Genomic DNA, 57671 nt, shown 5'->3' on the forward strand with positions numbered 1-57671 from the left:
GGCTCAAGTGAAGAAAATCATGGAGTCCTGCAAGCACTGACTGAGTTTTTAGCAGAGGAAAGTAGTGTGGAACTCGCGGGGAAATAGGGGGAATATCAATTGAAAGGCCGTGTTTTTGTCATTGGTTTAGGCTTAATTGGCGGCTCTCTGGCGCTTTGTATTAAAAAACAACATCGGGATGCAACGGTTGTTGGCTTTGATATTAATCGTGAACAGGCCAAACTAGGAAAGATGCTGGGTGTGATCGATGAGATTGCCGAGAGAATCGATGAGGGTGCAGTTCATGCCGATTTAATTATCATTGCTGCTCCAGTAATCGAGACAGAATCGATTATCCACCTTCTCTCTCAACTTCCGTTGCAACCTGAAGTAATTATCACGGATACCGGGAGTACGAAAAAGAAAATTGTTGAAAATGCTTCCTGCCTAGAGAAAAAAGGATTCACCTTTATTGGTGGACACCCTATGGCAGGTTCTCACAAAAGTGGTGTATCAGCAGCAAAAGAATTTTTATTTGAAAACGCATTTTACTTATTAACACCAAACGAGAAGCTTGATCCTATGAAAGTGCAACTGCTGAAAGAATGGTTAAAGGGGACCAAGGCGAAGTTCTTGACTGTGTCACCAGAAAATCATGACTATTTAACAGGGATCGTCAGTCACTTCCCACATGTTATTGCTGCTTCAATCGTTCGTCAAACTGAGAAATTAGCAGAGGAAGAAGGGCTTATCCCAAGGTTGGCTGCAGGCGGCTTCCGGGACATTACAAGGATTGCCTCTAGCAGCCCGGAGATGTGGACAGATATTTTGCTTCATAACCGCGAGATATTAATTGACCTAATCACACAATGGCAAGGGGAAATGACTTGGGTTAAGGAACTCCTTGAACAGGAGAATAGCAGTGAGATACTCCGTTATTTTCACCAGGCAAAAGATTTCCGTGACGGGCTGCCAATCAGGGAAAAAGGTGCTATCCCTGCTTTTTATGATTTATATGTTGATGTGCCAGACTATCCTGGTGTCATTTCAGAAATAACTAGCTACTTAGCAAAGGAAAATATTAGTATCACGAATATCCGGATCTTAGAAACTAGAGAAGATGAGATTTACGGGGTCCTTGTTATCAGCTTTCAAACAGATGAAGACCGGCAAAGAGCTGAAAGGTGTATCCACACCTATTCTAACTATGCTACTTCTATCGGATCTTAAAAATGAACTGAATATAGGTGATGAAATGGAGTCTATTAATTTGAGCCAGTCTTTAAGAGGCTTATTAGGTACGATTGAAATACCGGGAGATAAATCGATTTCCCATCGCTCAGTTATGTTTGGGTCAATTGCACATGGTGTAACAAAGGTAAGCAATTTTTTACCTGGTGATGATTGTTTAAGCACCATTTCCTGTTTTCGGAAACTTGGTGTGAAAATTGAAGAGAATGAAGAAGGACTAAGCATTTATGGGAATGGATTTGACGGTTTAAGAGAGCCTAATGACATTTTAGATGTCGGAAATTCTGGGACGACTATTCGGTTGTTAATGGGCATCTTAGCAGGCAGACCCTTCTATTCGACACTCATAGGTGATCACTCAATTGGTAAAAGACCGATGACAAGAGTTACCGGTCCTTTGAAAACAATGGGTGCACAAATAGACGGCAGACAAAATGGCGGTTTTACACCACTGGGTATTCGAGGCGGATCCCTGAACGCAATCGATTATCAATTGCCTGTAGCGAGTGCCCAGGTTAAATCAGCCCTGATTCTAGCAAGTCTTCAAGCTGAGGGAGAATCGACAATTATTGAAGTAGCTGAAACGCGTGACCATACGGAAAGAATGATTAGGAAGTTTGGCGGTGAGGTCCTGTCTGATAATCGAGTCATTAAGGTTAAGGGTGGCCAAAAACTGTTAGCTGCTAACATTCATGTTCCTGGTGATATATCTTCAGCAGCCTTTTTCCTCGTGGCGGGTGCAATTGTTCCTAATAGTGAAATAGTCTTAAAAAATGTTGGCTTGAACCCAACAAGGACAGGTATTCTTGAAGTTATGGAGAATATGGGGGCAAATATTGAAATTGCTCCTTATCAAGACAACTCCTTCGAACCGACTGGAGATGTAACCATTAGAACTTCGGGGTTAAAAGGAACCATAATCGAGGGAGATTTAATTCCGAGATTAATTGATGAAATCCCCATCATTGCTTTATTGGCTACACAAGCAAAAGGAAAAACAATTATCAAAGATGCTGCTGAACTTAAGGTCAAGGAAACAAATAGAATCGATACAGTTGTTCAAGAATTAACTAAATTGGGAGCGGATATTGAGGCAACTGAAGATGGAATGATTATCAATGGCGGTCAGACCCTAACGGGGGGGAAAGTCTCTAGTCATGGAGATCATCGTATTGGGATGATGCTGGCAATCGCAGCCTTAATAGCAAACAGCGAGGTTGAACTTGAGAACCCAGAAGCAATTTCTGTTTCTTATCCCAATTTCTTTGCTCATCTGAATAGCCTTACAAAGTAAAACTGCCGAAAATAGGCAGTTTTTTTTAGTGTTTTCACTGTCATAGTTTCTAAGAATAATTCATAGCTTGTCTTAAGAAGGCTTGGAGAAAGGGGCGGCAGGATGGATTATATAATTGAAAATGCAAATATCCTTATAGAAAAAACACTTAGCCAATATTCAATATTAATTAAAGAGAACAAGATCGTATCCAAACAAGCTTCTTTTAACCGGTATCTTTTCATGAAAATGAATGCTGAAGCATTTGTCATGACCCCCACTTTTGTACTTTTAGATTCTAAACTTCCCTTGAAGGCTACTTTTCCAGAATTAAGAAAATATATAATGGATCAGTTTTTACTAAAGGGTTGTACCACTTTATTAACCTACGCAAATATCTCCTACGAAAGTGAATTAAAAGAAAAAGTGAAAGAACTAAAAACGGCACTAATAAGCTGTCCAATTGATTTTATTATAGGTGTGAAAATTCCAGTAAGTGTTCTTACCTCTTCTTTTATAAGAAAATGTAAAAAAGAAAAGATTCCAGCCATTTTTTTAGAGTTCAATCATCCAGATGAACTACAAAGAATTCCCTGGGGTTGGATTAGAGAAGCGATCTTTCCTTACAATAGTCCGCTGATACCAATAATTTCTAATCCAATAAAGAAGGAAGCAAAGAGTGTCATGTCGAAATGGAAAGAGACAATGGAAAAAAACAATATCCCGTCTTTATTTGAAGAGATTGAGGAGCATAGTCCTTTAGCTATTCCTATTTTGAATAAAATTGGTCTTTATCCTCACAAAGCTAGTTTAATGAATGGTTCTGAATTGAGCTATAACTTATATATAAATACACTTGAGGTCAAGAATGTTGAAGTTAAGGATTTATTTCATTATCATGGTGATAGACTTGTAGTTACAGTCCATAAAGGTAAGGTAATTCGCGCAGGTAAAGAAGTATTATTTAAACCAGGATATGGAGAGTATGTTAAGGTGCGAACCCCATCTTATTTTTCTTTTATATGATTCCGTGGGAACGAGAGGATAAGGATATGAACAGAATAAACAAAATTATTACGATGCTAGAAAACGGTCAACATAAAGAAGCAATAAATGAATATAATGTTGTATTAGCTAATGGCATGCCGGATGAAAAGTTCCTCCTAGCTGAAGAGTTGTCACAGTTTGGGTTTTTGTCTGAAGCAAGGGCACTAGTTGAAAATTTACTAGAGGTATACCCTGAAGAAGGTGAACTCCTAGTCCTATTAGGTGAAATTCTTGTTGATTCTGGTGAAGAGGAACAAGCCATTCTTGAACTAGAAAAAATTTCCGAACATGACCCCAGCTTTGGACAATCTTTATTATTGTTAGCAGATCTATATCAAATTCAAGGGCTGTATGAAGTGTGTGAACAAAAGCTGCTAAAAGCTAAGGGTTTATTGCCTAGTGAAATTATTATCGATTTCGCTTTGGGTGAGCTGTATAGTGATCAGGGGGAAGTCCCTAAGGCCATTAAGGCATACGAGGTGGTTTTAACAGAGCAGCATGAAATTGCTGGAGTCAACATACACCAACGCATGGCCGCTTTATTAAGTGCATCTGGTTCATTTGAAGAAGCTTTAGTATATTATGATAAGGCACTTGTTGAAAAGCTAGAGATTAATACTCTCTTTGGTTATGCATTTACCGCACTCCAGGCAGGTTATAATCGTACAGCCATTCAAAAGTTTGAGGAGTTAAAAGAGCTTGATCCAGAGTATCATTCTCTATATCTTTATTTAGCAAAATCCTACGAGCGTGAAGAAGAACTTGAAAAAAGTTTGAAGGTTATTCAAGAGGGGATTAGGCAGGATGAATTTAATAAAGAATTGTTTTATTTCGGCGGAAAGATTGCGATAAAATTAGCACAACCTGAACAGTCCGAACAGTATTTCCGCGAGGCTCTAGCGTTAGATCCAGGATACACAGAAGCAGCTTTAACTCTTAATAAAGTTTTTTTTCAGCAGGAGCGATACGAAGCTATCATTGATTTAATCTCACAAATGGACTTTATAGAGGAGGAAGAACCACAGCTGCAATGGGACGCAGCCCTCGCCTATAATAAATTAGAAGATTATTCACATGCATTAGACAAATATGAAAGTGCATATAGTTTCTTTAAAGATAATGAAGCGTTCCTAATTGATTATGGATATTTTTTAATTGAAGAAGGAAAAAACGACCGTGCTGCCGAAGTTTTTAAACAGCTGCAAAAAAATGACCCAACTAATGAAGAGTATTTAGATGTAATCGAACGACTTACAAGTACAGAAGCATAATAAAAAAGCTGAATTCGCAGAGGAGGGAAACTATCATGGCAACCCCTGTATCTGTCAACGAGAAGAAGGACTTTATTCGCTGGTTTCTAAATCATTATCAATTAAAAAGAAGAGAATGTGTTTGGATCCTAAATTATTTAATGAGTCATGATCAATTAATGGAAAAGGTTCATTTTGTTGAGCAAGCACAGTACTGTCCCCGCGGACTGATTATGTCTACTCATTGCGTTGATAAAGTACCATTTCGCTTTTATAAGGAAAATGTGATGACGACAGATGCTGAAAAATCCTTTCATGATATTCGGTTGAATCGAGATGAAGATATCTTTATCCAACTGAATTTTCATGCATCCAATCAAGCACATCAGTATGCGGCTGTTTTAGAAGAAAATCCTTTTGTACCTAAACACCTTCAAGTTAATGAAAAAGATGGTTTAGTAGCAGATCAATTCTTACAAAAAAGCATTGAGCGTTTTCAACGGGAAAAGCTGCTAGCCATGATCGACGAGGCGCTTGATAAACAGGACAAAAATGCTTTTCGCGCATTAACAGAAAAACTAAACAAACTAAACATACTGGAACAAAACGGAAGCTTGCGCTAGCAGGCTTCATTTTTTTTGTTGAAATCTAGTGTTATCTTTTGAACCCTTGAAAGAAAATGATATGATAGAGGTAGTATTTGCAAAAGGGTTGGTGTTTAGATGAAATGGTTACCTAAAGAAATAGAAACATACTTAACGGCAAAAGAGTATGTCGATACGGCTGTGCTACCTTTACAGCCAGTTTCATTCGGAGCAGATATGAAACAGTCTGCATCAAGCACAGAATTTATTAACTTATTGACCAGCTACCTTGAAAGACAATTCACAGGCAGACTTTTATTAATTCCTTCTTTTACATACTTAAAGAGTGAAAAAGGTGAAGAGGTTTTACATGAGCTGAAGAAATGGGAAGCCGATATAGTAAAAAGTGAATTTAAACACATTTTTTATATTACTTCTGACAGTGACTGGAAATTATATGAAAATGAGTTATCAGGTACGGTAATATGGCTTCCTTCATTACCTTTAGAGCATTTAAATGATTCCCAAAAAATATCAATGGTTGAAAGCCAAGTGAACCAGCTGTTAGGACTTTTTACTCGGAAATGGCATGAAAATTTATAATTCTTTTTATATTAACATGTTTTTAAAATAGTATGATATTGACCTTGGTTAAAGATTGATATATCATGATTATGTCCTAGTTTTATATGTGTTTAATTTATGTCCGATGGACTTAACTTGTGAATAGAGGGGGGATAAACATGAGTAAGCATCGAGTATCAAGACGACAATTTTTAAGCTACACATTAACAGGTGTAGGGGGGTTCATGGCGGCTGGAATGTTAATGCCAATGGTTCGCTTTGCGATTGACCCTGTCTTAAAGGCAGATGAAGGCGGAGATTATATTGCTACACCATTAAAAGTAGCTGACATTAACGAAGTTCCACAGCGTGTTGACTTTACGTTTGAACAAAAGGATGCATGGTATGTTTCAGATGTAACTGAAACTGCTTGGGTTTACAGGGATGAGCAAGATAATATCGTTGCACTTTCACCAGTATGTAAACACCTTGGTTGTACAGTAGCATGGGGTACTGACAAAGAACATCCTGAGGAATTCTTCTGTCCTTGTCACTATGGACGCTATACGAAGGATGGAATGAATGTAAAAGGTACACCACCAATTGCACCACTGGATGTATATCCATTTACAGAAAAAGACGGTTATCTTTATTTAGGAAAAGCTGAACCGCGGAAGGGGGCGTAATCATTGTTAAACAAAATTTACGATTGGGTAGATGAACGTTTAGATATTACGCCTTTGTGGCGCGATATCGCAGACCATGAAGTACCTGAGCATGTTAATCCAGCGCATCATTTTTCTGCGTTTGTATACTGCTTTGGGGGTCTGACGTTCTTTGTAACGGTTATTCAAATTTTATCTGGTATGTTCCTAACGATGTATTATGTGCCAGATATCAAAAACGCATGGGAATCGGTATTTTATCTTCAGAACGAAGTTGCATTTGGACAAATTGTTCGTGGAATGCATCACTGGGGTGCTAGTTTAGTTATTGTAATGATGTTTTTACATACATTACGCGTTTTCTTCCAAGGTGCTTACAAAAAACCTCGTGAACTAAACTGGGTTGTTGGGGTACTTATTTTCTTCGTAATGCTAGCTTTAGGTTTGACAGGCTACCTATTACCTTGGGACATGAAAGCGCTATTCGCTACAAAGGTAACACTGCAAATTATTGAGGCAACACCGTTCATTGGAACCCAGTTAAAGACATTATTGTCGGGCCATGAAACAATTGTTGGTGCACAAACACTTACTCGCTTCTTTGCGATTCACGTGTTCTTCCTACCTGCAGCATTACTTGGTTTAATGGGAGCTCACTTCATAATGATTCGTAAACAGGGTATTTCTGGACCACTATAAAATTAACTCTAATTAAAAGTAGTTTCTTATTTTACGAATAAAGGAGGGGGATTGCTCGATGCATCGCGGTAAAGGAATGAAGTTCGTAGGTGATTCACGTGTACTAGCACCTTCAGAACGTACAAAGTCAAACATTCCGAAAGATTACTCAGAATACCCTGGTAAAACAGAGGCATTTTGGCCTAACTTCCTTTTAAAAGAATGGTTGGTAGGTGCCGTATTTCTTGTCGGTTTTTTATGTTTAACAGTTGCACATCCGAGTCCACTTGAGAGGATCGCGGATCCAACTGATACCGGTTATATCCCATTACCAGACTGGTATTTCTTATTCTTATATCAATTGTTAAAGTATGAATTTGCTGCTGGTCCGTATACAGTGGTCGGTGCGATGGTAATTCCAGGCCTGGCTTTTGGAGCACTGCTTTTAGCTCCATTTATTGACCTCGGTCCGGAACGCCGCCCTAGCAAGCGTCCGCTCGCAACAGGATTTATGTTGTTAGCTCTTGCTGGTATTACATTCTTAACATGGGAGTCTGTTGCTTCACATGACTGGGAAGCTGCAGCTCGACAAGGGCAGATTGTAGCGGAAGTAGAGATTGACACTGAAGCTGATGGATATAAAATTGCTACAGAGCAAACTTGTATTACTTGTCACGGCGATAGTTTCCAAGGCGGCGCACTTGGAGTTACTTTAATCGGCACAGGACTTTCGGCTGAGGAGATTGCTAAAATAGCAGTTGAGGGCCAAGGAAAAATGCCTGCCGGTATCTTCAAAGGTGATGAAGAACAGCTTCAAAAGCTTTCTGAATTCCTTGAGGAATTAGGTAAAAAATAAAAAAAGCAAAAAGCTGGCGTAAACGTCAGCTTTTTTGTTCATCTTAAATCTTTTTGAAAAAATTCACAATGAAAAGAGGAGTAATAGTGAGATGGATCTATCCTCTCTTGGCTAATCGGTCAGTTTTAATGCTATTATTAATCATTAATATTGCAGGAACAGTCTATGGTTATATCTGGTATGGTTGGCAGTTGAAGGACACACCGGCCAAATTTTTATTATTTGTTCCAGACAGTCCAACAGCAAGTTTATTTTTTGTCTTTGTTATAATAGCTTTTCTTTTAAGGAAAAACTGGCCATTAATGGAAGCGCTGGCACTAGTCACTTTAATTAAATATGGTGTTTGGGCAGTTGTCATGAATGCATTAGTATTTGCCGTCCAAGGAGACCTAGATCCGATTGGCCTTATGCTCATCTTTTCCCATTTTGCAATGGCAGTCCAGGGAGTGTTATACGCTCCATTCTATCGTTTTAAATGGTGGCACCTGATAGTCACGGCAATATGGACTTTACATAACGATGTCATAGACTATGTCTTCTCCATGATGCCGAGGTACCATATGCTTGAGCAGTTTACCGCGAATATAGGATACTTTACTTTTTGGCTTTCAATTGTATCCATAGGCGCAGCGTATTATCTAGTGATTCGTTCAAGCCGCTTTAAGTTAGAGATTAAATAGTTTTAGGTAGTAATAAAAGATGGTCTAACCTTGTCCATCCTCTCATACATTTTATTAGTAATGATAGGGGGGACAAGGTTTGAAAATCAAATGGGTACTCATTATTGTAATTCTTTTTATGCTCACTCCCATGGTTGTAAGTGCTAACCAACAAACGCCGATAGAGAGACTTGATCATATCTCTGACGAGGCTCTTCAAATGATGAAATTTCATAGATACGAAGATGCCAAAAAATTACTAGACTACTTCTCTGAACAGTTTACGAGTATAGCCGACCATGAATCATTCTCAATGGATGAGTTACGCATTGTAAATTTATCACATGACGAAGCGTTAGAGGCAGCAGTAAGTACCAACATGGAGTATGAGGAGAGAATATCTAGGCTTACGAAATTCCGTCTTGTAGTAGATGCAATCACCTCTAGTCATCAGCCTTTATGGACTGAGATGAAGGATTCGATTATGACAGCTTTTCATCAGGCTAGAGAAGCAGCCCTCAATGGGGATTCAACACATTTTCACTCGAACTTTAATACCTTTTTAGCCTTGTATAATGTTATCTATCCTAGTATGAAAGTCGATGTTTCTGCAGAGAATATTCAAAGAATAGATGCTCGTATCAATTATATCGATGGATATCGCTCTCAAGTCTTTAATAATGTCAAAAGCCAGCAAGAGTTAGAAGGCCTTGAAATGGATTTGAAAAATCTATTTGAAAACCTAGATGAGGACGAGGCTGATCCATCTCTATGGTGGGTGATTATTTCAACTGGCAGTATCATTATATCGACTCTTTCCTATGTAGGTTGGAGAAAGTATCAGGGTGAAAAAGAGCATAGAAAAAATCGATCCAGGGGACATAAGGAATAAAACTCTCTTAACACAACTATGATTGGCTTTGTACGATAGGAGGTAAATATGTTTTACTTGGTGTATTTTCTTATTATTATCTTAATACCTTTATGGGCACAAATGAAAGTGAAGGGAACCTTCGCAAAATATTCTCGTGTTCCTAATTCAACAAATCGAACGGGTGCTGAAGTCGCGCGAGAAGTACTCAATGCAAACGGTTTATATAATGTTAGTGTAGAAGAGGGTAAAGGGTATTTAAGTGACCATTATGACCCAAGAGCAAAAGCTGTTCGGTTGTCACCTGATAACTATCACGGGCCATCGATTGCAGCAGCAGCAGTCGCTGCTCATGAATGTGGCCACGCCATCCAAGATGCAGAAAGGTATGCATTTCTAAGGTTTAGACATGTTTTAGTTCCTGTTGCAAATATCGGATCGAATTTCTCTTGGGTGTTAATTTTAATTGGTATTTTTGCGCAAATAAGTGGATTATTATTATTAGGGATACTATTTATGGCAGCTGCCGTTTTATTTCAAGTGATTACTCTACCAGTTGAATTTAATGCATCGAATCGTGCTATGGATCAGGTTATTGCGTTAGGTTTAATCCGAGATAATGAGGAACGAGAGGCAAAGAAGGTTCTGAATGCGGCTGCACTGACATATGTTGCAGCGGCCGCAGTAGCGGTGTTAGAATTATTAAGACTTGTCTTAATCTTTACAGGGATGAATAGAAGTGAGTAAAAAAGCAATGTCCAACTCGGGACATTGCTTTTTTAAGTTTCAATGGGCATTTTATTTTCATCAAGGGTAAACCCTTCACCTTGAACATCATGAACCACTGAAACGGAAACAAATGCGTGCGGATCAACAGACGTGATTAAGTTTTTTAAGCGGACAATTTCATTTTTGGCGACTACACAATATAGAACTTCTCGTTCTGTCTTTGTGAACGATCCGTATCCTTTAAGTACGGTCACTCCTCTATCCATATTTTCCATTATCTTTTCTGCAATTTCTTTATTTTTCTCGGATACGATCATCGCACCTCTTGCTGAATAGGCCCCTTCTTGAATAAAGTCAATTACTCTAGCACCAATAAAAACTGCTACAAGTGTATACATGGCCTGTTTGTAATTTAAGTATGTAAGCATCGACACCGCGATTACACCAATATCAAAAAGAAACATCGTTTTCCCCATACCCCATCCAAAGTACTTCTGAACTAATCGGGCAATAATATCCACTCCGCCTGTTGTACCTCCGTACCGAAAAATGATGCCGAGACCAATTCCTAAAAATACACCAGCAAACAAAGCCGCAAGAGTTAGATCATCTTGAAGAGGCATGTTGATTGAATAACGCTGAAAGATCCATAAGAAAACAGATAATCCAACGGTTCCTAACACGGTGTATAAAAAGGCATTTCTCCCAAGTATCTTCCAACCAATGAAAAATAGGGGAATATTTAAAATTAGGTTTGTATAGGAGGGGTCCCATTTGAACAAGAAGTAAAGTAACAGCGTTATCCCAGTAAAGCCGCCTTCTGCCAGCTTATTTTGCATGTTGAAATTAACAAGTCCAAATGACATGATTGCTGTTCCAATCACGATAAATAGAATATTTTTTAGTTTAAGCCCAAATATCATTAAACTGCCTCCTTTACCATATTTTTCTCCTGACCAGCGTTATCTATTATAACCAATAAAAAATAACAGGGCAATATTATAGAAATGTTCAGGAGTTATTCGAAAATATTTGTAAAATAAACCTATTTTCGCTAATGTATTAGTATATGTTCTCTATGAGTAAAGAGGTGAAAATCATATGAATAGTGGGAAATCAATGAAGGAATTGCAGGTTGAGGTAGATACATATATCAGTCAATTTAAGGAAGGATATTTTAGTCCACTTGCTATGATGGCAAGACTAACGGAAGAGCTGGGGGAATTGGCACGAGAGGTTAATCATCATTACGGTGAAAAACAAAAAAAGACAAGTGAAACCGAAAAGGCGATAGAAGAAGAGCTCGGAGACCTTCTTTTTGTTATAATTTGTTTAGCAAACTCTTTAAATATCGACCTTGAAGAAGCGCACGACTATGTAATGAACAAGTTTGCAACCCGTGATAAGGACAGATGGACAAGAATTGACAAGTAAAGGTATGGAGTGAATATAAATGAAGAATGTAAAAATAATTATTGCTGGACCAAGAGGCAGGATGGGCAAAGAGGCTGTAAAGCTTGTAAAAGATACTGAACATTTTGAACTTGCTGCCGTGATTGATAATAAGTATGATGGAATGCTGCTTAGTGATTTGGAAGGTTTCCAAGATATCAAAAACGTACCTGTCTATACAGATATAGAGCGTTGTTTACAAAATGTTGAAGCGGATGTTCTGATTGACTTAACTACACCTGAAGTGGGAATGCTCCATGCTAGGACAGCACTTGAGCATAATGTTAGACCTGTTGTTGGCACTACAGGCTTTACAAAAGCCAATCTTGAGGAATTAAACCAGGTTTGCCGTGAGAAAGAAATTGGCTGCATCATTGCACCTAATTTTGCACTTGGTGCTGTTTTAATGATGAAATTCTCTCAAATGGCTGCTAAGTACTTCAATGATATTGAAATTATTGAGCTTCATCATGACCAAAAGCTTGATGCTCCGTCTGGTACTGCATTGAAGACAGCAGAAATGATCGCTTCTTCACGTGAACCGAAAAAACAAGGCCATCCGAATGAAAAGGAAACCATAAACGGTGCAAGAGGTGCCGAGTACGATGGGATGCATATCCATTCCGTCCGCTTGCCTGGCCTCGTCGCACATCAGCAGGTTTTATTTGGCTCTGATGGACAAACATTAACCATCCGTCATGATTCTTACAATCGTGCTTCATTTATGTCAGGTGTAAAAGTTGCTGTCGAAACTGTTTTAACATTAAATACACTAGTCTATGGACTTGAAAATATTCTAGAATAGGAGCACCAACCATGAATATTGCACTTATTGCACATGATAATAAAAAAAATGACCTTATTCAATTTACTACAGCTTATCAGCTCATCTTTGCGAAACATACTTTATTTGCAACTGGAACAACAGGCCTAAAGATTAACGAGGCTACTGGTTTACCGATTACAAGATTCCGTTCAGGCCCACTTGGCGGCGATCAGGAAATTGGTGCGATGATTGCACAAAATAAAATGGATGCTATTTTCTTTTTTCGTGACCCATTAACAGCACAGCCTCATGAGCCAGATGTGACAGCATTGGTCCGACTATGTGATGTGTATTCGATTCCGCTTGCTACTAATATGGGGACAGCCGAATTACTTATTAGAGGATTAGATGAAGGTTTTTTAGATTGGCGAAATATTGCTAAAGGTGAATCACATGAGCAGTAAACAAATTGACATATTAGCATTCGGAGCCCATGCCGACGATGTTGAAATTGGTATGGGAGGGACGATTGCAAAACTGGCAGCCCAGGGGAAGAATATAGTTATCTGTGACTTAACAGAAGCTAACTTGTCTTCAAATGGTACTGTTGAACTTCGTAAGGAAGAGGCAAATGCAGCTGCTGCTATTCTTGATGTTTCCCAAAGAATAAATCTTGGTTTACCAGATCGTGGTTTGTATAAAAAGGAAGAATATATTAAAAAGATTGCAGCTGTTATTCGCCAACATAAACCTAAACTAATCTTTGCTCCTTATTTTGATGACCGGCATCCGGATCATGGTAACTGTGCCCGCCTTGTAGAGGAGGCGGTTTTTTCTGCAGGAATTCGTAAATATCAGACAGATACCGAGCAAGATTCTCACCGGGTGAAGAGAGTTTATTATTACATGATTAATGGCTTCCATGCTCCAGATTTTACAATAGATATTTCTGATTATATGACCCAAAAGCTTGATTCTTTAAAAGTTTATAAAAGTCAATTTGAAAGAACCGGAGACAGCGTTGACACGCCGCTAGTGAATGGTTACATAGAAACTGTTGAGTCAAGAGAAAGACTGTTTGGTGGTCAGGTTGGAGTAGCATATGCAGAAGGTTTCAAATCCAGGATTCCAATCCTCTTAAACCGAGACTTGATAGGAGAATGAAATAATGAAGAAACTTAAGATTGGAATTACATGCTATCCGACCGTGGGAGGATCAGGTGTAATCGCAACTGAATTGGGAAAAATGCTCGCTGAAAAGGGACATGAGATTCACTTTATATCTTCGAGCATGCCATTTCGACTGAATAGAATTTATCATAATATTTATTATCACCAGGTTGAGGTCAATCAATATTCAGTATTTCAATATGCTCCCTATGATATTGCACTTGCCAGTAAAATGGCAGAGGTTGCAAGTCGTGAGCACTTAGATATACTTCATGTGCATTACGCCATTCCACATGCCGTTTGTGCGATTCTGGCAAAACAGATGGCAAATGTAGATATGAAAATAGTAACTACACTGCACGGAACGGATATTACTGTGTTAGGTTACGATCCCTCTTTAACAGATGCAATTAAATTTGGAATTGAAAAGTCAGATATTGTAACGGCTGTTTCCAATTCATTGATTAATCAGACCCATGAACTCATACAGCCGGATAAGCAATTAGAAACTGTGTATAACTTCATTGACGAGCGGGTTTACCAGAAGAGGGATGCAAAGCATTTAAAGAGAGAATTTGAAATTAAGGATGAAGAGAAAGTAATTATCCATGTATCAAATTTTCGCCCTGTAAAAAGGGTTCAAGATGTGGTTAAGACCTTTGCGAAAATTGCTGCTGCCATGCCAGCTAAATTGCTGCTCGTTGGGGATGGCCCTGAAATGACGATTATTTGTAAGCTTGTAAAAAAACTGGGACTAACAGAAAAGGTACATTTGTTAGGGAAACAAGAAAACCTCGATGAACTATATTCCATAAGTGATTTAATGCTTTTATTATCGGAAAAGGAAAGCTTCGGATTAGTGGCTCTTGAGGCAATGGCATGCGGCGTACCATGTATTGGTACAAATGTTGGTGGAATGCCGGAAGTTATTCAAGATGGTAAAACAGGCTTTATCTGCGAATTAGGAGACATTACTAGTATTTCTGATAAGGCGATAACACTTTTAAATGATCCGCTCCTCCACCAAGAATTTGCTAGTGAATCGGTTGTCGTTGCAAATACAAAATTTAAAGCCGAGCACATTGTGAAGCAGTACGAACAGATTTATTTAAGGCTTTTAGAAAAAGGTGAATAAAAAATGAAGGAACCTTTTTTATCAGCTGTGCCCGTTCTAGAAAAGCTAGAGGAAGCAGGCTATGAAGCATATTTTGTAGGAGGTTCTGTTAGAGACTATCTTTTAAACAGACCTATCAATGATGTTGATATTGCAACATCTGCTACCCCTATAGAAGTAAAGCAGATCTTCTCGAAAACAGTAGATATTGGGATTGAACATGGGACCGTTTTAGTTCTTTTACAAAACCACTCATACGAAATTACCACTTTTAGAGCCGAAGCAGAGTATATAGATTATCGAAGGCCAAAAGAGGTAGCCTTTATTCGAAATTTGACAGATGACCTTGAGCGAAGAGATTTCACGATGAATGCAATGGCAATGGATAAAAGCGGTAAGCTGCTTGATCCATTTAACGGGCAGGCAGCCATTAAGGAAAAAGTAATTAGAACAGTGGGAAAAGCGGAAGAGCGTTTTCAAGAGGATGCACTCAGAATGATGAGAGCAGTTCGCTTCGTTAGCCAGCTATCTTTTCAAATTGATGAAGAAACAGAATCGGCACTATCTAGACTTGTTCATTTGCTAGAGAATATTGCAGTTGAGCGTAAGCAGGCCGAACTAGAAAAGTTGTTAACAGGAGTTAACCGTAAACAGGCACTAAAAATTGTCATGGACACTAAAATACTTTCGTATTTGCCAGGTTTACGCGGCAAGGACCAACAAATTAAAGAAATGTTAAACCATGAACTGCTGAATCTAACATTGCGTGAGATGTGGGTTATGCTAGTCTTTTGTATACGTCACGTAGGAAAGAATTTGGAAGATTTCCTTAGAAACTGGCGTCTACCTTTAAAAGAGATACGGAAAATTCAGCTAGTACTGTTTTACCTGAACAAGCGTTTAGAATCAGAGTGGTCCCTTTATGATTTGTACACAGCTTCGAAGGAAATCTTTATATCTTCTGAAAAACTTTATTTAGTTATTAAGGGAATCGAAAACGAGCAGAGTCTAAGTCATTACCTAGATTTGTACGAAAAGCTTCCAATAAAGAACCGAACAGAAGTTGACGTATCAGGTCAGGACATCATGCTTTGGTTTGAGCGAAGCGGTGGTCCGTGGCTAAAGGAGACCCTTTTAAAGATAGAAATGGCCATTTTAGAAGGGAAGGTCGAAAATAAAAACCAAAGTATAAAGGAGTGGCTATTGAAGTGCAATCACAAATAAGAAAGGACATGCTGGATGCCTTCACAAATGCCGGAGATACTTATTTATCGGGACAGTATATTGCAGAAGTAATTGGCTGCTCAAGAACAGCCGTGTGGAAGCATATCGAGGAACTGCGTAAAGAAGGCTTTGAATTAGAAGCTGTTCGCCGGAAAGGGTACAGAATCGTGAAAACTCCTGAAAAAATTACATCAGATGAAATAAGACTTGGTTTAAAAACGGAGTTTATCGGTAAGGACATTTACTATGAAGAAAGTGTTGAATCAACACAAAAAATAGCTCACCGCCTTGCTTATGAAGACGCTCCCGAGGGGACAATTGTCATTGCAGAGGAGCAGGTAACTGGAAGAGGCAGAATGGGCCGGAAATGGCACTCACCAAAATATACTGGTATTTGGATGAGTGTAATCCTTAGGCCGAAAATTCCACTGACCAAGGCTCCACAGTTAACGCTTTTAGCAGCAGTTGCAATCGTTCAAGCAATTGAAGAACATACTAACGTTACCCCTGAAATTAAATGGCCCAATGACATACTGATTGGTGGGAAAAAAGTAACAGGAATCTTAACGGAACTTCAAGCAGAATCAGACCGCATCAATTCAGTTATTATTGGTATTGGGATAAACGTTAACCAGCGTAAAGAGGATTTTCCTGTTGAGCTAAGGGAGATTGCTACATCACTCTTGATTGAAAAAGACGAAACTGTTTCGCGTGCAGAATTAATAAAAGGAATTTTCTTGAAACTAGAAAAATTATATACTTTATATTTGGAAAAAGGCTTCAATCCCATAAAACTATTATGGGAGAGCTATGCTGTTAGTATTGGTAAAGTGATAACTGCACGAACGTTAAACACAACAATCGTTGGGTTCTCACTTGGAATAACTGAAGATGGTGTATTATTGCTGAAAGATCATGAAGGTGTAACACATCATATTTATTCAGCAGATATTGAACTCTAGAGCAAGTTTATACTTGCACTTTACAGTTATATTTTTTATAATTCCAATAACGGGCGGTATCCATGTGAGCTGCACCTTTCTGTAGGAAAACTAACTAAAAAGGTTTCTGCCTAGATCCGTAGTACGGACCGGGACAGAGGGATAGATCTAGTAAGAGCGAAACAAGATCCTTCTGCCATCAGAAGGATCTTTTTAATTGTCTAAAAAGGCAATCCTCTATTTTTTATCCCCTCTCCCTATTATAAGGAGGGAAAGTTGATGAAACAAACGACTGATTTTTTAAAAATGAAAATAGAAAATGAAAAAATCGTTATGTTGACAGCCTATGATTATCCATCTGCTAAACAGGCTGAGCAAGGAGGAGTCGATTTAATTTTAGTTGGTGACTCTTTAGGAATGGTAGTGCTCGGATATGATTCTACTATTCCAGTGACAATGGTGGATATGATTCACCATGGTAAAGCGGTGAAAAGAGGGGCAAAAGATACATTCATTGTTATCGATATGCCGTTCTTAACCTATCACCTGTCAATAAAAGATACATTGGTGAATGCTGGCCGACTAATTCAAGAGACAGGTGCACAGGCTGTCAAACTCGAAGGCGCAGATGATGTGATTGAACAAATTTCGGCCCTTACTAAGGCAGGAATACCAGTCTGTGCCCACCTTGGACTAACACCACAATCAGTTGGTGTCCTGGGAGGATATAAGGTTCAAGGAAAAGATGCACAATCAGGAAGAAAATTAATAGAAGATGCGAAAAAATGTGAAGCGGCTGGTGCTTTTGCGATCGTCCTGGAATGTGTACCTAAGCAGCTTGCTGAAGAGGTTTCAAAAATGCTTGCCATTCCTGTAATTGGTATTGGTGCTGGGGCTTTAGTCGATGGTCAAGTTCTTGTTTATCATGACATACTAGGCTATGGAATAGAACGGGTGCCAAAGTTTGTGAAGCAGTATAATTCTTTAGATACACTTATCCTAGATTCAGTTCATTCTTATGTGCAGGATGTGAAAAAACAGAAATTTCCCGAAGATAAGCACTCCTTTACGATGAAGGAACAAGAGTTGTCTGGACTCTATGGAGGGGTAAAATGAGGATTATTACGACGATTAAGGAAATGCAAGCTGAAATACAAAACGAGAAGAGGCACTCGAAAAAAATTGGCTTTGTTCCAACGATGGGATATTTGCATGAAGGTCATTTAACTCTTTTAAAAAAGGCTAGACAGGAAAATGATTTGATTGTCTTAAGTATTTTTGTAAATCCCCTTCAATTTGGTCCAACGGAGGATTATGCTGCCTATCCTAGAGACTTTGAACGGGATTGTGCCCTTGCTGAGGCCGAGGGTGTTGATTATGTTTTTTTTCCAGAAGTTAAAGAGATGTATCCGAACGAACCGTCTCTAAAGGTTACTGTTCTAGAACGTACGGATGTATTATGTGGAAAATCACGTCCTGGTCATTTTGATGGAGTAGCGACCGTGTTAATAAAGCTATTTAATATTGTTATGCCAGATACGGCCTACTTTGGAAGAAAGGATGCACAGCAAGTGGCCGTTGTGGAAGGTTTAATAAATGAGTTTAATTTTCCGATAGAATTGGTATCCGTGGAAGTCATTCGGGAACAGGACGGGCTCGCAAAAAGCTCTCGTAATGTTAAGCTCCTGCCTGAGGAGAGAAGTCAAGCTGCTGTCCTATATGAAGGCTTGTCGCTTGCCCAGGAAGCTATTGTAAAGGGAGAAAGAGACCCACGTGAGGTAATAGCATTTATCAGAGACTTACTAACAAACAAAACAAATGCTAAGATCGATTATGTGGAACTATTGACATATCCACAGTTAAAACCAATTGAAAAGCTAGAAGGAAAGTTCATTATCGCACTTGCAGTGAAATTTTCTCAGGTCCGTTTAATAGATAACGTCATCTTAGAAATTGAAGACACAAGGTAAAAGTAAAACGGAGGGGTTTATGATGTTCCGACACATGATGAATGGTAAAATCCATCGTGCAACTGTAACTGAGGCGAATTTAAATTATGTAGGCAGCATTACAATTGATGAAAATATATTAGATGCAGTTGGTATGGTAGCCAATGAAAAAGTACAAATCGTAAATAATAATAATGGTGCACGGCTTGAAACTTATATCATCCCAGGTGAACGTGGAAGTGGTGTTGTCTGTTTAAATGGTGCGGCAGCTAGACTTGTACAAAAAGGGGATATCGTCATCATTATCTCTTATTGTCTTGTAGCTGAAGCCAAACTAGCGACTCACACACCTAAAGTAGCCATTATGGGTGAAAATAATCGGATAAAAGAACTAATCAACGCTGAACCGGCGTTAACCATTATGTAAGGAAAATCCTCTTTTTAGGGGGTTTTTTCTTTTTTGCTAATAGTTTATTATAATGGGAGTTAATAATGATTCATAAAAGAATGATTACTTTTTCTTTTATTCTTTTTGTGATACCGTTTTAATGAAGGTTAGAGGTGTTAAAAATAATGGTTAATAAATTTGTTGTAATTGATTTAGAAACGACAGGAAATAACCCCAAAAAAGGGGATAAAATTATACAGTTTGCTGCGGTAGTAATTGAAAACGGAATGATTACTGAAAGATTTTCATCTTTACTCAACCCTATTCGTTCAATCCCTCCGTTTATTGAAGAATTGACAGGATTATCAGATGAGATGGTTGAGTCCTCTCCTTTATTTGAGGATATCGCACCAAAGGTAAATTCTATGCTAGAGTCTGCTTACTTTGTTGCACATAATGTATTGTTTGATTTGTCGTTTTTACAAGAAGAACTAATTCAAGCAGGTTATGATGGCTTCTATGGAAGTGTTCTTGATACAGTGGAGATGGCCAGAATTCTATTTCCGACTGCAGATGGATATAAGTTGACAGATTTAGCGGCCATGATGAACCTAAATCATGACCGTCCTCATCAAGCGGATAGTGATGCAGAGGTAACGGCTGAGCTTTTGCTTATTCTTTTAAAGAAACTGTCTTCCTTACCAAACATCACAACAAATCAGCTTTTTCAACTTTCAGGAGGACTAAAAAGTGATCTTCAACAGCTGATGGATGAACTAATAGCACAAAGAAAGAATGTGACAGAGAGCCAGCTTGATTCAATTAAGATTTTCAATGGACTTGCATTAAAAAATAAGGACCACCAGGTTTTATATAATGAAATTATACAAGAACAGGTGATATATCCTATAGGTGATCAAGAAAAAACAAACCTATTAAAGCAAGGATTTAAAGTTTTTCAAAAGCGAACGGGCCAGTTTACGATGATGGATAGTATCTATCAAGCGTTTGTGGATAACTGTCATACATTAATTGAGGCAGGGACTGGAGTAGGAAAATCACTTGGATATCTATTGCCTATAGCCTATTTTGCAAAAAAAAATCAACTACCGATTGTGGTTAGTACACATACCATTCAACTGCAAGAGCAAATTATTTCTAAAGAAATACCTTTGCTTGAAAAGATGATACCCTTTCATTTAAGATACGTACTACTAAAAGGAAGAAATCATTATCTTTGCCTTGAGAAATTCTCACGTTCATTAACGGAAGAAAACGATAACTATGATACCACTTTAACAAAAATGCAAATCCTGGTCTGGTTAACTGAAACGGTTACGGGTGATCGTGATGAATTGAATTTATCAAGCGGTGGAAGCATTTTTTGGAATAAGATTAAGAGTGAACCTTCATTATTTGTCAAAAGTGGCTTATGGAAAGAAGAGGACTTTTACATTCGGGCCAAAGCGGCTGCAACGGACGCTGATATTATTATTACAAATCATTCACTACTATTAAGCAGTGTTTTTGCTGAAGTTTCCATTTTGCCGGAGTTTGACTATGTAATTATCGATGAAGCACATCATTTTGAAAAGGTAGCAAGCAGGTACATAGGCCATTCTATCGATTATCTAACCACCAGACTGCTAATAAGTCAATTTGGACATTACGAACAAAAACTACTTTTTTATCATTTAGAGGAATTAGTTTCCGCTCAACATCTTGATAAAAGTAATCTCATAAGAGTGAATGAAATTAGTAAATTGATAATGGATCTTACCTATGAAATTGATGAATTCTTTAAACTTACGGCTATCTATGCTAAATTAAAGCAATCAGGTAAAAAAGGTTATCGTACAAAGGTGCGTTTTTCTAAGGATGATAACGTAAAAGAAAAAACGGCCCTCATTAATAGTGCGGAGCGATTTGCTTTTTTACTAAAGGACCTCCATCAAGAAATAGGGAAACGATTGTCTCTAATTGAACAAAATGTAGAATCTCTTTCCAGTAACCAAAAGAGTAAGCTGGAAGAAATAAGCTCATTTGTTCACGACCTTAATGAACTCAGAAACTCAATAGTAAATTGTTTTATGAATGACACTCCGTTTGTAAACTGGATTGAGATTGATTTCCGTTCACAGCAGAATGTAACAACATTTTATGCACAGCCTGCGTTTGTATCATCTGCCTTGAAAGATAGATTTTTTGACCGTAAAAAGAGTGTCGTACTAACTTCGGCAACCTTAACGATTAATAACTCATTTGAATATATGATGAATGAAATAGGTATTAATCAGGAGTCTACTCGTAAGTTGACGATTCCTTCTCCCTTCGAATATAAAAATCAGGTTCAGCTTTTAATTCCTGAAGACTTGCCTGAAATTAACGCTGTAAGTAACGAAGAATATGTTATTAGTATCACCGAGCATATTATTACGATTGCTGAAGCCACTAAGGGGAGAATGTTGATCTTGTTTACGGCGCACGATATGCTCAAGAAAACCTATGAGCTAATCAAAGAGAGCGGGTTCCTAAATGATTATGCAATGATTGCCCAGGGGATTACGAGCGGAAGCAGGACTAGGCTGACTAGAAATTTCCAACGCTACGAAAAGGCAATCCTCCTTGGCACAAGCAGTTTTTGGGAGGGAGTCGATATTCCAGGTGAGGATTTATCATGTCTGGTAATTGTCAGACTGCCTTTTAGCCCGCCAGACGAACCTTTAACAGAGGCAAAGTGCCAATTAATTTCTCAGCAGGGTGGAAATCCATTTACAGAGTATTCTTTACCAGAAGCAATTTTAAGGTTTAAACAAGGTTTTGGCCGCTTAATCCGAACAGAGACTGACCGTGGAATTATGGTTGTTTTTGATAAAAGAGTAGTCACGACAAAATATGGAAAGGCATTCTTACAATCAATCCCTGATGTGCCGGTAAACAAGGGGAAAATGGACGATTTGGTCGATATTATCTACAAGTGGCTTTGATAAAATCATACCGAACGACACAACCTATAGTAAGGAGGTATGTGTATGAGAATATTGATCATAGCCGTCATCTTTTTCCAACTCACAGCTTCTGGTTGGGCATCTTCAACTACTACAAAGAATATTGAAAATATCAACTTGAATTTAAAAGACCACGAGATGGCTGTCACCTTTTTTGGACTATCCAACGGAGAAGTTACCCTGATTCAAGGACCAAATGGAGAGAATATTTTGGTGAATGTTGGTGGTAAGGACACATTAGATGAATTGAAAAAGTTGCTTACACTCTATAAAATCCAGCAAATCCAATCTATCATTATGACCAAATCTGATAATCTGACATTTGATTCAATTAATCAAATCATTTCATCTTATAATGTCAAAGAAATTTTCACTACACCTCAAAGCTTAACTCAATTGAACGGTAGTATGTCCATTGGAAATGAGGTTAAGATAGCAGCTTGGGAAGCAGGGATGAAGTCTGAACTTTTCCCTGACCTATCGATAGAAGTATTATTTTCAGGGGATGGGAAAAATGAAGGATTGGATTTTACATTGAATTTTCTTAAGCATCGCCTCTTTCTTATGAATTCATCTAGTCACCGTGCAGAGGAAATCTTATTAAATAACAAAAATTTAGTTAATATCAATATTTTTAAAATACCTAACTGGGCAAAGGAAGATTCCATATCCGAACGATTCATACAATATATAAACCCACAAATTTCAATTTTGTTTGAATCAGAAAACCACCAACCCGATCCCGATATTATCAACGATTTACAAGACACATGGTCTGAAATCTTATTTACTAAAAAGCATGGGACAATTACAGTAAAGTTCACGGAAGCAAACTATGAGGTCTTTACCTTTAAAAAAGAGAAGTCAAAGTAAAAACAGCAAATAACTCCCAAGCGGTCAAAAAAATCCAAAAAAATCTGACATCTACAGTTATTTATTTGTCGACACCTGTTATAATAATTTAGAAGATAAGTCCCCTGGTATTGCTATATGGGACGAGGAGGGTAATATATGGAATCAAAAATTGAAGTGTTAACAACTGTAAAAATACAACATGGTCCAGACTTATATAAAATAGTTGATGCATTGAATAGGACGCTAAAAGAAAAGGATCTTATGTTTGGTCTAGCTTTAGATCAAGAGGATCAAAATAAAGCGATTTTTTCTATCTATCGTACATAAAGAAGTGGAATCTGATGAAGAAGTTAATAGTTATTTTTATAATATTTATTTTATTATTAATAGGTCTATTCACAAAGGTTTATTTGAGTGCAGTAGAACCTGTAAAACAAGCAGAACAGCGGGCTATTCGTTTAGCAGATAAGGAAGTTAACCTAAGTAAGGTTCTAGATTTTCATATCTATAATGGTCTCGAAGTGATTAATATCATTGAAGGTATAGATGAGAATGGTGAAGAGATCATTGTATGGATACCCGAAAAGAGTGAGAAAGTGATAACCGAAAAGGCTAAGAATGGGCTGAGTGAATCAGAGGCGGTTCAAAGGCTTATGGAAGAAAAAAAACCCAAAAAAGTAATATCGGTAAGATTGGGTATGGAAAATGAAATTCCTTTATGGGAAATTTATTATCGTTCAGAAAATAATTTAATAAATTATTATTATGTTCACTTTAAAACAGGTGAATGGCTCAAAAAAATTGAAAATTTATAGCTTCACTGGAGATAGGAGAGAAATAGAAATGGAAGTTAAATTAGCAAACAGGGTTTTATCCCTCACGCCATCCACAACATTAGCGATTACGGCAAAGGCAAAAGAGTTAAAAGAACAGGGTGTAGATGTAATTGGTTTGGGTGCAGGTGAGCCTGATTTTAATACTCCACAGCATATTTTAGACGCTGCGGTTCAATCGATGGAGCAAGGGCATACGAAGTATACACCTTCAGCTGGTTTACCTGCATTAAAGAAAGTCATTATTTCAAAGTTTAAACAAGACCAAAACATTCACTATAATATGAATGAAATTATTGTAGGGAATGGAGCAAAACATGTACTTTACACATTGTTTCAAGTGCTTTTAAATGAGGGAGACGAAGTCATAATTCCAATACCTTATTGGGTAAGTTATCCTGAACAAGTGAAATTAGCAGGTGGAGTTCCTGTTTATGTCGAGGGTTTAGAAAGTAATAGTTTCAAAATTACGCCTGAACAGTTGGCTGACACGATTACAGATAAAACAAGAGCCATTATTATCAATTCTCCAAGTAACCCAACTGGGGTTATCTATTCTGAGGAGGAATTAAGTGAATTAGGAAAAATCTGCTTGGAACACGATATTCTAATTGTTTCTGATGAGATTTACGAAAAGCTTATTTACGGCGAGAACAAACATGTTTCAATTGCACAGCTTTCCCCTGAGTTAAGGGAACAAACCATCATCGTAAACGGTGTTTCAAAATCTCATTCGATGACGGGATGGCGTATAGGTTATGCGGCTGGTAACAAAGAGATTATTGAAGCCATGACGAACCTTGCCAGTCACAGTACCTCGAACCCAACAACAACTGCCCAATATGCTTCCATTGCAGCGTATAACGGTCCCCAGGAGCCTGTGGCTGTAATGCGTCAAGCCTTTGAAGAAAGATTGGAAATCATCTACAGTAAATTAACAGCGATCCCTGGTTTTACCTGTGTAAAACCACAAGGTGCGTTTTATCTTTATCCAAATGTTAAACAGGCTGCCAAATTAACAGGATATGAGGATGTTGATGCTTTTGTTGAAGCCTTGCTTGTTGAGGCCAAGGTAGCAGTAATCCCAGGTTCAGGATTTGGAACTCCAGATAATATTCGCCTTTCTTATGCAACTTCACTTGACCAGTTGGAACAAGCCGTTGCAAGAATCCACCAATTTGTCGAATCTAAACAAGCTTAATATGTTTATAGACAAAAAGTCTGCTATGAGCAGGCTTTTTGTTGCATCAAAGAATAGTTGGATTGTTCATCCACTTACTTAGTGAGGTTGTTCATGTTATACTAGGCAGGAGGTGTCTGAAGATGAAAACAAACATATTAGCCTGGATTCAGGAAGGTAATATTTCAATTCCTTCTATTCTTTTGTCTGAGTATCGTAAATTGAACCTGAATGAATATGAACTTGTTCTATTATTAAATATTATTTCTTTTTTAGAAAAAGGACACGATTTTCCAACTCCGGAAGAGCTGTCATCAAGAATGACCGTTTCCGTTTCAGATTGTAACGAAATGCTAAGAAGGCTGATACAAAAAGGGTGTATTGAGATTATGGATCAGTATTCACCCGATGGAATTCGCTATGAAAAATATACAGTAAAACCCTTATGGGAAAGGCTGGTTGAGCAATTTTTATTGAATAGCAAGAATAGTAATGACGTGAGTAAACAAGGTGAAGAAACAGATTTATATACTTGTTTTGAAAAGGAATTTGGCCGTCCTCTTTCGCCATTTGAGTGTGAATCCCTTGCAATGTGGATGGATGATGATAATCATGATCCCAAAATAATTAAGGCGGCATTACGTGAAGCTGTTATGTCTGGAAAATTGAATTTTCGTTACATTGATCGTATTTTATTTGAATGGAAGAAAAATGGTATCAAAACGATTGAACAAGCTAAAAATCAAGGGAAAAAGTTCCGTCAGAACCAACAGCTTCCCCGTCAACAACAGGAAGAACCTAAGCAAAGTACATCAGTCCCATTCTATAATTGGCTAGAGCAATAAATGAAACGAGGGGATCAACATTCTCTCGTTTTGTTATGATTATTTAAGGCAGGTGAAATAGATGTTGAATAATACACAAATTCGTTATTGTCTTGATCAAATGGGGGAAATGTTCCCAGACGCTCATTGTGAGCTAAATCATTCCAACCCTTTTGAACTAGTAATAGCAGTTGCACTATCTGCGCAATGTACAGATGTCCTTGTCAACAAAGTGACTAAGAGCTTATTTGAAAAATATAAAACTCCAGAGGACTACCTAAACGTTTCGCTCGAGGAACTACAAACCGATATTCGTTCCATAGGTTTATATCGGAATAAAGCAAAGAACATTCAAAGCCTTTGTCGTCTAGTAATAAATGAATATAATGGAGAAATACCTCGAGATCGTGATGAGTTAACTAAGCTTCCTGGTGTGGGCAGAAAAACGGCAAATGTAGTTGTTTCAGTTGCTTATAATATCCCAGCGATTGCTGTAGACACACATGTTGATAGAGTAAGTAAACGGTTAGGCATCTGCCGTTGGAAGGATTCTGTACTGGAAGTAGAAAAAACCTTAATGAAAAAGGTTCCAAAGGATGAATGGGGAGTGACTCACCATCGACTGATATTTTTTGGCAGATATCACTGTAAATCTCAAAATCCACAATGTCCAAGCTGTCCGTTACTAGAACTTTGCCGTGAAGGAAACAAGCGGATGAAGAAACGGGCTGATGGTAATGGATAGTCAGATTACTTTTGCCTCCGTGGATGGTATGGCTGAGGGTATCCCAGCAGACGTAAATGAAAGTATCATAAAACTGTTAAGCGAGTGGGCAGAGGTTAAAACACCACTTGAGTCCTTTTACCGGAATCGTGATCAGCAAAACACGACAGAAGGTATGAAAAGGGGGCTTGCTATATTCATCCAATTCTTGTTCTGGTCAAATGAGGAACCGATTCTAGGAGCGAAACCAATCACAACCAATAATCTTATAATAAAGCCGTTTAATCTGGAAGAAAGATTAAGTTTTGTTATTGCTAGGCCTAATTTGTTTCATTCCTACCGCCAGCTTTCAGAGTTAATGATCGAGCAGGAAAAACTATATGCTAAGAAAATGGCATTGAAAAAAGCGTCTAAGCCAATCGGCTAGACGCTTTTATTATAAACCGTTTATTAAGTTCCTCTTTTTCCGCTGCCATTTCCACGTCCGGCGCTATCTCCAGAACCATCTGTAGGTGTGGTAGTGCCAGCATCACCTTCATCAGTCCCGTCACCCTGGCCATCGCCGCCGGATCCATTACCATCTTCCTCTTTTTCATCATTTTCTTTTTCATCTTGCTCAATGTTTGGCTTTGGTATTTCGATGGTGGCAGATGCCGGATCACTTCTTTTCTCCCCGCTTATAGCAACGATTGTAATCGTATATTTAGCTCCTAGAGCTGGGTTCTTAACCGTGATTGTTTTATCAGCAACAGTTGATTGTTTTTGTTGTCCAGTCGTGTCAGTGATTGTGACTTCAAATTGAATTTCTACATTTGTTGGATTGTTATGTTCCCATGTCAAAATGATTTCATTTTTTTCCACATTATACGTTGCTTGTGGATTTACAGGGGACTCGAGTTTATTATACTTATTTGAGACCGTTTTAGGTGCATGCCCTTTTACAGCATATTCCGTAATAACCTCATTCTCAGGTGTAAATTCTCCAGCCAATACTGGGGGCATGGAGCCTTTCTCAACACGAACTCGTTCAACACTATCTGGAACAGGGAAATCAGCTGTTTCAATATCTTTTGATACATGAGCCATTACATTTTTAAATATATCCTGTGCAATATTTTTATTTTGGCCAGTAATAGGGGTAGAGCGATCACTATATCCTGTCCACACAGATGCAGTATAGTTGGTTGTATAGCCTGTAAACCATGAATCAGGAACGGAGCTGCTGCTCGCAATATTCCATTTTTTCAATTCTTCTGCGGTATAATTGGTAGTCCCCGTCTTGCCTGCAATTGGTAGTCCTGGCACTTTTGCTCTTGTACCTGTCCCAGGTGATACGAGTACACTCTTTAACATATCCGTGATCATAAAGGCTGTGTAATCCTTCATAACAATCTTTGCTTCAGGTGCGGTGTCAATAACGGTACCATCACGGAGCTTAATTTTCTTAACCGCATGTGGTGCAGTATAAAACCCGTTATTACCGAAGGCGCTGTAAGCTCCAGCCATTTCTAATGGAGATACGCCTGTTTTAAAGCCTCCAATAGCATAAGATTCAAAAATCTCATCCAGTGGGATACCTAGACTAACAGCAAAGTCTTTCGCTCTATCTAATCCCACTTCCTGTAGTGCTTGAACTGCAGGAGTGTTTCTAGACAATTGCAGGGCCGTTCTGATGGACATTTTCCCCATGTATTTATTATCCCAGTTTCCAAACTCTTTTCCAGATGAGTAAGTAATTGGTTTATCATCAATTGTTTGATACGTACCCCATTGAAGGTATTCAATCGCTGGGCCATAATCAAGTATTGGTTTGATGGTAGAACCAGGTTGACGCTTTGTGTCTATTGCATAGTTAAATCCTCGTTTAACCTGTTGATTTCTTCCACCGCCAAGTGCCTTGATTTCCCCTGTTTTTGTATCAAGTAAGGTAATCCCTGCTTGAAATTGATCATCCGGATAATTAATGACCTCATTTGTGTTTAAAATAGTGTTCACATATAATTGTGCATTGCTATCAAGTGTTGTGTAAATGGTTAAGCCATCTGAAAAGATATCGAAGTCACCCTGCTCTTTTACCTCATCTATGACAGCATCTACAAATGAATCAAAAGGTTTTTCGTCGCGGTTACGATTTTCTTCCTTAACGAGGGTGGCGGTGACAGCGACACTCTTAGCCTCATCCATCTCAGCCTTTGATATGAAACCATGCTGCTCCATTAAGGTAAGAACGATATTACGTCTCTTTTCAGCTAAATCCGGATAATTAAAAGGATTATAATTATTTGGACTCTGAGGCATTCCAGCAAGCTGTGCGGCTTCAGGTAGTGTTAAATCCTTTAATTCTTTACCGTAATAAATTTTTGCAGCTGTTGCAAGACCATGACTATTTTCTGATACAAAAACTTTATTTACGTACATTTCAAAAATTTGATGCTTGGTATATTGTTGTTCCAGCTGATAAGCTAACCATGCTTCTTGAACTTTCCGTTTAATCGTTTTTTCAGGTGTTAAGAAAGAGTTTTTAATAACCTGCTGGGTAATTGTACTTGCTCCCTCTGAACCAAATCCATTACGGAAATTGGCAATAACCGCACCGCCAAGGCGGATGGGGTCTAAACCATGGTGTTTATAAAAACGAACATCCTCAACTGCTAAAACAGCTTCTTCAACAAGCTTCGGTATTTCTTTATAGTTTACATATTCCCTGTTTTCTGCTCCTACCTCGGTAATTAACTCCCCATCCATATCTAGTATCTTTGAAGAGATGGGATCTTTTAATAATTTCGGGTCAAGCTTAGGAGTATCTTTTACAAGATAGGCAAAAGTTCCAACACCGGCTAGTAGTCCAATGATTCCAAGTATTACAAGAATGAGAAGAAATTTCTTTACAAGTCCCTTTGGTTTTTTCTTCGTTTTTTGTTTACCCTTGGTTTGGAGTTTTTTCCGGCGCTCCTCTCTTGATTGAAATTGATCTGCCATAATGTATTCCATCCTTTCTAACTTCCGCTAACATTACCTTTTGTATGATTGGATAATTGCTTCTATTACTTTAATATAGTCAATTCGAGGCTGAAATCCAAGTGGAATTAAAAATCCATGCTCTTCAATTTCTTCCTTCGTAATTGATTTTCTTCCGCCAGTGGCCATTCTCCTCCAAAAAGATAATAAATGTCTCGCTTCAAGGAGATACACTTGTTCATATTTTGAAAACCGAAGAATAACAAAACAGATACCGTCTTGATTTATTACTTCTTCCATATGCTTTATTTGGTGTTCATGGAAATTTTGTAAAGGGAAGGATGTCGGATTTTTAGTTTCTTTTGCCTCAAAGTCAATATATCTTCCTTTATATATGCCATTGTAGTCCGTAGTTGATGCTTGTTTAAAATATGCCTCTTTAATAACTGCCGCACTTCGTTTTGGATAGTCTACCTTAACGATTTGTACAGGTGTTGGTTTTTTATGGATGACAGCAATCTTTCTTTCACGGTAAAATTCGTTTGTTTCATTTAAATCCTCTTCAAGTGTCATTCCTCTATTACTATAGGAATGGTCTTTTGTACTGTTCGACACAGGCTTAGAAAGTGAATTTTTTTGAACATACTTTTTTCCATTAGGGTAGTTAAACTTCATACCATGCACCTCACAAGCTATAACCTATCATACCAAATCTTCGCAAATTAAGGTGTATAAAAATATTTAGACAACACACTCTAATGATAGAGATTTATTTAAATCTAAAAAACTACTTAATTAAGGAAGAAAAATATGAATCATCTTACAATACAGGAGAACGAGTTAATTAGTCAAATAAAGGCCGAAACCACTCAGAAAAATATGGATAACATCTCGAGAACAGATGCTTATTTTAGATATTTCAAAAAAAATCCTGATATTATTTGGTCATTTCTGGCAAGCATGGTTTCAAGGAATGGCGGCTGGAATATGTGCGACCTTAAAGACCATTTTTTTGAAGGTGTATTAGAGCCACAGACAAGAAGACAACTATTCCTTACCTATGAACGAGCAAATTGGTTAATCTTTCAGGATGTTTTTCCACAATTACTCATCTATCAATATTCGACGAAAATACAGTCTCCTATGTTTCATCTTCTGCCCTATTTTCAGGTATCTACTTTTATCCAGGCAGAGTGGAATAAGTATTGGAAAGAAAAAGATCGTGAACGGTTAACTACTGCCTTAATTATTAATGAACAAAATGTGATACATAAACCTGTCATTCTTCATCCTATCTATAAGAAAAAAGTCTTTCACTCGGCTATTTTTAATTTTCAAGATTGGCTCCATTTTAGTTGTGTATTATTTCCGACTCTTGGGGGAGAGGTTTATGGGGCAAGTGTAAATGGATTTAGATCGCTATCGAAGCGGATAAATCTAGGAAAGAGACTTGCAAAGATATTAACTCATCCGCGCCTTTTTCCTTATTTTTATGAGTTTGCTGAAAAAACTCCTCATACCGGGTCACGACGTGATTACGAACAATATTTCAAACTAAGAACCACTCGGAAGTCTCCTATCTTACGAGCCGCCTTTCCAATTATTGTGCATCATCAACATGAATATGAGGATTGGAGTAAGCAACGTAAAATTAACCCGATTTGGTTACATTTTGCTGCCCGCCATCGGCATCCCATCCATTTAACTGATTGGTATTATGAAAAGATTAATCAGCTAGAATTAATGGCTTTGCTTCATAAGGTTTTGGATATCAAGAAATTGTAAAAAAGCAAGGAAGTCCTTGCTTTTTGTCTTTGATTTATTCGGCTGGTCGATTTGGACCTTCAAGCTTTTTATCGCCATAGCCCACTTTTTTTTCTGGTTCTAAAGCACCAGCTGTAGGGGTTTTCTTATTGTGTCTGCTCTTTTTTGACATCTTTAACACCTCCCTAGATTAGCTTGTGCGATTATCTGCTATTTAATTCGATATAGGATCATGTCGAAATTGAAAATGTTAATTGATGGATAGACACTTTCTTTGACGAATCTCTTCTAGTTTTGTCATGTCTGAAGGAAGCTATAAAAAGATAGAGAATACCTAGGTATATAAAAGCGAGGAGGGTACAAAAAATGGATAAAGCAATACCCGATAAGGAAAAGCTGCTATCTATGCTAACAGATATATACGACCAATTGGAAGATTTGGAGTTGGTTCTTGAGGCATCTTTCTCAGACCTTCGCAATAAATTAAATGATGAAGAGTTAAGTAAAATCTCTAAATCAGAAAATAGATTATCCAATATTGAAAAAAGTATAGAGAGAATAAATGAAAATTCAGGAGAACTTGAGTCACATAAACAAGTAACACGAGAGCTAAAACTTGAAATGGGCTTTTAATAAACGATAAAATAATACTAATCGATTAAAGTAGCTTTAGAAATGAAAAGCTACTTTTTATTTTGTATGAGGAGTTTTTACATGTCTGATAAAATAACGGAATTAACAAAAAAACTAATCAATTATAATCATTTCTTTCTAGATACCTTTCAAGCGGCAAGAGAGAAAGGGAACGAAGCTGATTTCTATACTGTAATCAAACCCTTTGCTAATGAGGTGAAAGAAGTATGCGATCATTGGAGTATCAGCATGAAGACATGGTTGAAAAACAACCCCAAAAAACATCTTCACACCAAACAAATTGATACCACTACTGAACATATTGAACAATTATCCATTCAGGCGTTTTTTCCAAAAACTAGCCGTTCCATTTTTTTAAATACACAGCGTACGGTCGATTTCTTTTTGCGTGAAGTACTAAAGGAATTAGATTAATAAAAAAGAGATGCAGCAAGTGCATCTCTTTTTGTTAGTTATGAATTTTCGATGAGGGAGACTTCTTTGTAATTTTCAGGTACCACTGCGCCTTGTGCTTCGAGTTCACGAATAAAGAGTCGATATTCTTTAATGTCGATTTCATTATGAATGTAGGCTTTCCTTGCAAAATCCAATAGTTCGTTTACATCTTCAGTGTTGTATTCCCGACTTTGAATAAATTTGCTTTTTAAAACGCGAATGGGCAAAATAAACTCCTCCTTCATCATTTTTTTTATCGTAACATGAAAAGACATGATATCTAGTTTTTCAAATATTTAAACTTTAGACAAATTTCTCTGGTTTTTGACATTGTATTTAATGTTAAGATATGCACCAATTTCATTGCCCACACATATTGTGTAGTAATGAAAATGCGGAGGAGATGTTTGCCCATGTTTGGTAAGAAAAAACAAAATCACTATGTCAATCATGGATATCCAGGGCAAATGATGTCTGGAGTCTCTGCCTATCCGGGGGACCAATTTCGTCAGCCAAACCCGTACCAGCCAAATCTATCAAACTACTCTATGTATCCATTTCAGCAGCAAAATCCGTACTACCCACAACAGCCTTACCAGACATTTGCCCCAAATTATCAACAAGGACCATCGCATCCATATCAATATAATGCACAACAGGTTCCTCATAAGGATGCTCAATTTCTGTTTCAAAATCCACTTCAGCCAAGCGAAGAAAAGATGACTAATCCTTATTTTTCAGCAAATCCTTATCCATATATGAACCCCTATCCAAAACAAAATTGGGCCGTAAAACAGCCTGGAGGGGTAAAATCTTTTATGAACTCTTTTAAATCTCAGGACGGTACAGTAGATCTAAATAAAATGGTTAATACTGCAGGACAAATGATGAACGCTGTTACCCAAGTTACTTCGCTCGTCAAAGGGTTTGGGGGGATCTTTAAAACATAAAAAATTGAAAAGACGGCGGAAGCCGTCTTTATTTGCTAATAGGAAGGTATAAATGTTTTAAAATTTATACCTCCCAACGCTTAAGAAAAACTATGGCACTCGCCTTAAGATCTTGGCGAACGCCAAGATCTTCTATTTGTTGGTATTTGTCGATAAATATTTACCCATGTTATTCCTCTATTGTAATGGTTTTTCCTTTTTCTCTTGGGATGCGAATTTGTAATAACCCATCACGGTAAGAGGCTTTTACTTTATTTTCAATAATTGGCTGCGGCAGAGAAATAGTTCTTGAGGATTGCTGTCTAGATAATTTCTGTTGGAACACTTGAGCATACTTGTCTTCAGCGGTTTCTATTTCATTATTTTCTACCGATATCGTGATATAGTTTCTTAAAATATTCAGTTGGATCTGCTCTCTTTTAATACCCGGAAGTTGTGCTGTGATAATGAACTCTTCTGCTTTTTCTTGGGTTTCTACCGTGAATGCTCCATTAGGAAATGGACTCTTGAAAAAATCATCGATGGTTTGCAAAAAGCCTTTTATTGGTTTTTCATGAAAAAAATCGTTCATCGACCTGAATATTTCTCCAAATGGCTCTGGTTTATTTTTTTTATTGTTATTTTGATCACCTGGAAGCATCGAAGACATTGTTAATCCCTCTCTTTCCAAAATTCTTCATCATAACATATGCCTATTAAGCTAAATAGGTGCTCGACAAAATTTCGAGACAAATTTATGAACGATTTATTACAACTGTATTTAAGGTGACTTATGTCACATTAAATAATGTTGGTAATTTGTATCCTAATATCATTGTTAAAAGAGAAGGAGAGGAAATAAATTTGTTTTGTTATCAGTGTGAACAAACTCCAAATGGCGGTTGTACTGTAGTAGGTGTTTGCGGTAAGGATGAGACGATTGCAAGTTTGCAAGATACGATTATTTTTGGATTAAAGGGGATAGCAGCATATCGTACCCATGCAAATCAGCTGGGGTATACGGATGCGTTTGTCGATGCTACAACTCATGAAGCACTTTATTTGACCTTGACGAACTCTAACTTTAATGTTCAAGAACACATCAATATGGCAATGAAAGTGGGCCAGGCAACTGTTCGTGTAATGGAAATGTTAGACGAGGCACATACAAAGCTACTAGGTATCCCTGAACCAATTCGAGTTAGTCAAAACAAAATTGAAGGTAAGTCAATCGTGGTTACAGGACATAATCTATTTGCTTTGGAAGAATTATTAAAGCAGACAGATGGTAAAGGCATTAATATCTATACCCATTCTGAAATGCTTCCGGCCCATGGCTACCCTGCATTGAAGAAATATCCTCATCTAAAAGGGAATATTGGAAAGGCTTGGTATGATCAACGCAGATTGTTTGAGAAGTTTCCAGGTGCCATTCTAGCGACAACAAACTGTGTTATGCCGATTAAAGGAACATACGCTGACAGAATGTTCACTTATGAAGTGGCAGGTCTAGAAAACGTTGAAAAAATAATCAATGATGACTTTTCCCCAATAATTGAAAGAGCCTTACAATTACCAGAAGCTAATATTCATTCAGATGAGACATTGCTTACAGGCTTTCACCATGAAACGGTTCTGGGATTAGCACCAGAGGTAATTGAAGCAGTTAAGGCTGGAAAAATTAAGCGTTTCTTTGTTATTGCGGGATGTGATGCGCCAGGAAAAGGTGGAGATTATTACCGTGAACTTGCAACATCTTTACCACCAGAAGCTGTGATTTTGACCACTTCTTGCGGGAAATTCCGTTTTAATGATGTTGATTACGGTGTAGTGCCTGGTACAAACATTCCTCGCTACATAGACTTAGGACAGTGTAATAATTCGGGGTCTACAGTCAAGATTGCTATGGCACTTGCTGAAGCATTTGGCTGCGAAATTAATGAACTCCCAGTTAGTATCGTGTTATCATGGTTCGAACAAAAGGCAGTTGCTATTCTACTAGGATTGTTTAGTCTAGGAATAAAGGATATTCGAATTGGCCCAAAACCCCCAGAATTCATTTCAGAAGGTGTGTTACAAGTTCTTCAAGATACTTTTAATCTAAAGTTGATCGGAACAGCACAAGAGGATATGGCAGATATGCTAAATCTGGCTACCGTCTAATATAGTAATCAAAACCCGCGGTATGCAAAATAAAGGTTTACTTTAGAGGTGCAAACAGCTATATGAAAATGGAAAGCCACGCAAAGACATTCGAGAATATGAGTTAACCCCTTCTTCACTTGATTAGTGGATTAATCAAAGTAGGAACTCTGATTCTTTCAAAAAAAGCCGTATCCACGGCTTAACGGGTTCGGTTTTCGATTGCATAGAACACTAATTAGCAGTCCAATTCGCAACGGAATTGGACTGTTTTTTTGTATTGATATAAAAGGTTTTTTGGAAATTGAAGACGATAGGACGATCATTCACCCACTTTTAATAGATTGACAGAAATTTTTGTCAATCTACGAATTCCTTTGTTAAAACTGATACTAATTGACGTGCTCATAAAATTCAAGGCACTGTTAAAGGTTATTGTTGTTTTTTGCACTTGTTAATTGGAGGAAATCAACAATCAAGTTTAACAGCGACAAATTTAAAAGAAGGTGTATTGGATATTTTGTTAAAATTTAGTAAGAACTTAATCCGCTATCAAGGAAGTAATGTAATAATAAAAGGTGAGTAATAATCGTTTCATATCTAAATAAAATTAGATGAAGGGAGAAGAATTAAAATATGTTTAGCAGAAAAACAAAAAAGATTAATAGTAAATATAAGTCAATCTCAGTATTAGAAAATGTAATTATTGGTGGACTTAATCAATCAATACTAATTAGGGGAGAAAATGTAAATAATCCACTAATGTTATTTTTGCACGGAGGACCAGGTACAGCACAAATTGGGTTTGCTCCAAAATTTCAAAGTAATTTAGAAAAAAATTTCACTGTTATCAATTGGGACCAAAGAGGAGCAGGATTATCGTACACTAAAAATATCAGAAAAGAAGACCTTACGATTGAAAATATGGTTAACGATACAGTTGAATTAGTAACATATCTTTTAGGACGGTTTAATCAAGAAAAAATATTTTTAGTTGGTCACTCTTGGGGGACGGTTCTTGGTATATTAACGGTAAAAAAAGTACCAGAATTAATTCATGCCTACATAGGTATTGGTCAAGTTGTAAATATGAAAGACGGCGAGAAAATCTCCTATGATTATACTTTACGTAAAGCAAACGACTTGAAAAATAAAAAAGCACTAAAAGAATTAAGCGAAGTTGAGTTTAATCCAAATGATTTAAATTATTTAGACATTCAAAGAAAGTGGTTAACAAAGTTTGGAGGCTCTTTTGTTGGTGTAACTATGTATAATCTGATTTATTCTAATATGTTATTTGCAACAGAATATACAATAATAGATTGGATGAGTTACATGAGATCTGGAAAATTTTCATTGGATGCTTTATGGCAAGAGCTAGTGAAACTAAACTTCTTAGAAACAATTACAGAATTAGAGGTTCCTGTATGGTTTTTAGTTGGTAAATATGATTATCAAACTCCTTTTCAATTGGTGGAACAATACTTTAATACTTTGGAATGTTCCAAAAAAGAACTGGTTTGGTTTGAAAACTCAGGACATCTTCTAAATTATGAAGAAACTGATAAATTCAATGAAGTATGCTTGAAAATAAAGGAATTTTGTATATAATTTAGATTTTTATTGTGTTAATTGGTGCTTTAGTGAAAAAAGAAACGACAAGAAAGGCTTAAAGATATTTTTTCATCTCTAAGCCTTTTGAATGTCAGATATACTGTGAATGGTGATGTGAAATTTATGGTGATTTGCTATGTGAATTACCGTTTTGCACCTCATTAGTAAACCATTATATGCAAAAGTTGCGGGTTTTTATTACTATAGTAAATGTATCTCTTCAAGTAAGACATCTATGTCTAAAATCATATTACCTGAATCATCTACTTCGATGATTTCGTCTTTTTTCATTTTTGTCAGTGTTCTACTAATCGTTTCACGGGTAGTTCCAATCATATTTGCAAGATCTTTATTTGTAAATTCTGATTTGAGCAGGATGGTTCCATCTGCTGATTCTTTCCCGTGCTTCTGTCCAAGCCGGATTAAAAGTTTAACAATCTGTTCATATGTATTGTTAAGGATCTGTTCTTCGAGACGATTTTGTAAATCAACAATCTTCTCACCCAGGACTTTAAACACTTTTATACATAGATTGGGATTCTCAATTAGAACTCCCTCGAATTTAGAAATCGGAACGGCTATAAGTGTAGATGGCTCAAGGACTTCTGCATATGCTGGATATTCTCCTTTTCTAAAGAATCCAACATGAGGGAACATCTCACCTTTTTTTGCAATAGCAACAATCTGCTCTTTTCCATTTATATCACTTTTATATATCTTTATCTTTCCATCATATATAAAATAAACGTTTTCTAGCGGATCACCTTGTAAAAAAACATGACTCTGTTTTTTCCATTCTCTCGTTATCGAGATATCTGCAATCTTTCCTAATTCATAGTTATCTAAGTCTCTAAATAGAGTGAATTCAGAAAGCACTTTCTTAATCTCTTCCATCCTCATTTCATTCTCCGCCTCCACAGACTAAATAAAAATGCCTTATTCTATTGTAACAGAATAACGTTTATCTTATCATTTGTTTTTCTAGTTAAACTAGTTAAATATTCTTAACAAAATTTTCCTATTAGAATTTTATCGATTATACTTTTTATCCGAACGTTCATTCGCTAGAATAGAGTTGAGGTGAGACCCATGAAATTAAAGAAAAATCTGCAGAATATTCTGGCAGACTTAAAAATAAATGAAAAGTTTAATGAAAATATTGTAGATTGGAAGACAATAGATGCGAAGGAAGCCCAAACTGTAGGTTTGCCAGATGATTTACACCCAGCTATTAAAACTTCCCTTCAAAGCAGGGGAATTGACAAACTTTATACCCACCAATCATCGGCATATAAAGAGATTATGAAGGGGAATAGTATCGTTGCAGTCACTCCCACTGCTTCTGGAAAAACCCTTTGTTATAATCTTCCTATTCTTCAATCCATCCTATTAAACTCTAGCTCAAGGGCACTTTATATGTTTCCAACTAAGGCACTCGCCCAGGACCAAAAAAGTGAGATAAATGAAATCATCCAGGCAGCTGGGGTGGATATTAATAGTTATACATATGATGGCGATACACCTGCGAACATCCGCCAAAAGGTACGAAAAGCGGGACATGTTGTGATAACGAATCCAGATATGCTTCACTCTGCTATTCTGCCCCATCATACAAAATGGGTTTCTCTCTTTGAAAACCTAAATTTTGTTGTAATAGATGAACTTCATACCTATCGAGGTGTTTTTGGAAGTCATGTAGCCAATGTTATTCGCCGTTTAAAACGGATTTGTCATTATTATGGCAGCAATCCAATTTTTATTTGTACATCTGCTACCATTGCAAATCCACTTGAACTGGCGGAAGCATTGACCGAGGAAAAAATGCAGCTGATTGATAATAATGGAGCCCCAAGCGGAAAGAAACATTTTCTGTTTTATAATCCGCCAATTGTAAATAAACCCTTGAACATCAGGAGAAGTGCGACCCTTGAGGTTAGGAAAATTGCTGGTGAACTTTTAAAAAATAAAATTCAAACCATTGTATTTGCCAGGAGTAGAGTTCGTGTTGAAATTATCTTAACCTACCTGCAGGAACTGGTGAAAAATCAGTTAGGTTCAAAATCGATAATGGGTTATCGAGGCGGGTATCTGCCAACAGAAAGGAGGAAGATTGAGAAAGGTCTTCGTTCGGGTGAAATTTATGGAGTTGTCAGTACTAATGCACTCGAACTTGGCGTAGACATTGGCCAGTTACAGGTATGTATTATGACAGGATATCCCGGCACGATTTCGAGTGCATGGCAGCAGGCAGGGAGAGCGGGGAGGAGACATGGGGAAGCTCTTGTCATCATGGTGGCAAGCTCGAGTCCGCTTGATCAATACATTATCCAGAATCCTGAATATTTTTTTAATAAAAGTCCTGAAACCGCGAGAATAAATCCAGATAATCTAATCATCTTAATTGACCATATGAAGTGTGCTGCTTATGAGCTGCCGTTTAAAGCTGGTGAGGAATTTGGCAATGTCGGTACGGAAGAATTACTAGAATACTTAACAGAAGAGCGGATTCTTTACCAGAATGGAGAAAAATGGTTTTGGATGAATGACTCATTCCCGGCGCATAACATCAGCTTGCGCTCGGCTTCCCAGGAAAATGTTATTATTGTCGACCAGTCAGATGTCGCAAATGTTAAAGTAATTGGTGAAATGGACCGTTTCTCAGCGATGACACTTCTTCATGACGAAGCTATTTATTTGCATCAAGGAAGACAGTTCCAAGTAGAAAAGTTAGATTGGGATGAGAAAAAGGCATTTGTTCGTGAAGTTGATGTTGATTATTTTACTGATGCAAATCTAGCGGTTCAATTAAAAGTGCTGGAAGTTGATAAACTAAATCAGCATGATGAAGTAGAGACAGGTTACGGTGATGTAAGTGTTCGGGCAATGGCAACTATTTTCAAAAAGATTAAATTTGAAACGCATGAAAATATAGGGTCAGGGCCAATTTACCTTCCAGAGGAGGAACTTCACACTAATGCCTCGTGGATATCGTTAAAGGATTCATTTGTAAAGATGGGGAATGAAAGGTTAGAACAAGGACTAGTAAGTGCTGCACATGCACTAAATCACATCGCCCCATTATTTGTAATGGCGGATCCCCAAGATATACATGTTATTCCACAAGTAAAAGCAGACCATAATGAAAAGCCAACGATATTTTTTTATGACCGTTATCCCGGAGGAGTCGGTTTAAGTGAGAAGATTTATAGTGGAATGGATGAAGTATTTATGGAAACGAAAAAAATGATTTCAAACTGCTTATGTGAATCTGGATGTCCATCTTGCATTGGAACAGATACTATAAGTGAATTGGCAAAAAAAGATGCCTTAAACATTATTGATTCCTTCTTATACTCTTCCCAGGTGAAAAAGGAAGTGTAATGATGTCCTTAAAAAATAAACTAAAACGACTAAAGTCACATATAACAGCGGAAGTTCAAAAGGAAGAACCAAATTATAAAGCTGTTGACTTTGAAGTCCCTTATCTGGACCTTTGGCGTGAGGAAAATGTGTTTCCATATTACTTTGATCAAAATTATTGTCTGATTCGTGAAGTGAAATACCCACTGAGTCAAAAGCATGGTCATTATTATTTTCAAGATTTTCTAACCGCCGTTAATCTATGGAATAACCTATCAATTAATCATCCGCTCTCAGCTTCCGGGCACAAAGCGGAGGAACTATTCTTTTTTGATACAGAAACTACCGGACTGGGAGGAGGAGTCGGGAACTCAATTTTTTTACTAGGCTATGCCAGCGTAACAGGCACGCACCTAGTGTTAAGGCAGCATATTCTCCCAAATCCAGGCGCAGAGGTACCCTTATACCAAAGTTTTCTTGAGAAAGTGAACTATAAAACACTTGTGACGTATAACGGAAAATCCTTTGATTGGCCGCAAGTAAAAACTAGGCACACACTTGTCCGCGATCATGTCCCAAAGCTCCCAGCATTTGGTCATTTTGACTTATTTCATGCAGCTAGGAGGCTTTGGAAACATAAACTTGACCGCATTAAGTTAGCTGTTGTTGAAAAAGAGATATTAGGTGTCGAGAGAATTGACGATATCCCAGGCTATTTAGCCCCGATGATTTACTTTGATTTCATCGAAAGCAAAAAGCCTGATGGGATGCTGGGTATTATTAAGCACAATGAAATCGACATCCTATCGCTTGTAACACTCTATACACATTTAACCTTTCAATTATGCGGTCAGGATAATAGTCAAACTCGAAAGGAATCCTTTGAAGTCGGGAGATGGTATGCATCGCTTGGGGAAAAGAGAGAAGCAAAAAAGATTTTGACTAAACTTGCAGTTGGTAATGATAAAACTTCCTTACAGGCCAAACTGGCATTAGCCTATCAGTTAAAAAAAGATGCAAATTGGGATAAAAGTTTATCCCTATTTATAGAAGTGGCCGAAGCTGGAAAAGAAACATGCTGCCAGGAAGCATGTATCGAAGCTGCGAAATTCTTTGAACATAAACTAAAGGATTACAAACTAGCTTTATGGTATTCACAGAAAGCAATCGAAATAACCGAAAATCCAGCAGCAAAAGTTCTAAATCAATTAGAAACAAGAAGAGGAAGATTAGAGAAGAAAATAGCTAAATACTTGTAACAAAAATTTCACATTTCATTATGACATAAAAAGGATATTTCATATTGTTTCTTATAGTTGAAGCATGTACAATAGTTTACTGTGAGTAAAAAACGACTATTAGAAAATATGGGGTGGAATTATGTACAAAGCAATCTTATATTTGTTTTTTGTTGTCGTTTGTCTGACTGCAGTTGTTTTTTCGAGCTTAAAAGATAACTTTTATTCAATGCTTTAAAAAATAGGTATTTTCCTTAGTACAAGAATTTATCTTCCAACATAGGCTGTTAATGTAAACAGAAAACAGAAAATATTGAAGGGAGAGTTTATATTGTATCTTGGAACTAATTTTGCACCGCCAGTCATTCATCCGACTAAACATCTAGTTAACCATACTTTTTCATCAACGGTGGTTCCGCATATTCATCCAACACATACAACAACAATCAATCATCATACGTTCCAGCATAAACATTATTGTCCACACTCTGCATCTACTGCACAAGAATGTTGCGAACAGCATATAGATTGCTGCTGCCCGGGGGGGCCAATGCCGGTTGCTGCACCTACAGCTGTTTCACCAGCGCAAAGCAATGCTTTACCTCCTGGACCAGGAATGATGGGACCAGGAATGGGACCAGGAATGATGGGACCGGGAATGGGACCAGGAATGATGGGACCGGGAATGGGACCAGGAATGATGGGACCGGGAATGGGACCAGGAATGATGGGACCGGGAATGGCACCAGGAATGATGGGACCAGGAATGGCACCAGGAATGATGGGACCAGGAATGGCAGCTGGACCACGTCCGCCTCGACCACTCTGGGGTTAATCAATAAAAACAAGGGCAATTTTGCCCTTGTTTTTTCATCGTTTTTTGATATGTTATAAAAAGAAAGATTTCATTCGCAAGGAGCAAAAACTTGATTAAAGTTCTAGCTATATCAGGCTACAAACCTTTTGAACTAGGTGTTTTTAAAAATGCTCATCCCTCTGTTTTTATTATCAAGGCAGCGATGAAGAAATCATTAATTCCCATGATTGAAGATGGCTTAGAATGGGTCCTTATTAGTGGGCAAATCGGTGTAGAACTTTGGGCTGCAGAGGTTGTCTTTGAGTTGAAATCAGAGTTTCCAAATATAAAACTGGCAGTTATAACGCCTTTTTTAGAACAAGAGGCTAGATGGAACGATCACAATAAGGACTATTATCAATCTATCCTCACGCAGGCTGATTTTATAGATGCTGTTACAAAAAAGCCCTACGAGAAGCCATGGCAATTTAGGTTGAAAAATCAATTCTTTATTGAAAAAAGTGATGCCTTACTACTTCTATACGACAACGAAAAAGAAGGTAGCCCTAAATACTTATACGAATTGGCAAAACAGTACCAGAATAAACAATCCTACACGATTGAACTCATCACTTTTGATGATTTGCAAACAATTGTTGAGGAAGAGCAGTTAAAAAGAACAGACTTTTAATGACTAAATTTAGTAACAACTAGAAAATTGACAAAAGAACATATTTTTGAAAAAATAATACTAATGAATGGCGAATGACTTGAGGTGAATTGAATGCTTTCTGATAAAGTAAAGTTAGCGGCAAAGGATATATTAGAAAAAGAATTTAAAACAGGTGTTAGAGGCTATAAACAAGAAGATGTAGATAAGTATTTGGATTTAATTATAAAAGATTATGAAACATTTCATCAGGAAATAGAGGAACTCCAACAAGAGAATTTGCGTTTACGCAAACAACTTGAAGATACTTCAAGAAGACAGCCAGTAACTCAACCTGCTGGAACAACAAATTTTGATATTTTAAAGCGACTATCTAACCTCGAAAAACATGTTTTCGGGAATAAATTAGGCGATTAATTGCTTTTGGAGAATAACCTCCTAAAAAATACCATTGAATTACTGAACAAAAATACATATAATAAAAAATGTATTCATTAATAACGTTCGGGTAATCGCTGCAAGGAGCTTAGCAAATTGTAGAGGAAAGTCCATGCTCGCACGAGCTGAGATGCTCGTAGTGTTCGTGCCTAGCGAAATCATAAGCTAGGGCAGCTGGGTTAAGCCCAGTTGACGGCCGGGAAAATACCTAAGTCCCAAAAGGATATGGTATGAATACCTATAAAAGTGCCACAGTGACGGAGCCTTTTCAGAAATGAAAAGGGTGGAACGGGTAAACCCCACGAGCGAGAAACCCAAATAATGGTAGGGGCACTTTCTCTGAGGAATTAAACGAGGAGAAGGACAGATTCATCTGAATCTGTAGATAGATGATTACCACCTAAGTACGAGACGTAACACGTCGTTTGCAGTACTCTGGTACAGAACATGGCTTACAGAACGTTATTAATGTAAAAAAATGTACGTACGGCTCTCCAAGTGAGGAGAGTCTTTTTATTTGCCATAATATATTTGCATTCCTTTATAGTTTTTGGTCATAATGATTGTTAGGAACTAGAACTACATACATAATTCTTGTTAAAAGTAAAAGGTGGAAACTATGGGAAAATATCAATTGATCGCTACTGCTGCAATGGGGCTCGAATCCTTGGTTGCAAACGAGGTCCGTGCACTCGGTTATGAGTGTGAAGTAGAAAATGGTAAGGTTATTTATATGGGTGACGAAAATGCCATTGCACGAAGCAATTTATGGCTGCGGACGGCTGACAGAGTTAAGGTCAAGGTAGGGGAATTCAAAGCCTATACCTTTGATGAGTTATTTGAGAAAACAAAGGCATTGCCTTGGGAGAAATATCTTCCTGAAGATGCCGAATTCCCTGTGACGGGGAAATCGGTCAAATCAAAACTATTTAGTGTCTCAGATTGTCAAGCGATTGTGAAGAAAGCGGTTGTTGAACGCATGAAAAGCACCTATAAGCGGAATAGCTGGTTTGATGAGAATGGTGCATTATTCAAAATTGAGGTAGCGCTATTAAAAGATGTGGCTACGATCACGATTGATGCAAGCGGGCAAGGACTTCACAAGCGTGGTTATCGCGTCGACCAAGGTGAAGCACCGCTAAAGGAAACACTTGCAGCTGCTTTAGTGTCGTTGACAAATTGGAAGGATGAAAAACCGTTTATTGACCCTTTCTGCGGCTCTGGTACGATTGCGATTGAGGCTGCTTTAATAGGTCAAAACATTGCACCAGGCTTTAATCGTGAATTTGTATCAGAAGGTTGGGGCTGGATTCCGTCAAAAGTATGGGAGGATGCTCGAACAGAAGCAGAAGACTTGGCAAAATATGACCAGCCCCTCGAAATAACAGGCTCTGATATTGATCATCGTATGGTTAAAATCGCTCAAGAAAATGCCTTTGAGGCTGGTCTAGGGGACTTGGTTCAGTTTAAGCAGATGCAAGTAAGGGACATCTCAACAAGTAAAGAGTATGGTGTGATTGTTGGCAATCCACCTTATGGCGAGAGATTAGGCGAGAAAAAAGCGGTCGAGCAGATGTACAAAGAGATGGGGCAGGCATTTAGCAAGCTTGATACCTGGTCTGTATATATCATGACCTCTAATGAGGAGTTTGAACAATTATATGGAAGGCCGGCCACGAAAAAAAGAAAGCTTTTCAATGGGTTTATTCGAACCGATCTTTACCAATACTGGGGGAAAAGGCCTCCCCGTCAAGTTGACTAATAGCAATTAGCAAGCTTACTAGTAGGCTCTTTTTACTTATCGATGTATAAAAGGTATGAATATTGAATAAAATAAAATAATAATCTTAAAAAAGAGCTGCTCTATTTGCTTGACAATGAGTACTTTTGCGATAGAATTAAAGGATTGAACTGAAAAGGTAGCGTCTATCTATGACGCTATTCTTTTTTTGGAGGTAGCTTATGCAAAATCGCATGCCATTTACTGTTTCAAAAACGGAAAGCTTTTATGACAAATTGAGCGAGTGGATTGGTGATTTGTTTTACGATATCTTACCAGAGGCCGGATTTGAATTAAGAGATGAACAAATTTTTATGGCTTTTCAACTTGAAAAGGCTTTTAAGGAAAAGAAAATTATGTTTGCAGAAGCTGGTGTTGGGACGGGGAAGACAATTGTTTATTTACTTTATGCAATTATGTATGCTCGTTATACCAACAGACCTGCCATCATCGCTTGTGCAGATGAGACATTAATTGAACAACTGGTGAAAAAAGAAGGCGATATTAGCAAACTCGAAAAAGTTCTCGGGTTAAATATTGATGTCCGCCTTGCTAAGTCAAGAGATCAGTATTTATGCTTGAAAAAACTCGATCATGTAAGACATGATGATTTCAGTGACGACATTGAAGGGATCTATGAGCAATTACCTGATTTCGTCCACAGTGATGCTTCAATGCAAAAGTTTGAACGGTATGGAGATAGAAGGGATTATCCATCATTACCAGATACTGCGTGGGACAAGGTAAATTGGGATGCTATTCAGGACTGTTTTTCTTGTGAGAAGCGGCACCGTTGTGGACTTACGCTTCATCGAGAATATTACCGACAATCAGAAGATTTAATTATTTGTTCGCATGACTTCTATATGGAACATATTTGGACAAAGGAATCGAGGAAACGAGAAGGACAACTTCCACTCTTGCCTGAATATTCTTCGGTTGTTTTTGATGAAGGTCATCTTCTTGAGTATGCTGCCCAAAAAGCATTGAGCTATCGATTTACAGACACAACACTTGAGAATCTGTTAACTAGATTAATGGAAAATGAAGTGCGTGAAAAAACATTATATACGATTGAAGAAGCACTACTTGATAACGACCGCTTTTTTAGTACGATAAAACAATTCTCCAAGCCTTCACAAGGTTCAGAAAAACAAATGATTGTACTGGACCCTCAAGTAAAAAAGTTTGGTACTATCCTGTTAAATCGTTTACAAACGCTTGAGGAGGAACTTGTCTTCGAGAGTGAATTGTACGTAATTAACGAATATGAGTTGAAGATTGTTGAGGAATATCTTGAACAAATTACCTATTCCCTTACTTTATTTCTAAAGGAAATGAACGGAATATCCTGGTTTGAAGAAATTGGCTATGAACGTACTTTAGCTATTATGCCAAAAATGGTAGAAGTGGTTATGAGGGAAGATGTTTTCTCTCAGAAAAAACCGATTATATTTTCTTCGGCGACCTTATCAAACCAAAAGCGATTTGATTATATTGCCAATAGCCTTGGTGTGAAAGAATACTTATCTTTTTCTGTAGAATCCCCTTTTGATTATGATGAAAAAATGGTGATACATCTGCCAAAATTTCGTAAAGATTCTATTGATGAAAAGCTAAATTATCTAATCCGGAATTTGTCACAAACGGAAGGAAGAGCTCTAATTTTGCTCAATAATCAGAATGAATTGCTTCAAATTAAGAAAAGAATGGGTGACTTATTTTCATATCCGATTTATTTCGAAGGCGACGAGGAGATCAGCACGCTCGTGTCTAAGTTTCAAAATGATGAACAGTCAATTCTGTGTACCATCCACCTGTGGGAAGGTTTAGATATTCCAGGAAGGTCTTTAGAGAATGTATTTATTTTCTCATTGCCATATCCTCCAAATGACCCAGTATTTATTGCGAAAAAAGAAGGGGTAGAGGACCCATTCAAGGATGTTGAACTTCCGTATATGCTGCTTAGGCTGCAGCAGGGTGTTGGCCGCTTAATCCGCAGTCAGGAAGACAGCGGAGTGGTTCATATCATGGCAAACGAAGATACGAGCGAAGAAGTGTTAGAAAAGATAAAAGACGTTTTACCGACGGAAGTTAACGAAAAATAATAAAAAAGAGGCCGAGCAGTGATAGGTGCTTTGGCCTCTTCGTCGTTTATCTGAAAAACAGCAAAGCTTAGTTTTGCGGTTTTTCTCTATTTTCGCAGCAGTCATAGCAATATAGTTTTTTATCATCTGTTTGTATACCATTAAAAAAACCATCTAAACAAAAGATTTCTTTGGAACAGGAAGTACAGTTGCCAATGAATTCCTTCAAATCTTCCACTCCTTTCTGAAACGATAAACAAATCATGAGTAATATATCCATTATTCAGAAGAATATGATAAGATTTAGGGGTTAGAAAAAGGAGGTATACAGATGGTGGGTTTAAAAATAGAAAAAGAGTTTTTGGACTATGTAAAAAAGATGTCTGCCTATAACGAGGCCCTTGGACTAATTTTTTGGGACTTGAGAACTGGAGCACCAAAGAAAGGTGTTGATCAAAGGTCCGAAGTCATCGGAATGCTATCTTCGGAAGTTTTTAGAATGTCAACTTCAGAGGAAATGGCCGCATATATAGCTAAATTATCGAAGGAAGAACTTTCAGAGACAACAAATAAAATTCTTGAAGAATGTAAAAAGGAGTACGAGCGAAATAAAAAAATTCCTGCAGATGAATATAAGGAATACGTAATTCTGCAATCAAAGGCGGAATCCATATGGGAAGAAGCCAAAGCCAATTCAGATTTTGAGTTGTTCAGACCTTATTTAGAGAAGCTTGTTGAGGTGACAAAACGCTTCGTTGATTATTGGGGTTATAAAGCTAACAACAAGTACGATGTTCTGTTAGACCTATACGAGCCAGGTATTACCGTCGAGGTACTTGATCAAGTATTTGGAGACTTAAGGGAAAGAATAGTCCCGTTGGTAAAACAAATATCGGAGTCACCGAATAAGCCGGAAACAAATTTTTTATTTGAAACCTTTAAAAAGGATAACCAGCGAGCCTTTAGTATAGATATTCTTGCCCAGATGGGCTATGATTTTGACTCAGGACGTCTAGACGAAACTGTACACCCCTTCGCAATTGGATTGAACCCAGGGGATGTTCGTGTTACGACCAAGTATGATGTGCATGACTTCCGCACAGCCGTATTTGGTACCATTCATGAAGGCGGTCATGCCTTATATGAACAAAACATTTCGAAGGAGTTGGTTGGTACACCACTCTGTTCCGGAACTTCTATGGGCATTCATGAGTCCCAATCGTTATTCTATGAGAATTTTGTAGGGAGAAGCTTGTCATTTTGGAAAAATAATTATGAGTTATTGAAAGAGTATGCTAACGGTCAGTTTGATCAAGTGGGTATTGAAGACTTTTACCATGCTATCAATGAGTCCAAGCCATCGTTTATTAGAATTGAGGCAGATGAATTAACCTACCCATTACATATCATTATTCGCTATGAGATAGAGAAGGGGCTTTTTAATAACACCATTGAAGTAAAAGATCTGCCAAAGGTATGGAATGACTTATATGAAGAATATTTAGGCATTAGGCCTGAGAATGATGCACAGGGAGTCCTTCAGGATGTTCACTGGGCAGGGGGGAGTTTTGGTTACTTCCCATCGTATGCCTTAGGTTACATGTATGCTGCCCAGCTTAAAAATTCCATGTTAAAGGCATTGCCAAACTTTGAACAATTGTTAGAGGAAGGCAGTCTGCTTCCAATAAAGGAATGGCTATCTGAAAATATTCATCAATATGGAAAGCTGAAAAAACCACTAGAGCTTCTTCAGGATGTTACAGGTGAAGGGTTGAACGCACAATATTTAGTTGATTATTTATATGACAAATATTCAAAAGTTTATAACTTAAATTAATTTTACTAGTCAAGAAGGGGGAGAATTCCCCTTCTTATTTTGATTAACGGTACAAGGTGGGTGGGTATGGAGAGATTTATTCCGATTTTCTTAATTGCTGTTAGTGCCAGTTTGTGGGGCATGATAGCCATTTTTGTCAGAACACTATCAGACGCTGGGTTTACGTCGATGGAAATTGTTACTTTGCGAGTGGTTACCGCGGTAATCATACTTGGTATAATCGGGATCTTTAGGTATCCGAAGCAAATGACAATCAAAGTTTCAGATGTAAAGCTTTTTATTGGCACTGGTATATTGAGTATTGTGTTTTTTAACTGGTGTTACTTCACATCGATTAACCAGTTGAATCTTTCATTTGCGGTGATCTTGTTGTATACATCACCAGCATTTGTGGTTATTCTATCAAGCATCTTTTTAAAAGAAAGAATGAATCAAAAGAAGCTCCTTTCGGTTTTAGGAACCATTATAGGTTGTATACTCATTGCAGGGGTTAGTTTAAATGATACAGGGACGATGAACCTGGCTGGGCTTGTTACAGGGCTTGGTGCCGGGCTGGGGTACGCTCTTTATAGTATATTTGGAAAGTTTGCCCTAAATAAGTATACCCCCTTTACTGTTACTCTATATACCTTCCTTATTGCGGCAATCACTTTACTTCCTATAACCGGCCTATGGGAAAAAGCTAGACTGCTAGTAAATGGAGAAGTTCTTTTATATAGTGTTGGGTTAGGGTTATTACCGACCGTTATTGCCTACATTTTTTATACAAAAGGGCTTGAAAAGGTAGAAAGCAGTAAAGCTGCCATTGTTGCTACTGTCGAGCCTGTTGTTGCGACTATATTAAGTGTTTTCCTCTATCGGGAAAGCTTTGGACTACTGCAATTCACCGGGACCGCTGTTATTTTACTTTCGGTTATCTTTATTAATTTGCCGAAAGATTATGGAAGTAAAAAACATAAAGAAAAGGCGTCAATCACGTAGATAGACGCCTTTTTCTATGATTCTACCATGTTTTAAATCCAGGTGACCCTAGAGGTGCATTTTGAATCATATCAATAAATGGTATCGTGTAAGCAAACAGAATGAGAACAGCGGTAATGCCTAACCATAATTTCCAGTTTTCAAATACCATGGGTGCTTGTTCTGCTGTTTCTGCTTCACCAACTGGGAACTCTTCTTCTCCTTTAGGAGCAAAGAAGGCAAGGTTAACGAAAATAATAAGAACTAGGATGATACCTAGGAACAGAATTGAACCTCCGACCGCTTGCGCAATTTGATAGGGAATCCACTCTGCGGCCTGGGCAGCGTCACCGTAGGTTGAGAATGCTGAACGTCTTGGACCGCCAAGAAGTCCCTGGAAGTGCATCGCACCTGACATAAAACTCATACCTATTACCCAAACCCAGCCTTGAATAATCGCCAATTTGTTCATGGCTTTAGTTAATTTACGTCCAGTTAAATGTGGAATAAGCCAGTATGAAATTCCAAAGAATGTTAAAACTACAGCTGTTGCAACAGTTAAATGGAAGTGTCCAGTTACCCAGATCGTATTATGAACCACTTGGTTCATTTGGTTAGAGGCATTGATTATACCGCCTGCTCCACCAGGTATAAAGCTGGCCATACCGATGAATGGAACCGTAAAACGGGCATCATTCCAAGGAAGTACCTTAAACCATCCAAACAGTCCAGTTGCACCCTTAGAGCGCCCATATCTTTCAAAGGTTGCAAACAACGAAAAGGCGGTCATTAACGACGGAATGATGACCATAAATGTAAGTACAACTTGTAAGAACTTCCACGCAGGGTCAATTCCAGGCTCAGTTAACTGGTGATGGAAACCCACGGGAATAGAGAATAGTAAAAATAAGATAAAAGACAAGCGAGCTAGGGAATCTGAGAATATTTTTCCGCCAATAATTTTCGGTACAATGGCATACCAGCACATATACGCAGGCAATAACCAGAAGTATACTAGCGGGTGGCCGAAATACCAGAATAAGGTACGGCTGATTAACACATCAACTGTATCTACTAGACCAAGAGACCATGGCAGCAGCTGGAATAATACAGTAGCTGCTACACCAAGTGTTGCTACAATCCATAGGACTGTATTAATTATCGCCATAAAGGTTAAAAGCGGACTTGGTTTTCCAGGATTGTTCTTGCGCCATTTAGCATATGTCATGATTTGAGCAGCGCCATCAAGCCAGCTGCCTACAACTACAAACGTCATACCTAAGTAAAAGATCCAGTGTGCTTTTAATGGAGCATAGAAAGTATATAAGACAGATGCTTCTTTAAGTAATACCATAGTAGCTGCCATTACAGTACCGACCGTCATAACCCAGAAGCCAATCCAGGCAGTCATACGAGCACCATTAGAATGCGTGCCTGCTGTTCGGCTGACAGCGGCATATTGGAATCCCATGATAAAAAATGTTGTTAATACAAGTCCTAGCAAGACGCCGTGTACAGTTAATATTTGGTAATAATCGATTCCCCATGGAAGCTCATATTTACCTGACCGTACCAAGGTCTGCAATAGCCCCATCAGGCCACCAAGTGCTAAAGCTGTAAAGGCCACAAAAAAGTGGGCCATCGCTAGTTTGCCATCACGCGGGTCAACCTTTAATTTTGTAGTCTGGCTAACCATTATTTAACCACCTTTATCTTAGAACTCATTAGATGGTGACCAGTACCGCAGTACTCGTTACAAACCACTAAATATTCGCCTTCTTTATCAAACGTTGTAACAATTTCGTTTATATAGCCTGGTTCAAGCATCATATTAATATTTGTACCTGCTACTTGGAATCCATGGATAACATCCTTTGTTGTTGCCATGACCTTTACTTTTGCTCCAAGAGGAACCTCGACCTCTCCTGGAGAGTAAAGAAAGGCAGATGCTACATACACTAATTCATAGTCCCATTCTTTCCCCTCTACCTTGTGAAGTCCTGGTTTATCAAACGGAACCTGCTGATCTACCTTTTGTGGATCGATCGTAGCTAAGCAGCTTGGCGGTTTGTTACCAAGGTAGAATGCGCTTACGCCTACAACGGATAAGAAAAAGACAAGTGCACTTATACCAAATATAAGCCATATTTTTTCAAACTTATGCAAATGCATGATTTTTTCCCCTTTCTCACTTAAAAACGGTTTACGAATAAGAAATATACACCTACCCATGTGACAATAATAAAGATCCCCAAAAAGAAAACGGAAGCTAATGTACCTTTAAGAGAAGAGCTGTCTTCAATTTCTGTTTTTTGTCCTGTTTTTAATTCCACTTTCGCCATCTCCCAAACACTCCTTTCAGAAAACCCAAGATAAATATTAGTTTAATTCCATAATACAAAACAATTGAGAAGAGAAAATAACTAATTTCTAAGTTCACAAAATGTTCATTCCTTAGGTAATTACTATGTTAATGTTAAAAACTTGTTATAACAGTGATTTATATCACTTACGGCAGGGCGGAAATGTGAATAAGTTGTGACAAATCACGACTTACCTGTGATTTAAGTAATTGATTATCTGTAAATGAGCTAATAGAAATACAACATTCGTTTATGTCACAATTTTGAAAATAAAAAATAAAATATATAAGAGAGTGATATTTTTCAGAAAGAGTGTGTGTTGTTATGGAAAAATATTATTGTGAACATTGTCGGCTTCTTTATAATGATATAGAATATTGTAAAAGTTGCGGCTCATTGGCCAGTAATAAAATTAACATAGAAGTCCAAAAGCAATCAGATAAATCTTAAGTAAGCACCGTAAAAGGTGCTTTTTGCTTGTGGATGGTTGGATTGTGATAAAATAGTGGAGAAATTACATAGATAAACGGGGGATGAGAAAATGTTTTTACCTTCATTTCGTGTAGATGGAAAAAAAGCGATTGTAACAGGCGCAGGGCGAGGAATTGGGCGTGCTTTAGCTATTGGGCTAGCCGAATCAGGAGCAGATGTAGCTTTGCTTTCAAGAACCGAAGAGGACTTAACCGAAACAGCCCGAATCATCGAACAGCTAGACAGGAAAGCCTTAATCCTACCCACAGATGTGACTAAGAGAGAGGAAGTTCAACTGGCTGTTCAGAAAATAGTGGACGAATGGGGCGTTATTGATATTTTAATAAATAATGCTGGAATGAATATCCGTTCAAAAGCGCTCGAGGTAACTGATCATGAATGGCATACAATCATGGATACGAACCTAAAGTCGGCATTTATGATGGCACAGGAGACTGGCAACATCATGAAAGATCAAGAAACTGGCGGAAAGATTCTATCGGTTACTTCAGTAGGGGGCCATGTGGCACTTCGAACAGGCGTGGTTTATGCTGCCACGAAGGCGGCATTAATCCAAATGACAAAGGTGTTGGCCCTAGAATGGGGTCAATATAATATTAATGTCAATGCAATTGGTCCTTGGTATTTTAAGACACCACTTACTGAGAAACTGTTAGCAGACGAAGCATACGTAAAGGATATTCTTACTGTAACTCCACTAAAACGGATTGGTGAACTTCCTGAATTAGTTGGCCCGGTGGTGTTTTTGTCATCAAGCGCAGGGGATTATGTTCATGGACAAACTTTATTTGTCGATGGAGGAATGACGATTCAGGGCTTTTAATATTGTAATTGGAAATGATTATGTAATGAACAAACCATTCATTCGCGTTATAATTTAGAGGCACAACAACAACCTTCAAAACGTTTGCTTCCCTATTTGGGAAGCATTTTTTTTACCCTAAAAAAGGGATAATATTACAATCTTTGGAAAAAATACCTTTACATACGCTGAAGGAGTAGGTAGGATGCCATCAATTATTTCTGTTGCAGAAGCTGTTCCACCCTTTGAAATTAAACAAGAGCAGGCAATGGAATTTGCTCGAGAATTATTCTCATCTAATTTTAAGGATATAGAAAGGCTGCTAAGGGCTTTTCAAAATGGACAAATACTCAAAAGACATTTTGTTAATGATATAGATTGGTTTAAAGAAGACCGGTCTTTTGAAGAAAAAAATCATTCCTACATACAATCTGCAGTAAAATTGGGAAAACAAGCTATTGAAAACTGCCTTCAAGACAAAAGTTTCCTAACCAGGGAAATAGGCTGTCCAGAAATTGATGCAATCTTTTACATATCCACTACTGGAATTGCTACACCAAGTATCGAGGCTAGAATTATGAATGAATTGCCTTTTAACACACATACAAAAAGGATCCCAATATGGGGATTAGGTTGTGCAGGAGGTGCTGCCGGCCTTTCACGAGCATTTGAATATTGCCGAGCCTATCCTAAAGCGAAGGTTTTGGTGCTTTCTGTTGAACTTTGCAGTCTCACTTTCCAAAGGGATGACCTTTCAAAAAGTAACTTAATCGGAACCTCTTTGTTTGCAGATGGTGTTGCCTGTGTCTTGATATGCGGTGATGATGTTGATATAAGAGAATTTTCAAGAAAGGATACATCGCCTGTCATCATCAGTACCCAATCAACCTTAATGCCCGACTCTCTGGATGTTATGGGGTGGGATATTAAGAATTCAGGGTTATATGTTGTGTTTTCACGAGATATTCCCAGCATCATTGAAAGCTGGCTAAAGCCTAATGTCCAAGAATTTTTAGAAGACAATCAAATACAGCTAAATCAGATCGATCATTTTGTAGCCCATCCTGGCGGAAAAAAAGTGCTTGATGCCTATATGAAGTCATTAAATATACCAAGTTCAATGACGTCTACCTCACTGGAGATTTTGAGGAATTATGGAAATATGTCTTCTGCAACCATTTTATATGTTCTGAGACAGTTTATGGGTAATAATATTCCTAGGGGCTCTTATGGTCTCTGTACGGCTCTCGGCCCAGGTTTTAGTTCGGAACTATTATTATTAAGGTGGGAGTAAATGGATAATATAGCTGTCTTTATCATTTTCTATCTTTTTATCATAATACAGCGCTTAGCAGAATTAATGATTGCCAAGAAAAATGAACAATGGATGAAAGGCAAAGGTGCTATTGAATTCGGGACGAAACACTATCGAGTAATGGTATTCATGCATGCACTTTTTCTTGTAAGCTTCTTCGCTGAAAAAATAATCTTTAACCGGTCTTTATCAGGCATGTGGGTAGCTTTATTACTTGTTTTTGCTGGTACCCAATTTTTAAGATTTTGGGCAATTTACTCATTAGGAAAGTACTGGAATACAAAAATTATCGTACTTCCTAAAGCTGATGTTATAAGGATCGGGCCGTATCAATATATTAAGCATCCGAACTACTTGGTGGTTTCGATTGAATTGCTAATCATCCCACTACTTTTCAATGCCTACATCACCGCTTTTATCTTTTCTCTGATCAATACAATTGTGCTTGCAGTACGGATACGGGCAGAAGAACAAGCATTAAGAGAATTAACGGAGTATGATGGAACCTTTCAAAGCAGCAATCGATTTCTTCCTAAATTGTTAAATAAATATGACAATTGAAACTTTGCTATTGAAAATGATTATCAAAACATGATAAAGTCTAGTTAACGATGAAAATCATTCTCAACTATGAGACTGGATAAGGACGGTGTTAAGTATGGCGCTTGCATTAGTTGGCGGAACAGTAATCATTTACGCATTTGTCATGAAACACGTACTAAAAAACACAACTCATTGACAATATAACCATCTAAAGCCAAGGAGCAATCCTTGGCTTTTTCCTTTTTTAATAAGCTCTTGTGCAAAAATAAAGACTTAGTAAACTTCAGAATAGGAAAAGTGTGAATAATCGTTTAAAATAGAAATATTACAAAGTTGTGAACAAGGGGAAATTAAACCATGGTCCAGACAGCAAATCAAAGACAAACCATCCAAGCGCTCAAAAGTAAACTGATGGCTATTTATGAATACTTAACGATTAAGAATGATACTGAAAATAGGGAAAAAGTGAAGCAGCTAGCGAGAAAACTTGAAAATAAAGAGTTTATGATTGCTTTTTGCGGTCATTTTTCAGCAGGAAAGTCGACGATGATTAATAATGTAGTAGGCGAGAATTTACTTCCTTCAAGCCCAATCCCAACGAGTGCAAATCTTGTCAGGGTTAAGGCTGGAGAAGAATATGCTAAAGTCTATTTTAAAAATGAAAAACCCCGGTTGTATTTAGCTCCCTACGACTATGAACTAGTAAAAAAATATTGCAAAGATGGGGACCAAATTGAGGAAATTGAAATAAGTCATTCTCACTCTTCTCTGCCGCCGAACACGGTTATTATGGATACACCTGGGATTGATTCTGCCGATGATGCCCATCGTATCGCAACAGAATCAGCCATTCATCTAGCTGACTTAGTCTTATATGTTATGGACTATAATCATGTTCAGGCAGAACTAAATTTCCTTTTTACCAAAGAGTTAACAGAAGCAGGCAAGGAAGTTTATTTGGTCATTAATCAAGTTGATAAACACAAAGAAGAAGAGCTTCCATTTGAGAAATTTCAGGAAAGCGTAACAGAATCTTTCGGTGCGTGGGGAGTAAACCCTGCACGGATCTTTTATACGTCTTTAAAAGTTAAAGATCATAAATTGAGTGAGTTTAACGATTTAAAACAATTCATTGCTGAAAAACTGCTAACGAAGGATGAAGTTCTTCTACAATCAATTTTTCACTCACTTAAGAAAATCGCTCAAGATCACCTTGACGAGTCCCGAGAGGTTTTTGAAGAGAGACTCCTTACATGCTATGAAATAGTAGAGGAACTTTCGGAAGCTGAAAAGAACTCTCTTACGGAATCCTACCAACAAATAAAATCAACTCTTCAGACTCTTGAAAAGGGTACGGAAGAACCGAAAAAGGAAATGGAACTAGAAGTAGAAAAAATTCTAAAAAGTGCTTACCTAATGCCGTTCCAAACAAGAGAGTTAGCAGAAAGCTATTTAGAAGCTTGTCAATCAGAATTTAAGGTTGGATTTATTTTTACTAAGCAAAAGACTCAAGATGAAAGAACTGCCCGCCTTGATCGTCTCTATCAAGATTTGGTTGAGAAAACGAAATCTCAACTAGAATGGCATATTCGTGAGTATCTGCATGCTGTGTTAAAGAAGCATGACATTAACCATCAGCAGCTACAAGCGACCGCTCAGT

The 57671-nt window shown here is 37.7% G+C and carries 59 protein-coding genes and 1 other RNA gene (2 of these 60 running past the window's edge); 51 read left to right on the forward strand and 9 right to left on the reverse strand.

The features are described from left to right. The 13 genes from hisC to BTR25_RS10600 all read left to right on the forward strand — a co-directional run. On the forward strand, positions 1–87 hold the end of the coding sequence (gene hisC / locus BTR25_RS10540; RefSeq protein WP_075688037.1) for a histidinol-phosphate transaminase. The gene continues 1026 nt to the left of window position 1, outside the view; the window shows 87 of its 1113 coding nt (coding positions 1027–1113); its start codon lies off the left edge, out of view; the stop codon is at positions 85–87. Between the two features lie 12 nt (positions 88–99). Then, a complete protein-coding gene (locus tag BTR25_RS10545) occupies positions 100–1209 on the forward strand; it encodes a prephenate dehydrogenase (RefSeq protein ID WP_075688038.1) in 1110 nt (369 codons plus the stop codon). 25 nt (positions 1210–1234) lie between these two features. Further along, positions 1235–2524 carry a 3-phosphoshikimate 1-carboxyvinyltransferase gene (gene aroA / locus BTR25_RS10550; RefSeq protein ID WP_075688097.1) on the forward strand — a complete coding sequence of 430 codons (1290 nt, stop codon included), beginning with the start codon at positions 1235–1237 and terminating at the stop codon, positions 2522–2524. A 102-nt stretch (positions 2525–2626) separates the two neighbouring features. Next, positions 2627–3529 carry a hypothetical protein gene (locus BTR25_RS10555; RefSeq protein WP_075688039.1) on the forward strand — a complete coding sequence of 301 codons (903 nt, stop codon included), beginning with the start codon at positions 2627–2629 and terminating at the stop codon, positions 3527–3529. Positions 3530–3555: 26 nt separating this feature from the next. Next, a complete protein-coding gene (locus tag BTR25_RS10560) occupies positions 3556–4821 on the forward strand; it encodes a tetratricopeptide repeat protein (protein WP_075688098.1) in 1266 nt (421 codons plus the stop codon). A 35-nt stretch (positions 4822–4856) separates the two neighbouring features. Beyond that, positions 4857–5423 (forward strand): ReoY family proteolytic degradation factor, encoded by a 567-nt coding sequence (locus tag BTR25_RS10565; protein ID WP_075688040.1) that lies wholly within the window; start codon positions 4857–4859, stop codon positions 5421–5423. Positions 5424–5522: 99 nt separating this feature from the next. Next, complete coding sequence (locus tag BTR25_RS10570) at positions 5523–5987, forward strand: YpiF family protein (protein WP_075688041.1); 465 nt, start codon at positions 5523–5525, stop codon at positions 5985–5987. 140 nt (positions 5988–6127) lie between these two features. After that, positions 6128–6634 carry a QcrA and Rieske domain-containing protein gene (locus tag BTR25_RS10575; RefSeq protein WP_075688042.1) on the forward strand — a complete coding sequence of 169 codons (507 nt, stop codon included), beginning with the start codon at positions 6128–6130 and terminating at the stop codon, positions 6632–6634. Positions 6635–6637: 3 nt separating this feature from the next. Beyond that, positions 6638–7312, forward strand: a complete 675-nt coding sequence (qcrB, locus tag BTR25_RS10580) for a menaquinol-cytochrome c reductase cytochrome b subunit (RefSeq protein ID WP_075688043.1) — start codon at positions 6638–6640, stop codon at positions 7310–7312. Positions 7313–7370: 58 nt separating this feature from the next. After that, a complete protein-coding gene (locus tag BTR25_RS10585; RefSeq protein ID WP_075688044.1) occupies positions 7371–8147 on the forward strand; it encodes a menaquinol-cytochrome c reductase cytochrome b/c subunit in 777 nt (258 codons plus the stop codon). A gap of 86 nt (positions 8148–8233) precedes the next feature. Next, on the forward strand, positions 8234–8827 hold the full coding sequence (lhaT, locus tag BTR25_RS10590) for a lipoprotein heptaprenylglyceryl N-acetyltransferase LhaT (protein WP_075688045.1): 594 nt from the start codon (positions 8234–8236) through the stop codon (positions 8825–8827). Positions 8828–8906: 79 nt separating this feature from the next. Further along, positions 8907–9698: a sporulation protein YpjB gene (gene ypjB / locus BTR25_RS10595; protein ID WP_254842675.1), complete on the forward strand. Its 792-nt coding sequence runs from the start codon at positions 8907–8909 to the stop codon at positions 9696–9698. 48 nt (positions 9699–9746) lie between these two features. Continuing rightward, entirely contained in the window at positions 9747–10424 is a 678-nt protein-coding gene (locus BTR25_RS10600) for a zinc metallopeptidase (protein ID WP_075688046.1), read from the forward strand. A gap of 32 nt (positions 10425–10456) precedes the next feature. Here the strand turns inward: BTR25_RS10600 and BTR25_RS10605 are convergent, their stop codons facing one another. Continuing rightward, the gene (locus BTR25_RS10605) at positions 10457–11329 is read right to left on the reverse strand and encodes a YitT family protein (protein ID WP_075688047.1); all 873 of its coding nucleotides are present in this window, start codon (positions 11327–11329) and stop codon (positions 10457–10459) included. A 178-nt stretch (positions 11330–11507) separates the two neighbouring features. On the opposite strand from BTR25_RS10605, the gene BTR25_RS10610 reads away from it, so the two are divergent. The 18 genes from BTR25_RS10610 (at position 11508) to BTR25_RS10695 (ending at position 27261) form a co-directional block, all read left to right on the forward strand. Next, positions 11508–11840: a nucleotide pyrophosphohydrolase gene (locus tag BTR25_RS10610; protein WP_075688048.1), complete on the forward strand. Its 333-nt coding sequence runs from the start codon at positions 11508–11510 to the stop codon at positions 11838–11840. A 19-nt stretch (positions 11841–11859) separates the two neighbouring features. Beyond that, positions 11860–12663 carry a 4-hydroxy-tetrahydrodipicolinate reductase gene (dapB, locus tag BTR25_RS10615; protein ID WP_075688049.1) on the forward strand — a complete coding sequence of 268 codons (804 nt, stop codon included), beginning with the start codon at positions 11860–11862 and terminating at the stop codon, positions 12661–12663. A gap of 11 nt (positions 12664–12674) precedes the next feature. Continuing rightward, positions 12675–13088 (forward strand): methylglyoxal synthase, encoded by a 414-nt coding sequence (gene mgsA / locus BTR25_RS10620; protein WP_075688050.1) that lies wholly within the window; start codon positions 12675–12677, stop codon positions 13086–13088. After that, positions 13078–13788 (forward strand): bacillithiol biosynthesis deacetylase BshB1, encoded by a 711-nt coding sequence (gene bshB1 / locus BTR25_RS10625; protein ID WP_075688051.1) that lies wholly within the window; start codon positions 13078–13080, stop codon positions 13786–13788. Before mgsA ends, bshB1 begins: the two co-directional genes overlap by 11 nt. Positions 13789–13792: 4 nt before the next feature. After that, on the forward strand, positions 13793–14929 hold the full coding sequence (bshA, locus tag BTR25_RS10630; protein ID WP_175596751.1) for an N-acetyl-alpha-D-glucosaminyl L-malate synthase BshA: 1137 nt from the start codon (positions 13793–13795) through the stop codon (positions 14927–14929). A gap of 3 nt (positions 14930–14932) precedes the next feature. Continuing rightward, a complete protein-coding gene (locus tag BTR25_RS10635; protein WP_075688053.1) occupies positions 14933–16132 on the forward strand; it encodes a CCA tRNA nucleotidyltransferase in 1200 nt (399 codons plus the stop codon). Beyond that, the gene (locus BTR25_RS10640; protein WP_175596752.1) at positions 16117–17094 is read left to right on the forward strand and encodes a biotin--[acetyl-CoA-carboxylase] ligase; all 978 of its coding nucleotides are present in this window, start codon (positions 16117–16119) and stop codon (positions 17092–17094) included. Before BTR25_RS10635 ends, BTR25_RS10640 begins: the two co-directional genes overlap by 16 nt. Before the next feature lie 258 nt (positions 17095–17352). Continuing rightward, the gene (panB, locus tag BTR25_RS10645; protein ID WP_075688055.1) at positions 17353–18189 is read left to right on the forward strand and encodes a 3-methyl-2-oxobutanoate hydroxymethyltransferase; all 837 of its coding nucleotides are present in this window, start codon (positions 17353–17355) and stop codon (positions 18187–18189) included. After that, positions 18186–19043, forward strand: a complete 858-nt coding sequence (panC, locus tag BTR25_RS10650; RefSeq protein ID WP_075688056.1) for a pantoate--beta-alanine ligase — start codon at positions 18186–18188, stop codon at positions 19041–19043. Before panB ends, panC begins: the two co-directional genes overlap by 4 nt. A gap of 22 nt (positions 19044–19065) precedes the next feature. Beyond that, positions 19066–19449 (forward strand): aspartate 1-decarboxylase, encoded by a 384-nt coding sequence (panD, locus tag BTR25_RS10655; protein WP_075688057.1) that lies wholly within the window; start codon positions 19066–19068, stop codon positions 19447–19449. Positions 19450–19595: 146 nt separating this feature from the next. After that, positions 19596–22397: an ATP-dependent DNA helicase DinG gene (gene dinG, locus BTR25_RS10660; protein WP_075688058.1), complete on the forward strand. Its 2802-nt coding sequence runs from the start codon at positions 19596–19598 to the stop codon at positions 22395–22397. 45 nt (positions 22398–22442) lie between these two features. Further along, positions 22443–23291, forward strand: coding sequence for a ComEC/Rec2 family competence protein (locus BTR25_RS10665; protein ID WP_075688059.1), 849 nt, complete (start codon positions 22443–22445; stop codon positions 23289–23291). Between the two features lie 138 nt (positions 23292–23429). Beyond that, positions 23430–23600, forward strand: coding sequence for a YpmA family protein (locus tag BTR25_RS10670; RefSeq protein ID WP_075688060.1), 171 nt, complete (start codon positions 23430–23432; stop codon positions 23598–23600). A 14-nt stretch (positions 23601–23614) separates the two neighbouring features. Further along, on the forward strand, positions 23615–24088 hold the full coding sequence (locus BTR25_RS10675; RefSeq protein WP_075688061.1) for a cell wall elongation regulator TseB-like domain-containing protein: 474 nt from the start codon (positions 23615–23617) through the stop codon (positions 24086–24088). Between the two features lie 28 nt (positions 24089–24116). After that, a complete protein-coding gene (locus BTR25_RS10680; RefSeq protein ID WP_075688062.1) occupies positions 24117–25307 on the forward strand; it encodes a pyridoxal phosphate-dependent aminotransferase in 1191 nt (396 codons plus the stop codon). 122 nt (positions 25308–25429) lie between these two features. Continuing rightward, the gene (locus tag BTR25_RS10685) at positions 25430–26131 is read left to right on the forward strand and encodes a DnaD domain-containing protein (RefSeq protein WP_075688063.1); all 702 of its coding nucleotides are present in this window, start codon (positions 25430–25432) and stop codon (positions 26129–26131) included. Positions 26132–26192: 61 nt separating this feature from the next. Further along, a complete protein-coding gene (gene nth, locus BTR25_RS10690; RefSeq protein ID WP_075688064.1) occupies positions 26193–26855 on the forward strand; it encodes an endonuclease III in 663 nt (220 codons plus the stop codon). Then, the gene (locus BTR25_RS10695; protein ID WP_139311215.1) at positions 26848–27261 is read left to right on the forward strand and encodes a YpoC family protein; all 414 of its coding nucleotides are present in this window, start codon (positions 26848–26850) and stop codon (positions 27259–27261) included. The genes nth and BTR25_RS10695 overlap by 8 nt, the downstream gene beginning before the upstream one ends. A 23-nt stretch (positions 27262–27284) precedes the next feature. Here BTR25_RS10695 and BTR25_RS10700 read toward each other — a convergent pair whose 3' ends face one another. Continuing rightward, complete coding sequence (locus tag BTR25_RS10700) at positions 27285–29813, reverse strand: penicillin-binding protein 1A (protein ID WP_075688066.1); 2529 nt, start codon at positions 29811–29813, stop codon at positions 27285–27287. Positions 29814–29846: 33 nt separating this feature from the next. Then, positions 29847–30467 (reverse strand): Holliday junction resolvase RecU, encoded by a 621-nt coding sequence (gene recU / locus BTR25_RS10705; protein WP_075688067.1) that lies wholly within the window; start codon positions 30465–30467, stop codon positions 29847–29849. Between the two features lie 135 nt (positions 30468–30602). Between recU and BTR25_RS10710 the strand changes: the two genes are divergently transcribed. From BTR25_RS10710 to BTR25_RS10720, 3 genes are all read left to right on the forward strand, one after another. Beyond that, positions 30603–31577 (forward strand): DUF2515 family protein, encoded by a 975-nt coding sequence (locus tag BTR25_RS10710; RefSeq protein WP_075688068.1) that lies wholly within the window; start codon positions 30603–30605, stop codon positions 31575–31577. Positions 31578–31922: 345 nt separating this feature from the next. Beyond that, the gene (locus tag BTR25_RS10715; RefSeq protein ID WP_075688069.1) at positions 31923–32189 is read left to right on the forward strand and encodes a hypothetical protein; all 267 of its coding nucleotides are present in this window, start codon (positions 31923–31925) and stop codon (positions 32187–32189) included. 81 nt (positions 32190–32270) lie between these two features. Further along, a complete protein-coding gene (locus BTR25_RS10720; RefSeq protein ID WP_075688070.1) occupies positions 32271–32624 on the forward strand; it encodes a DUF1798 family protein in 354 nt (117 codons plus the stop codon). Positions 32625–32662: 38 nt separating this feature from the next. Here BTR25_RS10720 and yppF read toward each other — a convergent pair whose 3' ends face one another. Then, on the reverse strand, positions 32663–32872 hold the full coding sequence (gene yppF / locus BTR25_RS10725; RefSeq protein ID WP_075688071.1) for a YppF family protein: 210 nt from the start codon (positions 32870–32872) through the stop codon (positions 32663–32665). Positions 32873–33058: 186 nt separating this feature from the next. Here yppF and BTR25_RS10730 point away from each other — a divergent pair, with 186 nt between their 5' ends. Then, on the forward strand, positions 33059–33595 hold the full coding sequence (locus BTR25_RS10730; RefSeq protein WP_075688072.1) for a YppG family protein: 537 nt from the start codon (positions 33059–33061) through the stop codon (positions 33593–33595). Between the two features lie 169 nt (positions 33596–33764). Here BTR25_RS10730 and BTR25_RS10735 read toward each other — a convergent pair whose 3' ends face one another. Next, positions 33765–34244 (reverse strand): Hsp20/alpha crystallin family protein, encoded by a 480-nt coding sequence (locus BTR25_RS10735; RefSeq protein WP_075688073.1) that lies wholly within the window; start codon positions 34242–34244, stop codon positions 33765–33767. 194 nt (positions 34245–34438) lie between these two features. Here BTR25_RS10735 and hcp point away from each other — a divergent pair, with 194 nt between their 5' ends. Further along, positions 34439–35737: a hydroxylamine reductase gene (hcp, locus tag BTR25_RS10740; protein WP_075688074.1), complete on the forward strand. Its 1299-nt coding sequence runs from the start codon at positions 34439–34441 to the stop codon at positions 35735–35737. Positions 35738–36352: 615 nt separating this feature from the next. Next, entirely contained in the window at positions 36353–37327 is a 975-nt protein-coding gene (locus BTR25_RS10745) for an alpha/beta fold hydrolase (RefSeq protein ID WP_075688075.1), read from the forward strand. 204 nt (positions 37328–37531) lie between these two features. Here the strand turns inward: BTR25_RS10745 and BTR25_RS10750 are convergent, their stop codons facing one another. Continuing rightward, on the reverse strand, positions 37532–38230 hold the full coding sequence (locus BTR25_RS10750) for a Crp/Fnr family transcriptional regulator (RefSeq protein ID WP_075688076.1): 699 nt from the start codon (positions 38228–38230) through the stop codon (positions 37532–37534). 189 nt (positions 38231–38419) lie between these two features. Here BTR25_RS10750 and BTR25_RS10755 point away from each other — a divergent pair, with 189 nt between their 5' ends. The 10 genes from BTR25_RS10755 (at position 38420) to BTR25_RS10800 (ending at position 50517) form a co-directional block, all read left to right on the forward strand. Then, positions 38420–40711, forward strand: coding sequence for a DEAD/DEAH box helicase (locus BTR25_RS10755; RefSeq protein ID WP_075688077.1), 2292 nt, complete (start codon positions 38420–38422; stop codon positions 40709–40711). A gap of 2 nt (positions 40712–40713) precedes the next feature. Next, complete coding sequence (locus tag BTR25_RS10760) at positions 40714–41949, forward strand: ribonuclease H-like domain-containing protein (protein ID WP_075688078.1); 1236 nt, start codon at positions 40714–40716, stop codon at positions 41947–41949. Between the two features lie 310 nt (positions 41950–42259). Then, the gene (locus BTR25_RS10765) at positions 42260–42763 is read left to right on the forward strand and encodes a CotD family spore coat protein (protein ID WP_303046823.1); all 504 of its coding nucleotides are present in this window, start codon (positions 42260–42262) and stop codon (positions 42761–42763) included. Positions 42764–42857: 94 nt separating this feature from the next. After that, the gene (locus tag BTR25_RS10770) at positions 42858–43415 is read left to right on the forward strand and encodes an SLOG family protein (protein ID WP_075688101.1); all 558 of its coding nucleotides are present in this window, start codon (positions 42858–42860) and stop codon (positions 43413–43415) included. Between the two features lie 93 nt (positions 43416–43508). Continuing rightward, a complete protein-coding gene (gene gpsB, locus BTR25_RS10775) occupies positions 43509–43811 on the forward strand; it encodes a cell division regulator GpsB (RefSeq protein ID WP_075688079.1) in 303 nt (100 codons plus the stop codon). 83 nt (positions 43812–43894) lie between these two features. Continuing rightward, positions 43895–44292, forward strand: an RNA gene (gene rnpB / locus BTR25_RS10780) — RNase P RNA component class B. Positions 44293–44451: 159 nt separating this feature from the next. Next, positions 44452–45594 carry a THUMP domain-containing class I SAM-dependent RNA methyltransferase gene (locus BTR25_RS10785; protein WP_075688080.1) on the forward strand — a complete coding sequence of 381 codons (1143 nt, stop codon included), beginning with the start codon at positions 44452–44454 and terminating at the stop codon, positions 45592–45594. Positions 45595–45794: 200 nt separating this feature from the next. Then, complete coding sequence (locus tag BTR25_RS10790; protein ID WP_075688081.1) at positions 45795–47720, forward strand: ATP-dependent DNA helicase; 1926 nt, start codon at positions 45795–45797, stop codon at positions 47718–47720. A gap of 310 nt (positions 47721–48030) precedes the next feature. Further along, positions 48031–49536 (forward strand): carboxypeptidase M32, encoded by a 1506-nt coding sequence (locus BTR25_RS10795; RefSeq protein ID WP_075688082.1) that lies wholly within the window; start codon positions 48031–48033, stop codon positions 49534–49536. Positions 49537–49602: 66 nt separating this feature from the next. Next, positions 49603–50517, forward strand: a complete 915-nt coding sequence (locus BTR25_RS10800; protein ID WP_075688083.1) for a DMT family transporter — start codon at positions 49603–49605, stop codon at positions 50515–50517. A gap of 22 nt (positions 50518–50539) precedes the next feature. On the opposite strand, the gene BTR25_RS10805 is transcribed toward BTR25_RS10800, so the two are convergent. Genes BTR25_RS10805 through BTR25_RS10815 form a run of 3 tightly spaced genes read right to left on the reverse strand, consistent with a single transcriptional unit; the run spans position 50540 to position 52838 of the window. Further along, positions 50540–52192 (reverse strand): b(o/a)3-type cytochrome-c oxidase subunit 1, encoded by a 1653-nt coding sequence (locus tag BTR25_RS10805; RefSeq protein WP_075688084.1) that lies wholly within the window; start codon positions 52190–52192, stop codon positions 50540–50542. Beyond that, positions 52192–52668 (reverse strand): cytochrome c oxidase subunit II, encoded by a 477-nt coding sequence (locus tag BTR25_RS10810; RefSeq protein ID WP_075688085.1) that lies wholly within the window; start codon positions 52666–52668, stop codon positions 52192–52194. The genes BTR25_RS10805 and BTR25_RS10810 overlap by 1 nt, the downstream gene beginning before the upstream one ends. A 20-nt stretch (positions 52669–52688) precedes the next feature. Then, a complete protein-coding gene (locus tag BTR25_RS10815) occupies positions 52689–52838 on the reverse strand; it encodes a cytochrome c oxidase subunit 2A (protein ID WP_075688086.1) in 150 nt (49 codons plus the stop codon). A gap of 562 nt (positions 52839–53400) precedes the next feature. Here BTR25_RS10815 and BTR25_RS10820 point away from each other — a divergent pair. From BTR25_RS10820 to BTR25_RS10835, 4 genes are all read left to right on the forward strand, one after another. Continuing rightward, entirely contained in the window at positions 53401–54174 is a 774-nt protein-coding gene (locus BTR25_RS10820) for an SDR family NAD(P)-dependent oxidoreductase (RefSeq protein ID WP_075688087.1), read from the forward strand. A 184-nt stretch (positions 54175–54358) separates the two neighbouring features. After that, positions 54359–55447: a type III polyketide synthase gene (locus BTR25_RS10825; protein WP_075688088.1), complete on the forward strand. Its 1089-nt coding sequence runs from the start codon at positions 54359–54361 to the stop codon at positions 55445–55447. Further along, positions 55448–56029 carry an isoprenylcysteine carboxyl methyltransferase family protein gene (locus BTR25_RS10830; protein ID WP_075688089.1) on the forward strand — a complete coding sequence of 194 codons (582 nt, stop codon included), beginning with the start codon at positions 55448–55450 and terminating at the stop codon, positions 56027–56029. 339 nt (positions 56030–56368) lie between these two features. After that, positions 56369–57671: the beginning of a dynamin family protein gene (locus BTR25_RS10835; RefSeq protein ID WP_075688090.1), read on the forward strand. 2372 nt of this gene lie beyond the right edge of the window; the window shows 1303 of its 3675 coding nt (coding positions 1–1303); the start codon lies at positions 56369–56371; its stop codon lies beyond the right edge, outside the window.

This window comes from Bacillus sp. MRMR6 (assembly GCF_001940785.1).
GTDB lineage: Bacteria > Bacillota > Bacilli > Bacillales > Cytobacillaceae > Neobacillus.

Coding starts and splice junctions, on each gene's coding strand:
- BTR25_RS10760 (WP_075688078.1), top strand. CDS start 40,714: ATGTCCTTAAAAAATAAACTAAAACGACTAAAGTCACATATAACAGCG.
- panD (WP_075688057.1), top strand. CDS start 19,066: ATGTTCCGACACATGATGAATGGTAAAATCCATCGTGCAACTGTAACT.
- bshA (WP_175596751.1), top strand. CDS start 13,793: ATGAAGAAACTTAAGATTGGAATTACATGCTATCCGACCGTGGGAGGA.
- panC (WP_075688056.1), top strand. CDS start 18,186: ATGAGGATTATTACGACGATTAAGGAAATGCAAGCTGAAATACAAAAC.
- BTR25_RS10675 (WP_075688061.1), top strand. CDS start 23,615: ATGAAGAAGTTAATAGTTATTTTTATAATATTTATTTTATTATTAATA.
- BTR25_RS10670 (WP_075688060.1), top strand. CDS start 23,430: ATGGAATCAAAAATTGAAGTGTTAACAACTGTAAAAATACAACATGGT.
- BTR25_RS10795 (WP_075688082.1), top strand. CDS start 48,031: ATGGTGGGTTTAAAAATAGAAAAAGAGTTTTTGGACTATGTAAAAAAG.
- BTR25_RS10575 (WP_075688042.1), top strand. CDS start 6,128: ATGAGTAAGCATCGAGTATCAAGACGACAATTTTTAAGCTACACATTA.
- BTR25_RS10820 (WP_075688087.1), top strand. CDS start 53,401: ATGTTTTTACCTTCATTTCGTGTAGATGGAAAAAAAGCGATTGTAACA.
- dapB (WP_075688049.1), top strand. CDS start 11,860: ATGAAGAATGTAAAAATAATTATTGCTGGACCAAGAGGCAGGATGGGC.
- BTR25_RS10585 (WP_075688044.1), top strand. CDS start 7,371: ATGCATCGCGGTAAAGGAATGAAGTTCGTAGGTGATTCACGTGTACTA.
- BTR25_RS10715 (WP_075688069.1), top strand. CDS start 31,923: ATGGATAAAGCAATACCCGATAAGGAAAAGCTGCTATCTATGCTAACA.
- BTR25_RS10785 (WP_075688080.1), top strand. CDS start 44,452: ATGGGAAAATATCAATTGATCGCTACTGCTGCAATGGGGCTCGAATCC.
- mgsA (WP_075688050.1), top strand. CDS start 12,675: ATGAATATTGCACTTATTGCACATGATAATAAAAAAAATGACCTTATT.
- BTR25_RS10730 (WP_075688072.1), top strand. CDS start 33,059: ATGTTTGGTAAGAAAAAACAAAATCACTATGTCAATCATGGATATCCA.
- BTR25_RS10680 (WP_075688062.1), top strand. CDS start 24,117: ATGGAAGTTAAATTAGCAAACAGGGTTTTATCCCTCACGCCATCCACA.
- BTR25_RS10570 (WP_075688041.1), top strand. CDS start 5,523: ATGAAATGGTTACCTAAAGAAATAGAAACATACTTAACGGCAAAAGAG.
- BTR25_RS10825 (WP_075688088.1), top strand. CDS start 54,359: ATGCCATCAATTATTTCTGTTGCAGAAGCTGTTCCACCCTTTGAAATT.
- aroA (WP_075688097.1), top strand. CDS start 1,235: ATGGAGTCTATTAATTTGAGCCAGTCTTTAAGAGGCTTATTAGGTACG.
- BTR25_RS10720 (WP_075688070.1), top strand. CDS start 32,271: ATGTCTGATAAAATAACGGAATTAACAAAAAAACTAATCAATTATAAT.
- BTR25_RS10710 (WP_075688068.1), top strand. CDS start 30,603: ATGAATCATCTTACAATACAGGAGAACGAGTTAATTAGTCAAATAAAG.
- BTR25_RS10635 (WP_075688053.1), top strand. CDS start 14,933: ATGAAGGAACCTTTTTTATCAGCTGTGCCCGTTCTAGAAAAGCTAGAG.
- BTR25_RS10755 (WP_075688077.1), top strand. CDS start 38,420: ATGAAATTAAAGAAAAATCTGCAGAATATTCTGGCAGACTTAAAAATA.
- BTR25_RS10600 (WP_075688046.1), top strand. CDS start 9,747: ATGTTTTACTTGGTGTATTTTCTTATTATTATCTTAATACCTTTATGG.
- dinG (WP_075688058.1), top strand. CDS start 19,596: ATGGTTAATAAATTTGTTGTAATTGATTTAGAAACGACAGGAAATAAC.
- BTR25_RS10810 (WP_075688085.1), bottom strand. CDS start 52,668: ATGCATTTGCATAAGTTTGAAAAAATATGGCTTATATTTGGTATAAGT.
- BTR25_RS10815 (WP_075688086.1), bottom strand. CDS start 52,838: ATGGCGAAAGTGGAATTAAAAACAGGACAAAAAACAGAAATTGAAGAC.
- recU (WP_075688067.1), bottom strand. CDS start 30,467: ATGAAGTTTAACTACCCTAATGGAAAAAAGTATGTTCAAAAAAATTCA.
- BTR25_RS10560 (WP_075688098.1), top strand. CDS start 3,556: ATGAACAGAATAAACAAAATTATTACGATGCTAGAAAACGGTCAACAT.
- BTR25_RS10790 (WP_075688081.1), top strand. CDS start 45,795: ATGCAAAATCGCATGCCATTTACTGTTTCAAAAACGGAAAGCTTTTAT.
- BTR25_RS10610 (WP_075688048.1), top strand. CDS start 11,508: ATGAATAGTGGGAAATCAATGAAGGAATTGCAGGTTGAGGTAGATACA.
- BTR25_RS10685 (WP_075688063.1), top strand. CDS start 25,430: ATGAAAACAAACATATTAGCCTGGATTCAGGAAGGTAATATTTCAATT.
- BTR25_RS10555 (WP_075688039.1), top strand. CDS start 2,627: ATGGATTATATAATTGAAAATGCAAATATCCTTATAGAAAAAACACTT.
- BTR25_RS10750 (WP_075688076.1), bottom strand. CDS start 38,230: ATGAGGATGGAAGAGATTAAGAAAGTGCTTTCTGAATTCACTCTATTT.
- nth (WP_075688064.1), top strand. CDS start 26,193: ATGTTGAATAATACACAAATTCGTTATTGTCTTGATCAAATGGGGGAA.
- BTR25_RS10800 (WP_075688083.1), top strand. CDS start 49,603: ATGGAGAGATTTATTCCGATTTTCTTAATTGCTGTTAGTGCCAGTTTG.
- BTR25_RS10745 (WP_075688075.1), top strand. CDS start 36,353: ATGTTTAGCAGAAAAACAAAAAAGATTAATAGTAAATATAAGTCAATC.
- BTR25_RS10665 (WP_075688059.1), top strand. CDS start 22,443: ATGAGAATATTGATCATAGCCGTCATCTTTTTCCAACTCACAGCTTCT.
- BTR25_RS10735 (WP_075688073.1), bottom strand. CDS start 34,244: ATGTCTTCGATGCTTCCAGGTGATCAAAATAACAATAAAAAAAATAAA.
- panB (WP_075688055.1), top strand. CDS start 17,353: ATGAAACAAACGACTGATTTTTTAAAAATGAAAATAGAAAATGAAAAA.
- BTR25_RS10565 (WP_075688040.1), top strand. CDS start 4,857: ATGGCAACCCCTGTATCTGTCAACGAGAAGAAGGACTTTATTCGCTGG.
- BTR25_RS10605 (WP_075688047.1), bottom strand. CDS start 11,329: ATGATATTTGGGCTTAAACTAAAAAATATTCTATTTATCGTGATTGGA.
- BTR25_RS10700 (WP_075688066.1), bottom strand. CDS start 29,813: ATGGCAGATCAATTTCAATCAAGAGAGGAGCGCCGGAAAAAACTCCAA.
- gpsB (WP_075688079.1), top strand. CDS start 43,509: ATGCTTTCTGATAAAGTAAAGTTAGCGGCAAAGGATATATTAGAAAAA.
- BTR25_RS10695 (WP_139311215.1), top strand. CDS start 26,848: ATGGATAGTCAGATTACTTTTGCCTCCGTGGATGGTATGGCTGAGGGT.
- BTR25_RS10830 (WP_075688089.1), top strand. CDS start 55,448: ATGGATAATATAGCTGTCTTTATCATTTTCTATCTTTTTATCATAATA.
- BTR25_RS10805 (WP_075688084.1), bottom strand. CDS start 52,192: ATGGTTAGCCAGACTACAAAATTAAAGGTTGACCCGCGTGATGGCAAA.
- bshB1 (WP_075688051.1), top strand. CDS start 13,078: ATGAGCAGTAAACAAATTGACATATTAGCATTCGGAGCCCATGCCGAC.